The 56,684-nt window shown below is 59.5% G+C and carries 53 protein-coding genes and 1 tRNA gene (1 of these 54 running past the window's edge); 32 read left to right on the top strand and 22 right to left on the bottom strand.

The window, feature by feature from the left end:
• Positions 1-16: 16 nt before the first annotated feature.
• From RJ40_RS12155 to RJ40_RS12195, 9 genes are all read right to left on the bottom strand, one after another.
• Positions 17-1,195 (bottom strand): cytochrome c biogenesis protein CcdA, encoded by a 1,179-nt coding sequence (locus RJ40_RS12155; RefSeq protein WP_265581123.1) that lies wholly within the window; start codon positions 1,193-1,195, stop codon positions 17-19.
• 70 nt (positions 1,196-1,265) lie between these two features.
• Positions 1,266-2,501 carry an ABC transporter substrate-binding protein gene (locus RJ40_RS12160; protein WP_265581124.1) on the bottom strand — a complete coding sequence of 412 codons (1,236 nt, stop codon included), beginning with the start codon at positions 2,499-2,501 and terminating at the stop codon, positions 1,266-1,268.
• A complete protein-coding gene (locus RJ40_RS12165) occupies positions 2,498-2,965 on the bottom strand; it encodes a formylmethanofuran dehydrogenase subunit E family protein (RefSeq protein WP_265581125.1) in 468 nt (155 codons plus the stop codon). Before RJ40_RS12165 ends, RJ40_RS12160 begins: the two co-directional genes overlap by 4 nt.
• Positions 2,962-4,218, bottom strand: coding sequence for an ABC transporter substrate-binding protein (locus RJ40_RS12170; RefSeq protein ID WP_265581126.1), 1,257 nt, complete (start codon positions 4,216-4,218; stop codon positions 2,962-2,964). Before RJ40_RS12170 ends, RJ40_RS12165 begins: the two co-directional genes overlap by 4 nt.
• A gap of 241 nt (positions 4,219-4,459) precedes the next feature.
• A complete protein-coding gene (locus tag RJ40_RS12175; RefSeq protein WP_265581127.1) occupies positions 4,460-5,689 on the bottom strand; it encodes an ABC transporter substrate-binding protein in 1,230 nt (409 codons plus the stop codon).
• On the bottom strand, positions 5,686-6,936 hold the full coding sequence (locus tag RJ40_RS12180; protein WP_265581128.1) for an ABC transporter substrate-binding protein: 1,251 nt from the start codon (positions 6,934-6,936) through the stop codon (positions 5,686-5,688). The genes RJ40_RS12175 and RJ40_RS12180 overlap by 4 nt, the downstream gene beginning before the upstream one ends.
• The gene (locus RJ40_RS12185; protein WP_265581129.1) at positions 6,927-7,772 is read right to left on the bottom strand and encodes a class I SAM-dependent methyltransferase; all 846 of its coding nucleotides are present in this window, start codon (positions 7,770-7,772) and stop codon (positions 6,927-6,929) included. Before RJ40_RS12185 ends, RJ40_RS12180 begins: the two co-directional genes overlap by 10 nt.
• Positions 7,773-7,804: 32 nt before the next feature.
• Positions 7,805-8,626, bottom strand: coding sequence for an ABC transporter ATP-binding protein (locus tag RJ40_RS12190; protein WP_265581130.1), 822 nt, complete (start codon positions 8,624-8,626; stop codon positions 7,805-7,807).
• A 5-nt stretch (positions 8,627-8,631) separates the two neighbouring features.
• Positions 8,632-9,711 carry a FecCD family ABC transporter permease gene (locus RJ40_RS12195; protein ID WP_265581131.1) on the bottom strand — a complete coding sequence of 360 codons (1,080 nt, stop codon included), beginning with the start codon at positions 9,709-9,711 and terminating at the stop codon, positions 8,632-8,634.
• A gap of 195 nt (positions 9,712-9,906) precedes the next feature.
• On the opposite strand from RJ40_RS12195, the gene RJ40_RS12200 reads away from it, so the two are divergent.
• Positions 9,907-10,248, top strand: coding sequence for a TroA family protein (locus RJ40_RS12200; RefSeq protein ID WP_265581132.1), 342 nt, complete (start codon positions 9,907-9,909; stop codon positions 10,246-10,248).
• A gap of 151 nt (positions 10,249-10,399) precedes the next feature.
• On the opposite strand, the gene RJ40_RS12205 is transcribed toward RJ40_RS12200, so the two are convergent.
• A complete protein-coding gene (locus tag RJ40_RS12205; RefSeq protein WP_265581133.1) occupies positions 10,400-12,067 on the bottom strand; it encodes a WD40 repeat domain-containing protein in 1,668 nt (555 codons plus the stop codon).
• A 375-nt stretch (positions 12,068-12,442) separates the two neighbouring features.
• Here RJ40_RS12205 and mutS point away from each other — a divergent pair, with 375 nt between their 5' ends.
• The gene (gene mutS / locus RJ40_RS12210) at positions 12,443-15,103 is read left to right on the top strand and encodes a DNA mismatch repair protein MutS (protein WP_265581134.1); all 2,661 of its coding nucleotides are present in this window, start codon (positions 12,443-12,445) and stop codon (positions 15,101-15,103) included.
• Positions 15,100-16,881, top strand: coding sequence for a DNA mismatch repair endonuclease MutL (gene mutL / locus RJ40_RS12215; RefSeq protein ID WP_265581135.1), 1,782 nt, complete (start codon positions 15,100-15,102; stop codon positions 16,879-16,881). Before mutS ends, mutL begins: the two co-directional genes overlap by 4 nt.
• A gap of 99 nt (positions 16,882-16,980) precedes the next feature.
• Here the strand turns inward: mutL and RJ40_RS12220 are convergent, their stop codons facing one another.
• Entirely contained in the window at positions 16,981-18,729 is a 1,749-nt protein-coding gene (locus tag RJ40_RS12220; RefSeq protein WP_265581136.1) for a hypothetical protein, read from the bottom strand.
• A gap of 137 nt (positions 18,730-18,866) precedes the next feature.
• On the opposite strand from RJ40_RS12220, the gene RJ40_RS12225 reads away from it, so the two are divergent.
• The 6 genes from RJ40_RS12225 to RJ40_RS12250 all read left to right on the top strand — a co-directional run bounded on the left by RJ40_RS12225 (position 18,867) and on the right by RJ40_RS12250 (position 24,618).
• On the top strand, positions 18,867-19,697 hold the full coding sequence (locus RJ40_RS12225) for a viperin family antiviral radical SAM protein (RefSeq protein WP_265581137.1): 831 nt from the start codon (positions 18,867-18,869) through the stop codon (positions 19,695-19,697).
• Between the two features lie 426 nt (positions 19,698-20,123).
• Positions 20,124-20,852 carry a flavodoxin family protein gene (locus RJ40_RS12230; protein WP_265581138.1) on the top strand — a complete coding sequence of 243 codons (729 nt, stop codon included), beginning with the start codon at positions 20,124-20,126 and terminating at the stop codon, positions 20,850-20,852.
• A 668-nt stretch (positions 20,853-21,520) separates the two neighbouring features.
• Positions 21,521-22,045 carry a hypothetical protein gene (locus RJ40_RS12235; protein ID WP_265581139.1) on the top strand — a complete coding sequence of 175 codons (525 nt, stop codon included), beginning with the start codon at positions 21,521-21,523 and terminating at the stop codon, positions 22,043-22,045.
• Between the two features lie 73 nt (positions 22,046-22,118).
• The gene (locus tag RJ40_RS12240) at positions 22,119-22,607 is read left to right on the top strand and encodes a hypothetical protein (RefSeq protein WP_265581140.1); all 489 of its coding nucleotides are present in this window, start codon (positions 22,119-22,121) and stop codon (positions 22,605-22,607) included.
• Complete coding sequence (locus RJ40_RS12245; RefSeq protein WP_265581141.1) at positions 22,604-23,587, top strand: PepSY domain-containing protein; 984 nt, start codon at positions 22,604-22,606, stop codon at positions 23,585-23,587. Before RJ40_RS12240 ends, RJ40_RS12245 begins: the two co-directional genes overlap by 4 nt.
• Before the next feature lie 11 nt (positions 23,588-23,598).
• A complete protein-coding gene (locus RJ40_RS12250) occupies positions 23,599-24,618 on the top strand; it encodes an ABC transporter permease (RefSeq protein WP_265581142.1) in 1,020 nt (339 codons plus the stop codon).
• Between the two features lie 16 nt (positions 24,619-24,634).
• On the opposite strand, the gene RJ40_RS12255 is transcribed toward RJ40_RS12250, so the two are convergent.
• Both RJ40_RS12255 and RJ40_RS12260 read right to left on the bottom strand, forming a co-directional pair.
• The gene (locus RJ40_RS12255; RefSeq protein ID WP_265581143.1) at positions 24,635-25,618 is read right to left on the bottom strand and encodes a hypothetical protein; all 984 of its coding nucleotides are present in this window, start codon (positions 25,616-25,618) and stop codon (positions 24,635-24,637) included.
• Positions 25,619-25,648: 30 nt separating this feature from the next.
• A complete protein-coding gene (locus tag RJ40_RS12260) occupies positions 25,649-26,497 on the bottom strand; it encodes a hypothetical protein (protein ID WP_265581144.1) in 849 nt (282 codons plus the stop codon).
• A 263-nt stretch (positions 26,498-26,760) separates the two neighbouring features.
• Here RJ40_RS12260 and RJ40_RS12265 point away from each other — a divergent pair, with 263 nt between their 5' ends.
• From RJ40_RS12265 to RJ40_RS12275, 3 genes are all read left to right on the top strand, one after another.
• Entirely contained in the window at positions 26,761-27,165 is a 405-nt protein-coding gene (locus RJ40_RS12265; RefSeq protein ID WP_265581145.1) for an FxLYD domain-containing protein, read from the top strand.
• 133 nt (positions 27,166-27,298) lie between these two features.
• Positions 27,299-27,706 carry an IS200/IS605 family transposase gene (tnpA, locus tag RJ40_RS12270; RefSeq protein ID WP_449405520.1) on the top strand — a complete coding sequence of 136 codons (408 nt, stop codon included), beginning with the start codon at positions 27,299-27,301 and terminating at the stop codon, positions 27,704-27,706.
• A complete protein-coding gene (locus RJ40_RS12275) occupies positions 27,707-28,894 on the top strand; it encodes an RNA-guided endonuclease InsQ/TnpB family protein (RefSeq protein ID WP_265581146.1) in 1,188 nt (395 codons plus the stop codon).
• 781 nt (positions 28,895-29,675) lie between these two features.
• On the opposite strand, the gene RJ40_RS12280 is transcribed toward RJ40_RS12275, so the two are convergent.
• Positions 29,676-30,620 carry an EF-Tu/IF-2/RF-3 family GTPase gene (locus RJ40_RS12280; protein WP_265581147.1) on the bottom strand — a complete coding sequence of 315 codons (945 nt, stop codon included), beginning with the start codon at positions 30,618-30,620 and terminating at the stop codon, positions 29,676-29,678.
• 133 nt (positions 30,621-30,753) lie between these two features.
• On the opposite strand from RJ40_RS12280, the gene RJ40_RS12285 reads away from it, so the two are divergent.
• The 3 genes from RJ40_RS12285 to RJ40_RS12295 all read left to right on the top strand — a co-directional run bounded on the left by RJ40_RS12285 (position 30,754) and on the right by RJ40_RS12295 (position 35,269).
• Positions 30,754-32,817, top strand: a complete 2,064-nt coding sequence (locus tag RJ40_RS12285) for an acetate--CoA ligase family protein (protein WP_265581148.1) — start codon at positions 30,754-30,756, stop codon at positions 32,815-32,817.
• 1 nt (position 32,818) lies between these two features.
• Positions 32,819-33,880 carry a magnesium/cobalt transporter CorA gene (gene corA / locus RJ40_RS12290; protein ID WP_265581149.1) on the top strand — a complete coding sequence of 354 codons (1,062 nt, stop codon included), beginning with the start codon at positions 32,819-32,821 and terminating at the stop codon, positions 33,878-33,880.
• Positions 33,881-34,300: 420 nt separating this feature from the next.
• The gene (locus RJ40_RS12295; protein ID WP_265581150.1) at positions 34,301-35,269 is read left to right on the top strand and encodes a TIGR00341 family protein; all 969 of its coding nucleotides are present in this window, start codon (positions 34,301-34,303) and stop codon (positions 35,267-35,269) included.
• Here the strand turns inward: RJ40_RS12295 and phoU are convergent.
• From phoU to RJ40_RS12315, 4 genes are read right to left on the bottom strand one after another with little or no spacing between them, the layout of a single operon-like run.
• Entirely contained in the window at positions 35,262-35,912 is a 651-nt protein-coding gene (gene phoU, locus RJ40_RS12300) for a phosphate signaling complex protein PhoU (protein WP_265581151.1), read from the bottom strand. The two genes, RJ40_RS12295 and phoU, sit on opposite strands and share 8 nt — an antisense overlap.
• A gap of 7 nt (positions 35,913-35,919) precedes the next feature.
• A complete protein-coding gene (pstB, locus tag RJ40_RS12305) occupies positions 35,920-36,684 on the bottom strand; it encodes a phosphate ABC transporter ATP-binding protein PstB (RefSeq protein WP_265581152.1) in 765 nt (254 codons plus the stop codon).
• A gap of 2 nt (positions 36,685-36,686) precedes the next feature.
• Positions 36,687-38,525 (bottom strand): phosphate ABC transporter permease PstA, encoded by a 1,839-nt coding sequence (gene pstA, locus RJ40_RS12310; protein WP_265581153.1) that lies wholly within the window; start codon positions 38,523-38,525, stop codon positions 36,687-36,689.
• Positions 38,526-38,565: 40 nt separating this feature from the next.
• Positions 38,566-39,429, bottom strand: a complete 864-nt coding sequence (locus RJ40_RS12315) for a phosphate ABC transporter substrate-binding protein (protein WP_265581154.1) — start codon at positions 39,427-39,429, stop codon at positions 38,566-38,568.
• A 146-nt stretch (positions 39,430-39,575) separates the two neighbouring features.
• Here RJ40_RS12315 and RJ40_RS12320 point away from each other — a divergent pair, with 146 nt between their 5' ends.
• Positions 39,576-40,583, top strand: coding sequence for a phosphate signaling complex PhoU family protein (locus tag RJ40_RS12320; RefSeq protein WP_265581155.1), 1,008 nt, complete (start codon positions 39,576-39,578; stop codon positions 40,581-40,583).
• 183 nt (positions 40,584-40,766) lie between these two features.
• The gene (locus RJ40_RS12325; RefSeq protein WP_265581156.1) at positions 40,767-42,266 is read left to right on the top strand and encodes a serine hydrolase; all 1,500 of its coding nucleotides are present in this window, start codon (positions 40,767-40,769) and stop codon (positions 42,264-42,266) included.
• A gap of 559 nt (positions 42,267-42,825) precedes the next feature.
• On the opposite strand, the gene RJ40_RS12330 is transcribed toward RJ40_RS12325, so the two are convergent.
• Positions 42,826-42,972, bottom strand: a complete 147-nt coding sequence (locus RJ40_RS12330; RefSeq protein WP_265581157.1) for a hypothetical protein — start codon at positions 42,970-42,972, stop codon at positions 42,826-42,828.
• Positions 42,973-43,194, bottom strand: coding sequence for a DUF2173 family protein (locus RJ40_RS12335; protein ID WP_265581158.1), 222 nt, complete (start codon positions 43,192-43,194; stop codon positions 42,973-42,975). It lies immediately after the preceding gene.
• 460 nt (positions 43,195-43,654) lie between these two features.
• Here RJ40_RS12335 and RJ40_RS12340 point away from each other — a divergent pair, with 460 nt between their 5' ends.
• The 6 genes from RJ40_RS12340 to rfbB all read left to right on the top strand — a co-directional run bounded on the left by RJ40_RS12340 (position 43,655) and on the right by rfbB (position 48,558).
• Entirely contained in the window at positions 43,655-44,497 is an 843-nt protein-coding gene (locus RJ40_RS12340; protein WP_265581159.1) for a class I SAM-dependent methyltransferase, read from the top strand.
• 111 nt (positions 44,498-44,608) lie between these two features.
• Positions 44,609-45,184, top strand: a complete 576-nt coding sequence (gene tsaA / locus RJ40_RS12345) for a tRNA (N6-threonylcarbamoyladenosine(37)-N6)-methyltransferase TrmO (protein WP_265581160.1) — start codon at positions 44,609-44,611, stop codon at positions 45,182-45,184.
• 244 nt (positions 45,185-45,428) lie between these two features.
• Positions 45,429-45,572: a hypothetical protein gene (locus RJ40_RS12350; RefSeq protein ID WP_265581161.1), complete on the top strand. Its 144-nt coding sequence runs from the start codon at positions 45,429-45,431 to the stop codon at positions 45,570-45,572.
• 69 nt (positions 45,573-45,641) lie between these two features.
• Positions 45,642-46,037: a thioredoxin family protein gene (locus RJ40_RS12355; RefSeq protein WP_265581162.1), complete on the top strand. Its 396-nt coding sequence runs from the start codon at positions 45,642-45,644 to the stop codon at positions 46,035-46,037.
• Positions 46,038-46,508: 471 nt separating this feature from the next.
• Positions 46,509-47,585, top strand: a complete 1,077-nt coding sequence (locus RJ40_RS12360; protein WP_265581163.1) for a glucose-1-phosphate thymidylyltransferase — start codon at positions 46,509-46,511, stop codon at positions 47,583-47,585.
• A 16-nt stretch (positions 47,586-47,601) separates the two neighbouring features.
• Positions 47,602-48,558, top strand: coding sequence for a dTDP-glucose 4,6-dehydratase (rfbB, locus tag RJ40_RS12365; RefSeq protein WP_265581164.1), 957 nt, complete (start codon positions 47,602-47,604; stop codon positions 48,556-48,558).
• A 124-nt stretch (positions 48,559-48,682) separates the two neighbouring features.
• On the opposite strand, the gene RJ40_RS12370 is transcribed toward rfbB, so the two are convergent.
• Positions 48,683-49,669: a glycosyltransferase family 2 protein gene (locus RJ40_RS12370; protein ID WP_265581165.1), complete on the bottom strand. Its 987-nt coding sequence runs from the start codon at positions 49,667-49,669 to the stop codon at positions 48,683-48,685.
• Between the two features lie 401 nt (positions 49,670-50,070).
• Between RJ40_RS12370 and RJ40_RS12375 the strand changes: the two genes are divergently transcribed.
• Positions 50,071-50,142 (top strand) — tRNA-Thr (locus tag RJ40_RS12375).
• A gap of 13 nt (positions 50,143-50,155) precedes the next feature.
• On the opposite strand, the gene RJ40_RS12380 is transcribed toward RJ40_RS12375, so the two are convergent.
• Entirely contained in the window at positions 50,156-50,317 is a 162-nt protein-coding gene (locus RJ40_RS12380) for a hypothetical protein (RefSeq protein ID WP_265581166.1), read from the bottom strand.
• A 14-nt stretch (positions 50,318-50,331) separates the two neighbouring features.
• Between RJ40_RS12380 and RJ40_RS12385 the strand changes: the two genes are divergently transcribed.
• The 8 genes from RJ40_RS12385 to RJ40_RS12420 all read left to right on the top strand — a co-directional run.
• Positions 50,332-50,640: a DUF1894 domain-containing protein gene (locus RJ40_RS12385; RefSeq protein WP_265581167.1), complete on the top strand. Its 309-nt coding sequence runs from the start codon at positions 50,332-50,334 to the stop codon at positions 50,638-50,640.
• Positions 50,641-50,669: 29 nt separating this feature from the next.
• Positions 50,670-51,221, top strand: a complete 552-nt coding sequence (locus RJ40_RS12390; protein ID WP_265581168.1) for an FKBP-type peptidyl-prolyl cis-trans isomerase — start codon at positions 50,670-50,672, stop codon at positions 51,219-51,221.
• A complete protein-coding gene (locus RJ40_RS12395; RefSeq protein WP_265581169.1) occupies positions 51,208-51,828 on the top strand; it encodes a class I SAM-dependent methyltransferase in 621 nt (206 codons plus the stop codon). Before RJ40_RS12390 ends, RJ40_RS12395 begins: the two co-directional genes overlap by 14 nt.
• Positions 51,829-51,916: 88 nt before the next feature.
• Positions 51,917-52,276 (top strand): STAS domain-containing protein, encoded by a 360-nt coding sequence (locus RJ40_RS12400; protein ID WP_265581170.1) that lies wholly within the window; start codon positions 51,917-51,919, stop codon positions 52,274-52,276.
• Complete coding sequence (locus tag RJ40_RS12405) at positions 52,273-53,643, top strand: PP2C family protein-serine/threonine phosphatase (RefSeq protein ID WP_265581171.1); 1,371 nt, start codon at positions 52,273-52,275, stop codon at positions 53,641-53,643. The genes RJ40_RS12400 and RJ40_RS12405 overlap by 4 nt, the downstream gene beginning before the upstream one ends.
• Positions 53,644-53,645: 2 nt before the next feature.
• Complete coding sequence (locus RJ40_RS12410) at positions 53,646-54,050, top strand: ATP-binding protein (RefSeq protein WP_265581172.1); 405 nt, start codon at positions 53,646-53,648, stop codon at positions 54,048-54,050.
• 10 nt (positions 54,051-54,060) lie between these two features.
• Positions 54,061-55,326, top strand: coding sequence for an STAS domain-containing protein (locus RJ40_RS12415; RefSeq protein WP_265581173.1), 1,266 nt, complete (start codon positions 54,061-54,063; stop codon positions 55,324-55,326).
• A 228-nt stretch (positions 55,327-55,554) separates the two neighbouring features.
• A protein-coding gene (locus tag RJ40_RS12420; RefSeq protein ID WP_265581174.1) for an AI-2E family transporter crosses the window boundary here: on the top strand, positions 55,555-56,684 show its 5' portion. The gene runs 25 nt beyond the window's last position; the window shows 1,130 of its 1,155 coding nt (coding positions 1-1,130); the start codon lies at positions 55,555-55,557; the stop codon falls past the right edge of the window.

Genomic DNA, 56,684 nt, shown 5'->3' on the forward strand with positions numbered 1-56,684 from the left:
TTCAGGACTCACTCGATTACAAAAGTCCGAGCAGCATCGCCCCGCCGAGCCCCAGCATAACGCACCCGATTGCGAACCGTATCCCCCTTCTCTTCTCAACTCTCCATGCATCCACGCGGTCGGGCGAACCCCCGAAGTATACGCCGAGGAGGATGAACGCAAGGGGGAGCACGAAGACACAATTGTACAGAACGAGGTAAAGAAACCCGTCTGCAAATGTCATCCTGCTGCTGAGCAGGCCGAGGACCGCGAGGTACATCCCGCCGGTGCAGGGGAGTTCGACGACGCTGACCAGGGCGGCGAGTGCGACTGCGGAGGGTATCGACGCCCGCCTGACGTACCGACCGATCGCGGCCTTCTTCGACGCAGGGATGGAAAGACTGAATCCGTCGCGGTTCAGGAGTGCGTCTCTCATCTGGACCAGACCCGCGGCGACCGCGACGAGTCCGGCAAACGTCGAGACCGTCTCTGCGATCCCGTACGTCTGGACGACTGCGAAAAAGCCGAGTCCCGACAGGAGGTACACGACAAACACCGTCCCGATATAGACAATCCCGACCCCGAGCAGTTTCTTCCGGTCGCGCAGCGAGGTGAGATAGGCGAGGAGGACGACGAGGACGGCGATGGCGCACGGGTTGACGCTGTCGACCGCCGCCGCGACCAGGACCGAAGCCACCGTGACCTCCGCCCCGCGGGACGACGGTGAGTTATGGGAAACCGTATCGCTTCTGTACGCTCTGTCGCCCGACTCCGCAAACCGTATGAGAGACAGCCTGATATCGGACTGATCCAATCTCTTCATGGTTGCGGGCGCGACATATGGTCCGAGACCGTCCCTGATCTCTTTCTCCCCCACGAGGGCCGTGGTGCCGAGGAGGAGGAGAGGGATGGTCTCGGACTCGATACCGTAGCGGTCGACGACATCCCGGAAGATCTCGCGGTTCGTGGCGTTGAAGTAGATCTCGCGGTACCGGATGCCGGCCTGCGGGTACTCGCGGGCGAGTGCGTCGACGAGCGGCCTGACCTGCCTGCACTGCGAGCATGTCGGGCTGTAGAAATAATCCGCCGATATCGAGGTGTTCACACCGTCCGATGGCGGCGTGTCGGGGGAACTTACGCCGCCGGCATGTGCACCGGAGACGAGCGAAAAAATAAGGAGAAGGATCAGGACGGACGACCGCGATCTGCTCGCCATAGTCATTCAATCATTCCATCGGGCCGACGATGAGGTGCGGGAGACCGCCGTCTGCGTCTCCATCTCTCGCTCACCCGCAGGTCGGACAGGTCTCTACGCACCAGTCCATCCACTGCGCCGACCTCAACGCTCTCGCGGTCTCGTCGTCCGCGCCGTAGACATTTTTGTAAAAGTCCAGGAGCCACTCGCCGAGATCGATGTCGGCGAAGCGGTCGGGGTACGCGGCCTTCGCGATCACCATCACGTCGACAGGATATTCGAGACGCTTGGCGCAGTTGCAGGGTTCCCACGGGAACGACGAAACCCGCCAGTTTTTCACGGCCGAGAGTTCTGCGACGTTCTGGTAGTAAGGCGCCGAGTAGAGTTCTTCGGGCGGGTGGTACCCCGACGAGGTGCCGAGCACGATCACGTCCGGGTCGAGGGCGAGGAGTTGCTCTGCCGAGACGATGGCCGAGTTTCCGGGTTCCCGGTAGGCGTTCTTCGCGTGGACGATCTCCTCGATAAAGTACGACTCGATGGTATCGGTCCCCTTCACGTTCCCGGCCCCTCCATCTTTCCGGGAACGCGGCGAGGCGCCGAAGACGAGAACGTCCGGTTTTTCATCGTCGGGGATCTCTTTAGTCCGTTCAAACACCAGACGGGTCTGGGACTCAAGGTAGTCCGCAAGTTTGCCTGCCCGCTCCTCCTTCCCGAAGACCTCGCCGACGATCCTGATCTCGTCCGATACCGTCGAGAGGTCGGGTTCGTCATAACACGGGTGCGCCTTGAGCACGACAACCGGGATGCCGAGATCTTCGATGGTCCGGATGGTCTTCTGCACCCCCTCGTCTTTCATCGAGCGGAGCGTGCACGACCCCGCCCGCAGGATGACCACGTCGGGATCCAGTCCTGCCAGGGTCTCGTAGTTGATGGCCGCACCCGATTTCCCGATAAGCGGCAGGTCCATGAGCCTGGGGTTCAGGTAGGTGACCGGGTTCATCCCGTCTTTATACTCGTAGGTCTCCCCGCCGCTGGTCTGGAAGGTGTAGTTGAAATTTCTCTGGATGCACGACGACCCGACGCCGACGATCTTCTCCTGCTCACCAAGGACCGTCATCACGCTTTCGATGAGACCGTCGGAGACGGTGACGATGCGTTCGATATCTGTGGGCACCTGCACCTCGACGCCGCGTGAGTCGACGACGGTGCGGAACTCTCCCGCGTCCGGGGGTGCATGCTCTTCGGTCACCGTCGAACCCACGCACCCTGCACTGAACAGGAGTGCGATCACCAGGATCGCTCCGGCTACAATCAATCTCTTTCTCATAGTACGTCACCTTGCAATTCGAGGTCTGCAAAATCCGGATCTTCGGTGAAGAGCCGGTCGTCCGGGGCGGCGTACATCGCCTCTGCGATCCCGCGAATCTCTTCCCAGTAATCCGTCTTCGAGATCTCAGGCAACTCAGGTTTATGTGCTCTGATTGCAAGCGTCTCTTCGCCGCAGCGGAAGATGCACCCGAGCCTGCCGCTTTTCTTGAGTTCGATTCTCCGACGTCCGAAAGTACACCCGCTTCCGATCTGGATTCCGTCGGCAAAACATGACTCCGGCGGTAAATCTGAGCAATAGGCCGCTGCGGAGATCTCCCTGGAGCCTGAAAAAAAGGCGCGGGCGTACCTGCCCACACGGTATCCGAGCACGACATAAGGCCCGAGATGACCATGGAACTTCGCGAGTTCCCGGATGGAATACTCAGGCCAGGAATCGCCGATAGTACAGGCGGTCGAGTTCATGCTTCCCCGTCTTTGCCCGAATCTTCAAGCATCCATCCGAGCCACTGTTTTTCCAGGAGATTCTCCGCAGTCCGGCGGTCCACCCCGTACAACCCCATATAAAAGTCCATGGTCCATTCGGCGAGATCGACATCATCGAACCGATCCGGATGCGCGGCCTTTGCGAGGATCAGGACTTCGAGGGGGTATTCAAGACGTTTGTCGCAGTTGCATGGAGTATATGGCATTGAATACACTCTTTTCTCCTTGACGGCCTTCAGTTCCTGCAAGTCCTGGTAGTATGGCGCGTTGTAGAGTTCCTCGGGCGGGTGGAAACCGTAAGAGGTGCTGAGTACGATGACGTCGGGATCGATCGCAAGAACCTGTTCGGCGCTCACCGTCCTGAAGTACGCCTCGTCGCGATAGGCGTTCTTTGCCGAGACGAGATCTTCGATGAAGCGCGCCTCGATGGTGTCGAGTCCGTAGACGACTCCCGCGCCTCCCTTCGTCCTTGCGGTCGGAGAGAGGCCGAAGACGAGGACGGTGGGCCTGTCGCTTTCCGAAATTCCCTGAGTACGATCGGTGATGAACGCGATCTTTTCCTCAAGGTAAGCACTCATCCTGGATGCTTCGGCCTCTTTGCCGAAGGTCAAGCCGATGATCCTGATCTCGTCCTGGATGGTCGAGACGTCCGCACTCTCGGTGAAGTGGGAACTCTTCAGAACGACGAGCGGGATTCCGAGCGACTCGATCGTATCGATGGTTTTCTGGACATTCTCGTCGTCATACCGCAGGGTGCAGTCCCCGAGGCGTATGATGACAAGGTCTGGGTTGAGTGCGGCGAGCGACTCGTAGTTGATCGCCTGCCCCGACTTCCCGACCAACGGCAGGTCCATCAACTTCGGGTTGAGGTACGAAGCCGTGTTCATTCCGTCTTCGTACACGATAGGAGTCCCTGTCACGCTCGGCCATGTAAAATTGTAGACACGCTGGAGACATGTTGAACCGACGCCGACGATGGTGTCCTCCACCCCGAGCCCGTACATTACTCCTTCGACCATGCCGTCGGAGACCGTGACGACGCGTTTGATATCCGTCGGCACCTGCACCTCGACGCCGCGGGAGTCGACGACGGTGCGGTAACTCTCGTCCCCGGAGTCTCCGGGTTCCGCTGCTGTTCCACCCTGCCCGGAACCGACGCATCCGGCCGAGAGGACCAGCAGCACCGCCAGGAGAAGGGCGGCACTGGCATGGCGTGCATTCCTCTCAGGCACGTATATCACCTCCAATGCGTCGTGAATCGCGGGTCGGTACCTCGGTGCATACTTGCGGGCAAGCGGCGCGGCAACGGTGCTTATTCCGCTGCCCGCCGGTAGAAATGCCATTTTTCATACTGACTTTCACTTCCTCGTACTCTTCTGCAATCTTTCAACATTCCTCATCGAGGATCACACCGGTTTTTACCGATCGAGGCTCTCAGCCCTCCGACCGATAACATCATTGCTCCCGAACGGATCAGAAATTCTCTTCCACCGTCCAATCCAGCCACTGGGCCGAGCGTATTTTTTTGGCTGTTTCTTCATCGACTCCGTAGAGATCGCTGTAGTACTCAAGCGTCCAGTCGCAGATCCTGATGTCCGAAAAGAGCTCGGGATAGGCGCCCTTCGCTGCGATCATCAAGTCGATGGGAAACTCAAGGCGAGTCCCGCACCGGCTCGGTGTCCAGGGGAGTGCATATACCTGCCTGTTCTTCACCGCTTTCAGTTCCTGGAGACACCGGAACGGTTCGCTCTCGTAGAGTTCACGCGGCGGATGGTAGCCGCTCGATGTCGGAAGCAGGATTACATCGGGATCGAGCGTGAGCACCTGTTCGACCGAGAGCGTATGCCGACCGGGATCGCGGAAAGCATTCTTCGCATGAACGATCTCCTCAAGGAAATAGGAGTCCGGCGTGTCGATTCCCCGCACGTTGCCGACGCCCCCCTTCTTCCGATCAGATGACGAGAGACCGAAGAAGAGTACCGAAGGCCTGTCGGCGTCTGGAACGTCGCGTGTCCTCTCGTCGATGAGAGCGACCTTCTCCGTAAGGAGGTCGACGATCTGTCCTGCTTCCTCCTCGCGGTCGAAGATTTCCCCGAGGATCGCTATCTCCCTGTAGAGATTTTCAAGGTCAGGCCGGTCGCTGCACTCAGGGGCGCTGAGGAGGACTACGGGGATGCCAAGGGATTCGATGGTCTCGACGGTTTTCTTTGAATTTTCATCGGTCTGATAGTCCGGGAAACTGCAGGAACCTGATCGTAACAGAACCAGATCGGGCGAGAGAGACGCGATCGTCTCATAGTTCGGGACCTCCCGTCCGACAACCGTAAGATCTCTCAAGCCGGGATATAAGACAACAGGGACATATTCTCCGTTTTTGTAAGAATAACTCTCATTTGCAACGACGCTGGTGTAGTTGTAGACATAATTTTTAGGGGTTCTCGGCAGACCTACGATCCGGTCTTCAACCCCGAAAATTATCATCACGCTCTCGACCATGCCGTCGGCCATCACCACAACCCTCTGCGGATCCTTGGGGATTGATACGTCGAGGCCCCGCATGTCGGTGACAATTTTAGATTCGCTCTGTACGGGTGTGTCGGACACCGCGTCAACCTGCTTCGTTCCCCCGCCGGTGCACCCGGCACATACGGCCGCCAACACCAGTGCAACAAAAACCAGCAGCAGCGTGTGTGTCGGTCTCACGCTCCGCCCTCCACGCACCAGTCCATCCACTGCGCCGATCTCAACGCCTTCGCTGTCTCGTCGTCCACGCCATAGACATTCTTGTAAAAGTCCAGCAGCCACTCGCCGAGGTCGATGTCGGCGAAACGATCGGGGTACGCGGCCTTCGCGATCACCATTACGTCGATGGGATACTCAAGACGCTTGGCGCAGTTGCACGGCGTCCAGGGAAGCGACATCACCCGATGGTTCTTGACGGCCGTGAGTTCCCTGAGGTCTGCATAGTAGGTGGCGTCATAGAGTTCGCCGGGCGGATGGTAACCCCATGCCGTGCAGAGCACGATGACGTCAGGGTCGAGCGCGAGCACCTTTTCGGTGTTGAGGATCTGGAAGGTGCCGGTGTCAGACCTGAAGGCGTTCTTCGCATGCACGACATCCTCGATCATGTATGACTCGGTCGTCCTCAGACCATGAGCGGTGCCTGCCCCTCCTTCTCCCCGGTGCTTGGGCGAGAGGCCGAAGATGAGCACCTCGGGCGCTTCGGACACAGGAATGTCCTTTGTCCGCGCCTCGACCAGGTCGACCTGGGACTCAAGGTAGTCGGAGAGGTGCTTCGCCTCGGCTTCTTTCCCGAACACCTCGCCAAGAACGGCAATCTCGCCCGAGATCATCTTCAGGCTCGGATCGTCGTAGCAGTTCGGGCTATAGAGCACGATGAGGGGAATGCCAAGAGATTCGATGGTCTTGATCGTCTTCTGCGTCATCTCGTTATCTTCGCTATCAAGGCTGCAACTCCCGAGCCTGAGAATGAAGACGTCGGGATCGAGGGAAACAAGAGTTTCGTAGTTCATCGCCGCCCCGAACTCCATGGGCAGCGGCAGTTCTCTGACCCGCGGGGAGAGAACCTGCAAGACGTTGCATCCCCCGCTCCCGTTCACGAACCCGCCGTCGTCGAGTGGATAGGAGTAGGTCCAGTCTTTCTGGATACACGAGGATCCAAGTCCGACAAGGGTGTCCTCGACGCCGAATGCCGCCATCGTCCCCTCCACCATGCCGTCGGAGACCGTGACGACGCGTTCGATATCCGTCGGCACCTGCACCTCGACGCCGCGTGAGTCGACGACCGTCCGATAATCGGTATCAGCAGTGCTCGAACCCGATGCATTTCCTGAATGTTCCACTCCTGTACATCCCGCAGAGAGGACGAGCAGAAGTGCCAGAAAGAGGGTGACGGCCACCCGACCGCGCATGCCGCCCCTCAACGCCATTCGTTCACCTCCCACCAGAACTTCACCCGCGTCGTCGTGCCGGAGAGCAAAAGATCGCCGCCGTTCTCTGTGAGCGTCCCGGCGAGATAGTTCCTGAGCACTTTCTCCTGCTCGGGCGTCTCGACCCTGTATTGCTCTCTGAACTCGGCAACCGCTGCATCGAGGTCGGGGAACCTGCGGGTGTGCTCCATCTGTGAGGTCTCGACGTTCGGGCAGATCCCCATCGAATAGAGGACATTGAAGAGGACGTCCGCCTTCGGCCCCCGGTGATATTCCGTCCCATGAAGCGCCGGCCAGAGGTCGATGAGCCCCTGCTCCCAGGTCGTCGTGCCGGCAAACCAGAAGAGATACACCCACCGCGAGGACGCCTCGCACATTGCCTCGATCGCCGCCCTGATCTCCGGCATCCCGAGCGAATACGAGGCGACGACGACATCGAACCGCCCGTCGAGATCGACGGCGGGGTCGAGATCTTCCCAGCGTTTCCGCACGACCGAGAGGTTTGACACGCCTTCTTCTTTTGCATATTCGGCCATCACCTCTGTCATCCCTGCCGCCGGTTCGACGGCGGTGACGTGGGCGGCGACGCCTGCGAGCGGCACCGCCAGGGTTCCGGGCCCCGCCCCGATATCGAGCACCCGTGACCCGGCCTCGACCGGCAGGCTGTCGATGATGGAGAGGATTCTTTCGGGATGTTCCCGCGACTGGTTCAGAAAGTCCAGCGCTTTCTCCCGTGACTCCCAGATCGACGCACATCCGCCGTTGTCGCGGCAGTGCAGGTTTTCATCGTACTGTTCTTTCCAGATTGCATTCCAGTCAATTGCATTCGATCTCATTGAAAATTCTCCGATTCTGATAATTCTACGATTTATACGTCCACATTCGCGCTCATTCTTGCTTCATGGCCCCCGGCACCGTGACGATCGGTCACACAACTGGGCATCACCATCTGCACGCCGTCAAGCGTTCGGACGGTGCACGCGTCCTGGTATATCCTGCCGAGCACCCCCTCCGAGATGACGTCCGCCGGTTCGCCCTCGGCCACGACGCGGCCCTCTCCCACCACCACCACCCGGTCGCAGAACCAGGCGACATGGTTCGGGTCGTGGCTGCAGGCGAGGATGGTCTTGCCGTCTTCGGCGACATCGCGCATGATCTCCCAGATCCGCATCTGGTTCTGGAAGTCCAGAGCGCTCGTCGGTTCGTCAAGGAAAAGTATCGGGGTGTCCTGCGCCATGGCGCGGGCCATCAGGACCATCTGACGCTGACCGCCGGAGAGCTGGTTGTAGGGGCGATCGGCAAGATCGGTGATGCCGAGTGCGGCGATGGCGTCCATCGCGATCTCCTTGTCGCGCCTCTTCACGCCGAAGAACCCGCCGAGGTGCGGTGTCCGTCCCATGAGAACGACCTCCCGCACCAGGTAGGGGAAGGGGGGTTTGTGCTCCTGCGGCACGTAGGCCACGACCCGTGCGAGTTGTTCGATCGAACGCTGCGAGATATCCTCGCCGCACATCTGCACCGCGCCCTGTTCGGCGTGCAAAAAGCGGAGACAGCACTTGAACAGCGTGGTCTTTCCCGACCCGTTGGGGCCGAAGAGTCCGCAGAGTTCGCCTTCTCCCACCGAGAATGAGATCCCGGAGAGAACGGGGAAATCCCCGTATTTGAAATGGATATCCTGGACATGCAGCATGGCATTCACCCGAAGATTACCCTGCCCTTCTGGCGGATCAGATAGCAGAGATAGGGGGCGCCGAGGATGGAGGTCAGGATGCCGACCGGGATTTCGGCCGTCGTCAGCGTCCGGGCAAGCGTATCGCAGACGATCAGGTAGCACCCGCCCATCATCATCGACGCGGGGATCACGAACCGGTTGTCCGGCCCGAGGATCATCCTGGACGCGTGGGGCATCATGAGTCCCACCCATGCGATGATCCCGACGAGCGAGACGGCGAAGGCGGTGATGGCGGTAGCGAACGCGACGACGACGAACTTATACTTCTCAGGGTTCACCCCGAGTGTCCGCGCCTCTTCGTCGCCCATCGAGAGGATGTTCAGTTTCCACCCCAGTGCCCAGAGGACGATGAAACTCAGGAGGACAATGGGGACGAGGAGGATCACGTCGTTCCATGTCGCGTAGTAGAACCCGCCCATCAACCAGAAGACGATCTCCCTGAGTGCAGTGTCGTCGGCGATGTACTTGAGAAGCGAGACGAGGGCGGCGAAGATCGATCCGATGATGACGCCGGCGAGGATGAGCGTGATGACAGGAGTCTCGCCGCGGACGCGGGCGAGGAGGTAGGCCATCGTCACCGCAAGGGCGCCGAAGGCGAACGCGGAGAGTTGTATCGAGAAAAAGATCGCGGGAAAGACGATCGCAAGCGCCGCCCCGAAGGCCGCTCCTGACGAGACGCCGAGGATGTAGGGTTCGACGAGGGGGTTTCGAAAGACGCCCTGAAAGACGGCGCCCGCAATGGCAAGCGCTCCGCCGACGGAGATGGCGAGGAGGATCCTCGGTACGCGGATGTTCCAGATGATGGTGTTGTGCAGTTTGGGCAGCGCAGTCACGTCACCGAGGGTGATGTGGACGAGGATCGTCCGGTATACATCGAAGATTGTGAGGTCGTACGACCCCATGACGACGGCGGTACATGCCGTTATAAAGAGGAGGGCGGCGAGACCCAGAAGAACAGCGATCTTTCTCCCTTCGTCAAATCCTTCGACGGAATCATAGCCAAGATTGGTAACGAACTGTTTGAAACCTGTTGATTCTGTCATGCAGTCTCCTCCAGCCCGATCGGCGTGGATGTCCTAATTTTAGTGTCGATTTTATTTATATTGGTAGCAAAAATTGTGAGTGCTAAGACATATGATTTTTAAAAATGGGAATTTTGTAATTAAAATGGCATCATTTCATAGTATTGTTATGAAACGTAATCTTTCGGTTGCAGGATCACTCTCCTTTTTATCTGTTTGCTCTTTGCAGCCCTTATCTGCGGATGCATCGGCGGAAGGCATGGGATCAACTACGAGTCACTCGCCTCCCTCGATCCCGACGTCGTCTTCCTCCGCAAGGGGGCGTCCTCGTTCAGGGGATCCGACGAGAACCTTGAGAAGACGATCAAGACAATCGAGTCGCTTGGCATTCCGCTCGTCGTTCTTGTCGGCCCGCCCTATCAGGAGCGCCCCGACGTGGACCGGATCGGCGAGTGGACGCTCGACTTTTATCAGCAGGTCTACGAGGTCGACGAAGTGGCGTCAAAAGAACTCAGGTCGGTCCAGTGGCTTGACTGGACGGTCGAGGAGGGGCTCTGACCTGCGATCTCTTTTTTGGTCTTAAAGAAGAACGACAGAACAAAAATCGTAAAGGGCGGCGGTGCCGCCCCCATGTTATCATTCACGGGAGCACCGGGGTGTTCAGGAAGAAGAGTTCAACACACCCCGAACTCCAACATTTCACCTGATCCTACTTCTTGCTCTCGATCCGCCCGGCAAGAGACCGATACATCTCCACAAGCGCCTCCACCTCATTCTTTTCCGGCACCTCCGGACCATAACCAAGGCGGCCGGCCATCGTAAAGAACGCGGCAAGGTCGTCACGCTCTGCCGGGCAGGCGTCGACGGCATCGTTGGTGAAACAGATGTGGATCTTGCTGTGTTTCTTGATGAGGGCGGTCATCTCTCGTGAGAGGATCCGCGCCGTCTCCCTGAGATCTCCTTCATCGAGGGCGAGATCCCACGGATCAGACGGTGCGGACCTCTCCTGCCCGCCTTCATCTGCCGGCATCTCCTCTGACAGATTGTTCTGCACTCCTGTCTCTGAGACCGATAACCTCTTCCTGCCCCTCAGGCGGAAACCCCCGGCACCGACGACGGCGGCGCCGGTCAGCAGACCGAGAAGCAACAGGGGGAACCCACCACCCTCCCCGCCGTCGGCGTCGGTCGGCGTCGTCATGTTCGCCGGGAGCGGCGTGGTGGAGAGTGTCGGGGATATTGTCGTGGACACGGGAGTGGAGAGTGTCGTCGGAGCATGACTCTCCGTAGACGAGGCCGGCGTGGTGGGGACGACGGCCGTTGCCGCGCCGGTCAGCGATAGCCTGACGACCTGGTGGGGCGAGGCGGCGACACCCGAGGTGCCGTCGGCGGAGATCGCAACATGATTGGCCCACCCGTCAAGGGTATATGTCCCGAGCAGATTTCCTTCGCCGTCGAAGAGATAGGCCTGGCGGTCCATGGAACCGGCGAGGACACGGGATCCGTTCTCCGAGACGGCGAGGTCCCGGATCCACCCGTCGGCCGTGAACTTCCAGAGCGCCTCTCCGGTTTTGCTGTCAAAGCAGGCGACGATGTTGTCCTGCGAACCGGCGAGGACGCGGGAACCATTCGAGGAGATGGCCAGTGCCGTGATCGGGCGACGAGATTTCTCTTCCCAGAGGAGGTCGCCGGTCCGGTTGTAGAGGCGGACGCCCGCGTCTGAGGCCGCGGCGATCTCGTTGCCCGACCCGGAGACGGCGACGGCGGTACCCCCGTCCCCTCCTTCCTCGCGGGCCCAGAGTTTGCGTCCGGCCCCGGTGTAATAGAAGAGGCCCCGGCTGGAGACAACCGCGGCATAGGTGCCCTTCTCTGAGAAGGCGATCTCGTGGATCTGAGCGAGGGGATCGTAGTCCTCGTCGTCGGGATCGCCCGCAGTATCGGTGGTGGCCTTGAGGACGCCGTTTGCATCGTAGAAGCGCACCTTCACGGGACCGTCTGCGACCGCAAGCCGTTTCCCGTCTGAGGAGAGGGCGAGGGCCGCACACTCTGATTGCAGGGAGTTCTGCCAGAGGACCGTGCCTTCTCCGGAGAAGAGATCGATCTGATATCCTTTTGCCCTGGCAATGGTATGGCCGTCTGCGGAGCAGTCGGCACATGCTGCAGAACTCTCGTCCCAGAGCAGAGTGCCGTCACCGGCAAGAAAACGAAGCCTTTCCCCACCAATCAGGATATATGAACCGTCCGGGGTCATGGTGAGTCCATTGATCTCAGACGACACCGAATGGTCCCAGAGGGTATCCTCTGCGAGAGCGCCGGCAGGCATGCTGAGGAGGAGGAGACAGAGCCAGAGGGTTGATATTCTACTGCTATGCACGATCATCGCGTATCCCATCTTCACAGAGAATTTCCGAAGATGAAACATAAACTTTTTGATTCAAGAATATGCGTTTCATCGTGGAAAAAATTCATATGGAACAATATTTTGAGACCTATTGGTCTCCAGCTCATATTCTGCCCCCTAAAAAATCAGGGGTGATCCCTCTTCACGCCGACCGGTGTGGAGAACTGCAGTGAGACCTCTGAAAGTCCCGGGCCCCGATCAGGCGACGACTTCACGGGGGAGTGGCCGGGGGGCGCTGTGAGATGCGGACCGATCCATCCGGAGGCGGTCGACAGGGTCAGAGATTCAACTGAAGCCCGGCTTTCACCTCCGTGAAATAAACACCTTATAGATTCACGGCCGATCTCATAGTGAATGAAGGCGGAGAAGATGACCCCGGCCATGCGGCAGTTCTACGCGATGAAAGAGGAACATCCTGACTGTGTCATTTTTTTCCGCATGGGCGACTTTTACGAGACCTTCGGTCACGACGCCGAGGTGGTCGCCCGCGAGCTCGATATCGTGCTCACCTCGCGGGGCAAGGACAAAGACGGCGAGAAGATGCCTCTCGCCGGCGTCCCGTACCACGCGGCCGAGACCTATGTCTCCCGCCTTGTTGCAAAGGGCTACCGCGTCGCGATCTGCGAGCAACTCGAAGACCCGAAGAAGGCGAAGGGGATCGTCAAACGCGGCGTGGTGCGGGTGGTCACGCCGGGCACGGTCATCGACGCTTCGATGATCGCCTCGCCGGGCGCCCGATACCTGATGGCCCTCTCGCCGGACGGGAAGAGCGGTCGGTGGGGCCTCGCCTTCCTGGAAGTCTCGACCGGGGAGTTTTTTATCGAGGAGGTCGGGGGCGACGGTGATGTCGCTCCGGTCCTCTCCGAGGTGGAACGCTACCACCCACACGAGTGCATCGTCGGCACCCCCCTCCCCGACGCCCTCTCGACTCGCCTCTCCCAGGCCGGGGTGCTCCTCACCCCGTACCGCCCCGAGGTCTTTGCACCGGCGCGGGCCCGTTCGCTCCTGCTGGAACACTTCAAAATCCAATCGCTCGAAGGCTTCGGGTGCGGCGGCGATGAGATGAAGGCGGCCGTCGGGGCGGCGGGGGCGGCGCTCAGTTACGCCACCGAGACCCAGTACAAACCCCTCACCCACATCACCGGCCTCTCGGTCAGGGCCCCGGCCGATCGGATGGCCCTGGACGCGATCACGCTGAGGAACCTGGAGATCACCGAGACGATGCAGGGCGAGGGGAAGGAGGGGACGCTCCTCCACCTCCTCGACCGGACGGCGACCTCGATGGGGAGCAGGACGATGCGCAAGTTCCTGGTCAACCCGCTGATATCGCCGGCGGCGATCGACGCACGCCTCGACGCCGTGGCGTTCTTCCACCGCGACGCCGCGCTCAGGAGCGATCTCCGCGACGCCCTCCGGGGATGCGCCGACATCGAGCGGATCGCCGGCCGGATCGCCTACGGCAACGCCACGCCCCGCGACCTCGTCACCCTCAGGGCCTCGGTCGAGACCCTCCCGACGGTCCGCGCCCTCCTCGGCGGCGACCTGCCCGTCCGGATCGCCGACGCCCTCGCCGGGGTCTCCGACTTCTCGGCGGTGAGCGCCCTCATCGGCCGGGCCGTCGTCGACGACCCCCCGGCCAACCTCAAGAACGGCGGGTTCATCAGGGACGGCTATGCGAAGGAACTCGACGACCTCAGGGAGGTTTCTGGATCGGGCAAGAATTGGATCGCCGCGTTCCAGCAGCAGGAGCGGGAGCGGACCGGGATCAAGTCGCTGAAGGTGAAGTACAACCGGGTCTTTGGCTACTCCATCGAGGTGACCAAACCCAACCTCCACCTCGTGCCGCCCGAATACGAGCGCCGGCAGACGACGGCGAACGGCGAGCGCTTCATCACCCCGGAACTCAAGGAGAAGGAGGCGATGATCACCCACGCCGACGAGCGCCTCCTCGGCCTGGAGGCCGAACTCTTCGCCGACCTCCTCACGACGCTCGCCGCCGACGTCCCGGCCTTCCAGGAGACGGCGCGGGCGGTCGGACTCCTCGACGTCTATGCGGCCCTCGCCGAGGTGGCGGTGAGGAACACCTACACTCGCCCGACGCTCGACGACTCGGTGCGCACCGAGATCAGGGACGGTCGCCACCCGGTGGTCGAGGAGATGGTGCCCGGCACCTTCGTGCCCAACGACACCCGCCTCGACGGCGCCGGCGACCAGATTCTCATCCTCACCGGGGCGAACATGGCCGGCAAGTCCACCTATATGCGGGCGGTCGCCCTCATCACCGTGATGGCCCAGGTCGGGAGTTTTGTCCCGGCGGCCGCCGCCTCGGTCGGGATCGTCGACCGGGTCTTCACCAGGGTGGGGGCCTCCGACGACCTGGCGAGCGGACGGAGTACCTTCATGGTGGAGATGCAGGAACTCGCCAACATCCTCAACAACACCACGACCCGCAGCCTCGTCGTCCTCGACGAGATCGGCCGGGGCACGAGCACGGTCGACGGCTACTCCATCGCGAAGGCGGTGCTCGAATATCTCCACGGCACCGGGGTGAAGGGGCCGCGGACCCTCTTCGCCACCCACTTCCACCGCCTCATCGAGGTGGAGGGCGAACTGGAGCGGGTGAAGAACTACCACTTCGCGGTGAAGGAGACCGGGTCTGAGGTGGTCTTCCTCAGGAAGATCGTGCCGGGCGCGACCGACCGGAGCTACGGGATCCATGTCGCCCGCCTGGCCGGGGTGCCGCGGGCCGTCACCGAGCGGGCCGGGAAGGTGCTCGAAGAGACTGAACGGGAGGCGAGAGGCGAGGGGAAGACGGGGCGGAAGCACTCGGCGCAGATGTTCCTCTTCTCGAACCCTCCGCAGGACGACCCGGCCCCGCCGGCACCGGCGCCGAGAGAGGAGAGCCCGGCCCTCAGGGCGCTCCGCGACCTGGACCCGGACGCGATGACGCCGCGGGTCGCCCTGGAAAAACTCTATGAACTGAGAGATATGGCCAGGAAGGAGGGATCGGCATGAGCATGCAGGACGCCACCATCCGGGTGCTCCCGGTCGGCACGGTGAACCAGATCGCCGCCGGCGAGGTGGTGGAGCGCCCGGCCTCGGTGGTGAAGGAACTGGTGGAGAACGCCGTCGACGCCGGCGCCGGTCTGGTGCGGGTGGAGGTGACCTCAGACCGCCGGCAGGTCACCGGCGTGCGGGTCGTCGACGACGGGATAGGGATGGGGCGGGCCGATGCGGTGCTCGCGTTCAAGGAGCACGCGACCAGCAAGATCCGGGAGATCGAAGACCTCGACTGTCTCCACACCCTCGGGTTCAGGGGCGAGGCGCTCGCGAGCATCGCCTCGGTCGCGGAAGTGACCATCGTCACGAAACCGCGGGACCGCGGGGTCATCGCCGGGATAAGGGTGCGGGTCCGCGGCGGGGGCGATCCCGAGGTCTCGGAGGTCGGGGCGCCGGACGGGACGAGCGTGGAGGTGAAAGACCTCTTCTTCAACACTCCCGCACGCCGCAAATTCCTCAAGTCTCTCCATACCGAACTGGCCCACATCCACGGGGTCGTCGAGAAGACCGCCCTCGCCCACCCCGAGGTCGCCTTCCGCCTCCTCCACAACGGCCGGGAACGGATCGCCACCCATGCCGCCGACGACCTGCGCGAGACGGCGGGCGCCCTCTTCGGGACCGACCTCACCCGCGCCCTGGTGCCGGTAGGCGGCGGGAACCGGTTTGTGCGGGTTGGGGGCTTTGTCGCCCGCCCGTCGCATACGCGGGCCGACCAGTACCAGATCTTCCTCTCGGTCAACGGCCGTCCGGTCTACTCCGCCGGGATCGTGCGGGCGATCAAGGAGGGCTACGGGACGCTGCTTCCCGCGAACCGGTTCCCGATCGCCTTCCTCGCCCTCACGACCGAGGACGGCCTGGTGGACGCCAACGTCCACCCGACCAAGCGGCAGGTGCGTTTCACCCATGAGCGGGAGGTCTACGAGGCGGTGACCGAAACGGTGCGGACGGCGCTCCACGGCGAAGACCTCCTCGCCGGGGAGCGGGAGGCCGAGGTCTTTACTCCGCCGCCGGCGCCGCGTCGTCCGGCCCGCCCTGTCGCTCCCGCCCCCACAACCGCCCCCCGTCCTGGCGTCGGCGAGAGCCCGGCGCTCTATGCGAAGTCCGACCGGCGTCTGCGCCAGACCGAACTCCCGCTCGCGGGTGCGGAGCGCAACCGTCTCCCTGAGGTGACGGTCCTCGGGCAGGTGGACGCCACCTATATCGTCGGCTCGACCGGCGGGCGCTCGTTGGTGCTCATCGACCAGCACGCCGCCCACGAGCGGATCCTGTACGAGCAGGTGCAGGCGAAGCAGGCCAGCGGGCCGAAGACCCAGGAACTGATCGTCCCGGTGCTCGTCACCTTCTCCCCCACCGAGGTCGAACTCGTCCGCGAGGCCCTCCCCCTCCTCGCGGAGGAGGGCTTCGTCGTCGAAGAGTTCGGGCCCTCGACCTTCGCGGTGAACGCCATCCCGGTGGTTCTGGGCAAACTCGAGGAGCCCGAGGTGATCCGCGACCTCGTCTCCGCCCTGGTGCGCGAAGGGCCCTCCGACCCCGTGGGACGGCGGGAGGCGATCACCAGACGGGTGGCCTGCCGGGGTGCGATCAAGGCCGGCGATCCCCTCACCACCGAGCAGATGCAGCGGCTCGTCGAGCAACTGGCGCATACCGAGAACCCGTACACCTGCCCGCACGGGCGGCCGACGGTGATTTTATTTTCGCCTGATGAGATGGCGGCGATGTTTCGGCGGACGTGAGAGAGAGTGAGGTGGAGAGGCCCCGCACCAATGTGCTCAGTATCTATGTTCACGAGACCCTTTCTTCTTCCTTTTTTCGTCAATTTCCACTGTCTCTTTTCAAATGGGGTTCTGAACATCTCCGTATCTGGCTATCGCATAGGGAAATGTATCATCAAGAAGGGAACGGTTTCGATATAACAAAAATCTATAATTCGATCCTGTGCTGTCATCGTCGTATTCATTAGATGTGTAATACCCATCGATGAGATCTTGAGTCATTGGTGAGATTTCAATCTCTGAAAACGCTTTCACATCGTCGAAATCCTCTCGCAATAATGTTCGATTGATTTCCTCGATCAGAAACGTAGTAAATGCGGACGTCGGTGCCTTGATGTTATCATACCGCAGAAGCAAGTTTTGCATCCGGTTCGATAACTTACCTCGGATATGATTTGATACCCGGCTCTTTTCAGCCAATAAAGTTAGCAATAAAGTGATATCCTTGATTTCAGTCTTCTTTATAAAGAACGGCGACACCTGCCTCACTCTGACTTTTACCCAAAATTTGTTTTGCTGAGGGTTTTTTTCTTCGATTGTTGGAATAATTGAATGATACTTTCTCTTTGACGTGGAATACCCCATATCATAATAAATGTCATACCCACAGGTCAGGCCGATCCTGAGAAGCGCATCTTCCTGGCTGTATTCGCCGTCTATCGTCGGCCGGTCAGAAATCTCTCTGAGATCAAAGGAATCAACATTTTTATTTCCTGGAATGGTCAGGGTACGGGCCATATCGGAGATGGCGAGACTGATCAGACGCATGAAAAGGAGATTACTGAATTTTTCGTCTTTTTTGTGAGTAAATCCATGGTATATCTGGAACGGTTCCCATGTGCCCAAAACAAATTCTGCCAACGCCGCCGGTGAAGATTGGATCAGTGCCAGGATAGGGAGGATCAGGCGTTCCTGTTCGATAGTTTTGAATTGATCATCGAGAATGCCAGGGAAATGTGTAATGGCATCTATAGAATTTGGGCTATAAGATGGGGGTGAATTATTTTCTTTTTGTATTCTTTCCAGTTTTTCCTTTCTGGGCATACCTTCGGGAAAAATAGGAATACTATGTTGAGCGAAGAACGGGGTAGAGAAAACCCAATCAGACGCGTTTCTAGTCTTATATCCTGGATGTTTTTCTATTTCCCTGATCTCATCAAGAATCATCTTTTCAAAATCCGCATCATTTCCCTCTTTTTTATCATCTAATATGGTGAGGACACTTGGGATTTCATCCGGGGCGAAATCGAAAATATCATGTTTGCTTATGATCGACACCTGCTTCTCAAATAATCTCGTCCTGACCAGATCTTCAGTGATGATATTTCTGCAATATGAGTGACTCAACATTTCGACTCTTTCATAGGCATCACAATTTTGCATCAGGAAAAGAAGGACTGATTTAAAGGTTTCAAAATCACTTTTTAAAAAATACTGAGTTGTTTCCTGGAATTTTTTCTGGGTCCGCTTTTTTTCAACTCGTTCAAATATTCCCAGATCAACCAATTTTCTGCACGTCTTCCCCGCTGTTGGAATTGTAACGGCGTGGATATCCTTCACATAACCATCATCATATCTAGAACGGTAACTGCCCTCTTCCTCCGGATTGACATATTTATGCGTGGTCAGACGCGCAACGATATCGTCGGGATAGGAATAGAAATGGTTTGGAGCCAGATATAGTGGGTCGAATCCTTTCATCCTGCGGCGAGGATTGTGTTTGGCATTCTCAATTGCGAAACCCTCCTGGATAATGAATAATTTTAAAATAATCCATTCCTTTTCTGTTAGTTTTGGTACCTGAGTCATTTTAAAAATCTCAAACGGTTTTATCACTCATTGTCAGTTGATTTGTGGTATATATATTTTCACATTGGGTAAAGCATTGGTTCAAGTTCTTTACGGCGACATTTTGCCTATTAGTTCCTAGATTTAACGTATTATTCATGCCCCAACTGCTTCCCAGATCAGCGAACTGGCATATGACCTCTGCATGCAACTACCACTGCAAGTTTTGCTGTATGCAAAAACTCACTGGCGACCTCACTTCAATGACCCGGGCAGAAGAAGTCCTGCACCATCTGAAACGTCTGGGGATTGAGAAGATCAATTTTGTCGGTGGCGAACCTTTGTGTAGTTCCTGGATATATGATGTTACCCAGCGTGCGAAGGAGATGGGGTTCGTCGTTGGAATCACCAGCAACGGCGCTCTGCTGACTGAAAATACACTGAACCGGCTATCCGGTTCGGTGGATTGGATTGGTCTTTCCATTGACTCAGCATCTGATGAAATTGAAAAACGTCTGGGCCGCGGCGATGGTTCCCACGTCAGGCATTGTACCGAAGTATCAGAGATGGTTCAGGGTCTTGGAATAAAATTAAAGATCAACACGACGGTTACGAAACTGACCTGCCAGGAAGATATGCGCGAGTTTATCCGGAGCATCAATCCTGACCGCTGGAAAGTTTTCCAGTTCCTCCATGTTCCCGGTCAAAACGATGACGCAGTTGCATCTCTCGGGATAACTGATGAGGAGTTTTCCTGGTTCCGGTACATCAATCAAGATCTTCGGTTACGACACGGCACATCTCCGGTCTTTGAGTCTGCGGACTGTATGTTAGATTCATATCTGATGCTTACTCCTTCTGGCTCGATCTTTTTGAACACAGAATTTCCGTTTCGGGAGTATCCTATCGAATCCGTAAGTGCCGACATGCTGCCGAGGATTCTCAATGTTGAAAATTATTTTTCGAGAGGTGCGGTTTATGCCTGGTGATAAAACTATACATCCTCTTGATCTTATCTCTGGTTTCAGGATCTCCAGTGGAGGTGTTGATATGTAGTGCGCAGCATCAGAACATCGTAAAGTGAGGTATAGTATTTTGAATACATAGAAAATGGAGGAAAGTTATGGCAAGCAATCAACGTGCAGATGTAAAGAATCCGAACAATGCGAGTTATAAGGCAGCAGCAGATAATCGGTCAAATCAGATGAATCCCAATCATGCCCCATCAAAAAGCGGTGGAAATAAGAAGTAATTTTTTCATCTTTTTCCAAACTTTCAATCATTTTTCGATGATTCCTGATCGGTTGCCCTGATCATAGAATCTTCACCCCCCTCTCGCGAGGAGTTGATCAAGGGTCCTTCCCCGCCCACAACCTTCTTATCCCCCATGACCCCATCCCGCCCCGGTGGAACCAATGAAAATCGTGGCATTCAACGGGAGCCCCAGGGCCGAGGAGAGCGGCACCCACGTCATGGTCGACGCCTTTCTCGAAGGGGCGGCACAGGCGGACGCCGAGGTGGAGAACGTCTTCCTCGCACGCAAAAAGATCGATCACTGCCTCGGGTGTTTTCAGTGCTGGGCGTCGCCGGTAGGGAAGTGCGTGCTGAAAGACGACATGGACGATCTCATCAGCCGCTACTCCGCCGCCGACATCGTCGTCTTTGCGACGCCGCTTCACAACGACAACGTCTCCAGTCACCTGAAGGTCTTCATCGACCGTCTGCTGCCGATCGGAGATCCCCATTTTGCGGTGGACGAAGGGGGAGAGACGGTACACCCTTCGCGGGGCGGGAAGATCCCGAAGTTCGTGATGATCTCGAACTGCGGTTTCCCCGAACAGAGCCATTTTCAGGTGCTCAGGCTGCTGACGAAGCGGATGGCACGCAACTACAAGACCGAGTTCATCGCCGAGATCTATCGCAGCGGCGGGCCCTGGTTGACCGAACCGGCCGCCGCGGAGGCGGTCGCTGCGTACCGGGAGCAGGTGCGGGCGGCCGGGGAAGAGGTGGTGACGGCCGGCCGGCTCTCCGAAGAGACGAGGGAGCGCCTCGAACAACCGCTCATCCCGTCGCCGGATTTTCTCGATTTCTACCGGCAGGAGGTCAACCGGTACTGGGACGACCTGTGGGCTGAGCGGGGATAGGGTCGGTGCCCTGGCCCCTCTGATATCCATATTTTGGGCTCTATTTTTGATTTCCGGCCATTCAATTCAGTCAGGACGGGCCGAGTTTCGGTAATCGGCATTTAAAGGTTAAATTGCGGATCCGCCGCCGGAAACCGCCCTTGTATCCGGCTGAGGACGAGTTTTCTGGCGGGAGATGATTCATGGGTTGAGTTGGCGTGTCGAGGAGACGAGAGGAGGCGATAAAACGAGCGGAAATCGACGCGAATTGGGGGAGAGCAGGTATGCCTGTTGCGGCCGGATTCCACAGGATCCAGGAGAGGAGATGGCAGTGTGGATACCTGTGCGGCGATCCGCCATTCCTTTGGTGAGCGTTGGAAAGGAAGGCTACTTTCGTTATTGAGCAGAAGATGAAGAAGAGTGAACACTGGAGTGTCATCTCTCTCATATGAACGATAGATAGCATGATCCCCTTGGAGAAGGTGACCGGTCGCAACAGTGTGCGGGCTTTTTACACCGAAGAAGAGGTTCTCATTATTCTGATATGCATAGACACGACACACAAGCGACATATAACCATACAAATATACTTCTAGTCGAGGACGCCTGAATAGGTGTCCCGTCGGGGTCGGCGAACTTGACGAGAGTACTTCCCGACCTCAACACTTCGCACGGAGGCCAGGTTGCTGTTGGTCATCATCTTTGATACCTATTGTGACGCCGTGCTTTCGGGTAGGAGCAAGGAGGAATTAGACATGGAAAGAAAAAAAGGCATCCTGGCTATTTTCTTTGCAACAATCCTTGTTACAACGTTCTTTGTGCCAGCAGCCGGTGCAACCCCCATCACACCATTCGCGATGAGAGACCTTGGATCAATGTACACCAATGGTACAGCAGACACTGCTGTAGCATATGGTGCAGGATCGGTCACAGCACCACCAGGATGGAATATCTTCTCCGTTGACTGCCATAACTCAGGTGATGTGGACAACGATGGACAGGGAGCGGTTTTCACATTGAAAATCTGGGATGACAATGACGTCTGTCACACCGATAGATGGGAGACTGACCGTGCAGGATCGCACGCTCTTCAAATCAGGGTCAACATAAAAAATCCAAATGAATCCAGATATGAACTCTACTGTCAGACAAACACCTGGTTTGATGCGATTCAGGCAGAAGACACTTATGAAGACGATCTTATTTTCAGGTGAATGTTCTCAGACCTGCACCCCAAAGGGAGTGTCTCCATTTTTCGGTATGATGATTGATTCTTGATGAGGGAAGATGATGAAGAGGCAGAGATGGATCATTGGTATCGTGATTGTTGTGTCCCTTGCTGTCGTACTTGGTGCCGCGGTTATGATGTTCTGGTGGGGTGAGGAGGTGGTTTCCAGTGATATGGTCGAGGGAAAAATCTATTTTGATGACAACCTCTCCAAAGGTGGCACCTATTCCCTGGGCGAGGCTCACACCGATCCAGAAAATAATGAGACCTGGGTATATCCTGGCCCTGATCTCAGGACCGGAATGAAACGGCAATGTTTTCTTTTCACCTGTCATGACAAGAATGACGGCATCTTCGACCGCAACCGCGCCACCTACACGATGACCGTCTGGGACGCATCAGGCAGGGAGTACAAAACGTCATATTCACGGGACCGGACCGGAACAAAAACAATAGAACTCCACTTTACCCCGCGGCAGGCGGGAGAAGGAGGGTTCAGACTCACTGCAACAAACATTAGGTGGGTACCCGGCTGGGTGTCGAGATGAATAGAAAAATATCTTTTTTTCTCTCTCTTTTTGTTGTCCTTGCAGTATTCGTCATCTTCATCTTCATCTCCTTCTCCGGCTCCGGGCAGGCCGATCCCGTCCGGCAAAGCCCTTCTCCCTCGCCAACCCCTCCAGAGACGACAACCCCCGCCACAGAAATCACCAAAGAAGAGGCGAAGGCCATCGCCGCCGACGCCTTCCCTGAGATTGTCGGTCCTGACACAGCGAAGGTCAGGTTCGAGCAGATTACCGACGCACTTGGGGAACGCCGCTCATGGGAAGTCGACGACTACAGCGCCAACCTCAACGTCGAGGGTGCGAGACATGCTCAGGTCTGGGTGGATGCGGCCACCGGCGAGATCATGGAGTTTGCCATCCATACCGGTAAAAAGGGGCGACCTGACGACCCTGTCCTCAGCGAGGAAGAAGCGTGTGCATGTGCCGATGAATTCTTTCAGGGAAGAGAAGAAGGTGCCATTCTGGAACGGCGGCCTGATGTACTCTACCAGACCTACACCAGCCTAGTGGAAGGCGGGAAGGAGGTGGCCGGATTCTATCGGATCTGGTATGCCCGCCTTGTAAGGGAGGTGCCGTGCAGCGGCGACGGGTGCGACCTTGAAGTTGACGCGGTCAACGGAGAGACGAGGCGGTTCTGCAAAACCTGGGCACTCGACGAAAGTCGCTGCCGTGCCGACACCACCCCTTCGATACAGGCAGAAGAGGCGGAGGAACGTGCAGGGGCATATCTCAAGGAAACCTACGGGGATCTGCCGGGGCTCACTATCCACACCACACTCCTGAAGTGGGCGGACCATCCTTTCTGGGCCAGAGACCCGTCCACCGCCGTGCCTCTCGGGTGGGAGGTCACCTTCGACAACGACCACTACCGCTCGCTCACATGGCCGAGAAACGCCACGGCCTGGGTCGACGCCCACACCGGCGAGGTCTTTGCCTGCGACTATCGCCCTGACCTGACCTGAAGGAGGACGCAATGGAGAGCAGACGGATCTTCATCATCGCCGGGAAAGAATTTGCCGAGACCCTCAGGGGCCGGCGTTTCTTGATGGTGCTCGGGATCTTCCTGATCATCGCCTTCATCGGCACCCTGCAGGGCATCCAGAGTTATACCGCCGACCTCGACCACTACACCCAGGCCCTGACCATGGGTGCGGAGTCGGTCTCGCCTCTCTGGCAGGTGCGGCCGACGCTCCTGGACGTCTTTTACCGGATGGGCGAGATGGTCGCGGTCCTGGGGGCGGTGCTCGGGATCGCCGTGGGATTTGATCTCATCTCAGGCGAGAAAGAGGAGAAGTCGCTGAAGATCCTCCTCTCTCACCCGGTGTACCGCGACGAGGTGATCACCGGCAAGGCTCTCGGCGGGGTGGCGGTCCTCACCCTCACAGCCGTGACCGCCCTGCTCATCACCCTTGCCGTCCTCCTCCTCTCGGGCCACATGCCTCTCCCCGGAGAGTGGGGTCAGATCTTCCTCTTCGGCGCCTTCTCCCTCCTTTACCTCGTCGGGTGCTTTGCGATCGCCCTGGCGATGTCGACGGTTGCACGCCGGAGCGGCGAGGCGCTGATGTACAGTCTGGTCTGTTTCTTCTTCCTCTCCCTGGTGATGCCGGCCGCCGGGCTCGTCGTCGCCGACGCCGTCGTCGGCGAGGCACCTGAGAAGGTGCCCGCCGGGGGCGATCTCGACGACTGGTACGACTACCAGGAGAGATGGGAGGCATGGGAGCACCGCACCGAACTGCGGGCGGCCGTCCTCTCGACCGGGAAACTCTTCTCGCCCGAGCAGAACTTCCATGCGATCAGCCAGGCGATCACCCGGCCCCAAAAATATCTGATCATGCGCGGGCAGGCCGACGACCCCTGGCACCGCCCCGACGAAGAACCCGACTATGGCGTGGTGCTCGGCTACCTCTGGCAGAACGTCGTCGCGCTCTTTCTCATCCCGGCGATCTTCTTCGGGTTTGCCTATGTGCGGTTCCTGAGGATCGACCTGAGGTGAGGCATCATGTTCTCTCTCATCCAGATCGATTTTTGATCCCGCCTGCCAGGAGGAGCACGCCGGCGACGATGACCCCGGCGAGGACGAACCCGGTCAGGGGGTGGGCGGGGACCAGGATGGAAAGATCGGGATGTCCGGTGAGTCCCAGGAATACATCAATGACCTTGATCGATGCCGCCCCCAGCAGGATCCCGACCGTCGGGGTGAACCTGGAGAGCCGGAGAAAGTCGGCGGCCTCAAGGGCCGCCACCATCCCGAGCGAGAGGATCGTTTGCGAGAGCAGCAGGACGAGGAGCGGTCTGTCATACGCGGTGACAATGCTCCCGGCAGAGGCAAGAAGGGCCGAGACCGTGAATGCGAGCAGGAGCGGGAACGAGAGCGCAAACCCTGGGTGGCGGATGGACTTCGCCAGGTGTCGTCCGGCGGCGGCGAGGACGACGATGAAGAAGCAGTCCGCGACGTACAGCACCGGTGCGAGAACCACGACCGCACTCATCCACCCGATCTTCGAGAAGAAGTCGGGGGAGTCGTCTCTGATCAGGTCGACGAAGAGGACGAACCCGCAGATCGAGGCGGCGACGAGCAGGTCGGTGAGGTAGGTCGAGAGGAGGTCCAGCGAGAAGAAGAAGGGGCCGACGGCCTCTGTGACCGGCGGGGCGTTGAACTCAGTCGCAAACCCTTGCAGGAAAAAGAAGAGGACCGAGGCACAGGAGACGGCAGAGGCCAGGAGATATTTTTTGTGGTCTTTAAACCTCTCCATGACGAGGGGGAGGGGTGTCATGATGCCAAGCACCTGCACGGCGACGATCGTGAGGGTGCCGGGCAGTGCCTCAGGGCCGGCGAGCCGGAACTGGTAGTATTGCGGTACGATGAGCGCAAGGGCGAGGGCGAGGAGGGCGGGCGTGAGAGCGCGGAGGAGAGCGGAGGGCAATCTCTCGAAGAGCCGGTACAGGACCGGCGGGGCGAGGATGAATCCGAGGAGGAGGATAATTTCGATCATCGTTGTCAGGAAAATGATTGCGGCCTCTTCTCAGTACACTCCTTCCCCGGTGATCAGGACGCCTCTCACCTGATACGTCCCGTTGCACGCTCCCTCGAATTCGTGCTCGATCCTCTCCCTATACGAGTTCGACTGCCACCCCAGCACCCACCACTGGTTGGTCCCCTGAAATTCGGTGGAGATGGTGAGGACGTTCTCGTCGTCGGCGTCGTAGGAGAGGATGAACGGCACCTCGACGAAATATCCGGAAGATCCCTCGCTCAGGTGGTAGCCGTCGTGCATGCCTCCCTCCGCCCTGCTGAAATTCTCGGTGATCCGGTAGGGCATGAAGAGGTGTTCGTGGCCGAGTGGCGTCCTGGTCTCGATCTCGTGGTCGACCGCGGTGTCGTACATACGCAGTTCCATCTCGATCAGCACCGGCGTCTCCTCAGAGTATTGGTCAGAATAGATATGCGTCGGTTGGGGGAGGTCGGATTCGTTCTCGCCCGGCATGACCGGGATCGGTTCGATCCGGTTGGTGTAGAGGGGGGTGATCCGGTCGGCCGCGATCTTCAGCATCGGCACCCCGTTCACCCGCTCGATCTCGACCGATATGGTATCCTGATCGAAATTTTTGAAACTGGTGCGGGAGAGGTCGACGACCGTCTCGTTCTCTCCGGTGGTCGCGTTGTAATAGGAGGGTACGGGGATCAGAAGGGTCGCGTTCTCCAGCGGGCCGGAGGTGGAGAGTTCGAGTTCATAGATGTGGACCGCCTGTGAAGTTTCGGGTGCGGTGAGCGTGAAGTAGCCCAGGATCAGTGCGAAGGAGACGACCAGCATGGCGATGAGGATGACGAGGGCGAGGATGATTTTTGTTGCGATGTTTGGGAGGTTTCCCATGGGGAGTTCGTTGAGGGCGGGGGGATATATGGATGATCATGTATTGTCTGGGTGGAGATATTTTGTGGTCTGAGAGTTTGGGAAAAATCTGTGTCCGGCTCCCAGAACTCCGTCGTGAGATCGAACACTGAAGATATTTCGGTTCACTCATACATTAGTTTTCAAGAGTAAAATGCACGAATGGGCCGTTATTATTGGGCCTAAAAATTGTGCTCTTATTTGTAAATGGGGGATATTTATGTCTTTAAAGTGAAATTATACAGATGAATGCACTGAAATTCCTTTCGGCGCTTCTTGTTCTTTCTGCAGCGGTCATTCTCACTGCAGGGTGTTCCGGACCAGCAGACACAGCCTATGACTCTCAGTCCGCCCCGGCAAATTCAAGTTCTCATGGAGGAGAATTGGAAATCGCGTACACTAAATATGACTGGAGCCAGGAAGGATACCTCCACGTTAGCGGGACCGCAAAAAATGTCGGTGATGAAACCCTCTCGTCTGCTCAGATCGATGCCAAGTGTTATGACAAAGACGGCGTTCTCCTGCAAACGAAGTCTGATCTCGTCAGAGACCTTGAGCCCGGAGAGTTGTGGGAGTTTGAAGTAATGTATCAGATCTCGGATATTCAGGATTATTACAATTTCGAAACTATTGTTGGAAACTGTTTCTAATTTTTTTAACTTGCGGGGATGACGGGGGTGGAGCGGGAAGTCCCCGGTCTTCAGGCCGGGGATGAAAGCAGAACCACCCTTCTTCCCTACGACAGATATATCATATTGGGTATAATATTATGATTCACCCAATATGATGTATAAACTTGATAGGTCGGCGCATTCGGTCTTTGCTCTCTACTATCATCTGGTGATAGTAGTGAAGTATCGCCGGAAAGCGTTGTATTCTGACGACATTCGAGAACGTCTGAAAGATATTGTGTGGAACCTATCTGATGAATTGGGTATAGAGGTTGTTGCTCACGAACCCGCCGAAGATCACTATCATCTTGTCTTCAAAGCGACTCCGAAAACCAACCTTGTCAACGTTGTCAATGTGATCAAGGGAGTATCAGCACGGAGACTGCGGCAGGAGTTTCCTGCAACAAAGAATATGCTGTGGGGAAAATCCTTCTGGTCTCCATCGTATTTTCTTGCAACATCTGGACAGGTGAGCCTTGACACCCTGAAAGATTACGTCGATTCTCAATTGGAGAAGTGAATGATCATTTCCTACAAGTATCGAGCATATCCAGATGCACCCGTGGAAACACGATTGCACGAGACCCTTGATACCTGTAGGTGGCTCTACAACAAACTCCTTGAAGAATGCAACACAGCGCGGGAAAACGGGATCACTCCGACGATGCGGGGAACGCAGGCTCGGATCGTCACGCTGAAAGATGAAAATCCATCTCTGAAGGGCGTGTACTCCAAAGTGCTTCAGATGGTCAACTATACCCTCTGGAGCAACATCGCTGCACTCTCGCAGACAAAGAAGAGAGGGCGAAAGATCGGCAAACTCCGGTTCAAGGGCACATTCCGGTACCGGACACTCAACTACAACCAGTCCGGGTTCAAGATCGACCGTGAACACAGCACGATCACATTCTCGAAGATCGGGACAATTCCGTTCACGATGCATCGACCGTACACGGGAAAGGTGAAGGGCGTTCTGATCACCCGTTCTGGTGATATATGGTACGTGATTGTTCAGGCAGAGCAGGAGGTCGCCGCGTCAAAGCGGGAAGGGAGATCTGTCGGGATCGATGTCGGTCTGAGCTCGTTTGCAGTCGATAGCGAGGGGGCGGTGATCGAGAATCCCCGGTTCTATGATCATTCACTGAAGAAGATCAAGACATTACAGCAGAGCATTGCCCGGAAAAAACGGTTTTCGCAGAACTGGAAGAAGGCAAAGAAGAGACTGGAGAAGACCTATGATCATATCACCAACCAGAAGAAAGATTTCCTGCACAAACTCTCCAGGCAGTACGTTGACACCTATGCAACAATCTGTGTCGAAGACCTGAATATCAAAGGTCTGAAGGAGAAAAGCAGCTCTAAAGGATTGCACAGGAGCATCCATGATGCTTCATGGGGACGATTCTATTCTTATCTTGCGTACAAGGCTGAAAGTGCTGGTACGGATTTCGTCAAAGTCGATCCCAGGAATACATCACAGATGTGCTCAAACTGTGGAAGTATTGTGAAAAAGACCCTCTCTGAGAGAGTCCACGAATGCCCATATTGTGGGTTTGTTGCCGATAGAGATTACAATGCTGCGGTGAATATTCACCGCGTGGGGATGGAACAGCCCTTTGAGCCTGTGGAGACGATACCTCTCCATCACATCTCTGTGATGCAAGTACTGTCCATGAAGCAGGAAGCCACGCCCTTCAGGGCGGGGTAGTTCACCGGCTTTGTAGAATGCCTCTTCAAGATCTTCTTGCCTTCCCGGACGGATCTTGAGAGTGGAGGCGTTTAGGTCTGGGTTCACGCGAGTTGATCTTTCCAGGGCCCGAAAAATTGTGAAAAAAAGTTCTGTGAAGGTTGGACGGATCCTGACCATCATGAAGAGGTTTGAAAGAATCTCTCCTGAACACACACCGACGATACGGCGGTAACGTGCCGGTGTCGGGTTCGAGGTCTTCACTCCCGGAGGAGCAGAGGGGTCTGCTCATGCCGGGTATTTCGCCACATCGCTGTGGCATGAACGATCATAAAACGGTCGCGAGGATAAATATGGGCCGTGCGGTGCGAAAGTGATCTCCTCTCCGGCGGCGGCAGGGTGTGGCGGGTCGATCATGGGAAATATGGCCGATAAATGGCCTTGTAGAAACCATTCTCTTTTCATCACTTCAACCCCCCTCTGACCTGCATCCATCGCCTTCTCTCATGCTTGCGCCGGGGGCGCTGCCCCCGGACCCCCGGGATGAAGATAGGGGGGGAAGGCGCTATTGATGCACCTGAAGAGGGGGTTGGTGTCCGCCACCTATCTTCGCGCGGGGCGGCCAGCCCCCCCGCAGAGATAACCATCAAGAGCATTTCTACAGAGCCCAAATTCAATAATCCATGGAATTCTCCCACGATCCTATCCCAGAGCGGGCTTTATTATCGAATGCGAAGACCTTCGCCTCTCCTCATCAACAGACAGGGCCGCACCACATCGAGCCCCCCCCCAAAAAAAAAGATTACTCCAGAGTCAGCGTCCCGGCCACCCGCAGACTCCCACCCTCGAGGTACGTCACGACCGCCTTCGAACCATCCTTAAAGACCAGCTCCTTCTCCAGTTCGACGGTGACGCGGTTGCCCTCCACGGCGACGACCCGTGACGGCAGGAACTGCACCCAGTGCCCGAGGTGGAGGACCATCCCCTCGGTGATGGGGGTCTTCCAGACCGGGACGAGGTCCAGGGTGCCGGTGACGGTGGTCTCGCACCTGAGCGCGGGGTCGTTGGAGAGTACCGAGCCGCGGTCGAGGTCCGCCTCGTCGATGTTCTTGAGGGCGAGGCCGACGCGGTCGCCGACGGTCGCCTCGTCGAAGTCGTCGTCGTGCTTCTGGATGGAGCGGACGAGTGCCGTCTTCTCGGTCGGGAAAGCCCGGAGGGTGTCGTGCTTCCTGAGCGTGCCGTCGGCGACGGTGCCCAGGATCACGGTCCCGATCCCGCGGACATTGAAGAAGTGGTCGATGGGCACGATGCAGGTCTCTTTCTCTTCGGCGTCTGCACGGGGGGCCGCCGCCGCCTCCAGGAGCCGTTCCCTGAGCACGATGAGGTCGTCCTCCATGCACTCGTAGCCCGCGAGGCCCAGACCCTTCAGGAGCGGGGTCACCTGCTCGGGGGTGATGTAGTTTCTCAGCACCAAAAAGCCGCGGGGCACCCCGGCCGCCCGGAGCATCAGCAGGCACTCGCCGAAGACGGCGTCGAGCTGGTCCACCACCATGACCACCGCGTCGGCCATCGACGCCGCATAAAAGAGCGGAGCGAGGCGGTCGGGATATCGGGTCGGCTCGATGAACGTGAGCGTATCCGCGCCCTTCTTGAGGTTGTAGAAGGTGATGTCGGTGCTCGTCCCTTTCTTGCCCAGGTCCTTCGCATACCCGGCGGGGCCCAGCACCGCAACCGTGAGGTTTGCCATAGATAGGTATTGGCAGGAGAACGGCATAATGGTTCTCAGGCGGGCAACCGCCGGATCCCCGGATTTCTCCCCATCCGCACCTGGGCGGCAGATGTATATACTCACCGTCTGAATCCCGGCAGGGTGCCGGTTGATGAGAGAGAGGCTCGACGAGGCCGCAGGCTATGCCCTGCTGGAGAAATACGGGATCGGCGTGCCCGCCCACCGTCTCGCCCGCGACCGTGCCGAGGCGGTGGCCGCGGCCAGGGCCATCGGCTACCCGGTGGTGGTCAAGGTCGTCTCCCCCGAGATCGTGCACAAGTCCGACGTCGGCGGGGTGGTGACCGGCGTCGCCGACCGGATCGGCGTCATGGCGGCCTACGAACAGGTCCGCACCGCCGCTGCGGCCGTGCCCGACGCCAGGTTCGAAGGGGTGATCGTCGAGGAGCACCTCCCGCCAGGCCGGGAATTTCTCATCGGCGGGACGACCGACTCGGCCTTCGGGAAGGTGCTCACCGTCGGGACCGGCGGCACCCTCGTCGAACTCCTGCGGGACGTCTCGTTCAGGGTGCTCCCCATCGACGAGGCCGGGGTGCGGGCGATGGTGAGGGAGTTGCGGAGCTATCCTCTGGTGAAGGGCTACCGCGGCTCCCTCCCCCTCGACGAGGAGGCGCTGGTCCGCGCCGTCCTCGCGGCGGCCCGCCTCTTCGAGCACGAGGCGGTCGTCGAGTTCGACATCAACCCCCTTGTCCTGTACGCCGACGGCGCCGCGGCCGTCGACGCCCGTGTCATCGCCGGCACCCCGGAGGTCACGCAGATGCCTGAAAAAGTCCAGTTTTCATTTCCCGATCCCCGGACCATTGCGGTTGTCGGGGCCTCCGCGGACCCGACCAAAGTCGGGTACGCCGTCATGAGAAACCTGCTCGGCTTCGACGGCCGGCTCTGCCCGGTCAACCCGCACCGCGAGCAGGTGCTCGGCCTCCCGGCCTACCCCTCGGTTGGTGCGGTTCCGGGCGAGGTCGACCTCGCCGTCGTCGCGGTCAGGGCCTCGCTGGTGCCCGGCGTCGTGCGGGATTGCGGGGAGAAGGGCGTGCCCCTCGCCGTCGTCATCTCGGCGGGTTTCGGCGAGACCGGCGATGTCGGACAACGGCTCGAAGACGAGACCTCTGCCGCGGCCCGAAAGTATGGGATGCGCCTCCTCGGCCCCAACTGCCTCGGGCTGATGCTCCCCCACCTCGGGATCAACGCCACCTTCGACCCCATCTCCCCGCAGAAGGGCCACCTCGGGTTTCTCTCGCAGAGCGGCGCCGTGATCACCACCGTCGTCGACTGGAGCGTCATGACCGGCACCGGGTTCTCGGCGGTCGTCAGCGTCGGCAACCAGGCCGACCTCAGTTTCACCGACCTCCTCCCGGCCGTCGCCGCCGACCCGGCGACGAGAGCGATGATCCTCTATGTCGAGGAGGTGAAAGAGGGGCGGAGGTTCCTGGAGGCGGCGCGGCAGGTGGCCGATACCGTCCCGGTCATCGCCGTCAAGTCCGGTGCCTCCGCAAAGGGCCGGGCCGCCGCCTCCTCGCACACCGGATCGCTCGCCGGATCGTTCGAAGTCTACTCGGCCGCCTTCAGACAGGCCGGAATCCTCCAGGCCGGTTCCATCGAGGAGGCCTTCCAGATCGGCGAACTCCTCGCCTCGGAGGGCTACCCGCAGGGCGAGCGCGCCTACGTCGTCTCGGGCGCCGGCGGGTTTGCCGTCCTCGCCTCCGACTATGCCGAGCGCCACGGCGTCGCCCTCCAGACGATCCCGGACGACATCCTCCGCGACCTCGACGCCGTCCTTCCTCCCATCTGGAACCGCTCCAACCCGATGGACATCGTCGGCGACGGCGGGGCCGGGCGGTACGCCCGCGTCTTCGACGTGATGATCGAGCACCAGGACGCCTGGGACATCGCCTTCGTCGTCACCGTCCCCTCGGCCGTCCTCAACCCCATCGAGATCGCCCACGAGATCGTGCGCTTCTCCGGGAAGACCGGGAAGATGGTGGTCCCCTGTCTCCTCGGAGGCGAGACGATGCGGGGTGCGGTGCGGGTGTTGAAGAACCACTGCATCCCGAACTTCCCCGAGATCGAGGACGCCTTCAGGGCCGTCGGGACGGTGCTTCGGAGCGGACGGCGGGGCCGGGGGGCGCTGCCGGCCTGCGACACCGGCGCGGGGGACTGAGATGGCCCTGACGGGACGAAAACGCTCGGAAAAAGCAGGTCTCCCGCCGGGATCGCTCGTCTATGTCGGGGACACCGGACAGGAAGCGACCGGGATCGACATCATCGACTACACCTGGGATGAGATCAGGGAGGAGACCGGGGTCGACGCCGGCGACCTCCCACCGTACCTGGAGAAGGAGTCAATCACCTGGATCGATGTGACCGGCCTTGGGGACATCGCCGCCATCGAGACGATCGGGGAGATCTTCGGCCTCCACCCCCTCGTCCTCGAAGACGTCCTCAACACCGAACAGCGACCGAAGATGGAGGACTATGGCGAGACGATCGCCATCATCCTGAAGTGGATCGGTTACCAGGCGGGAGACACCCTCGTGGACGAACAGATCAGTCTTGTTCTCGGCAAAAACTATGTCATCTCCTTCCAGGAACGCCCGCTCAACGTCTTCGAACCGGTGCGGACGCGGATCCGGGGGGGCGCCTGGCGGGCGCGGCGACTCGGCGCCGACTACCTCGCCTACGCTCTCGTCGACGCCGTCGTGGACAGTTACTTTGCGGCGATGGAAACCTTCGGCGAGAAGATCGAGGCAGTTGACAACGCCCTCATCGAAGACCCCGACGCCGACGCGATCCGGGCGATCCAGAAGGTGCGGCGCGAACTCCTGTACCTCAGGAGACAGATATGGCCGCTGAGAGAGGTGGTCTCCTCCATGGAACGGACCGAATCGCCTCTCTTCGCCGACCAGACCGGGGTCTATCTCAGGGACGTCTACGACCATATCGTCCAGGTGATCGAGGCCCTGGAGACCTACCGGGATATGTCGGCCGGAATGCTCGACATCTATCTTTCGAGCACGAGCAACCGGATGAACGAGGTGATGAAAGTGCTGACGATCATCGCCACCATCTTCATCCCCCTCAGTTTCATCACCGGCATCTTCGGGATGAACTTCAGGTTCATGCCTGAGTTGGCCTGGGAGTTTGGGTACTATGCCTGCCTAGGGTTGATGGCCGCGGTCGCCATTGGGATGCTCGCCTATTTCAGGAAGAAAAAATGGATCTAGTGATGCGTCAAGAATGAATGAAAGGTCGCCACCACGATGCAATTGAACGAGAGATCTCTCTCTCCTTGCGTGAAGAGAACGTAGAGAACCATACCGTCTCTTCATGATCCCCCCTCTGCCTTCCTGGCCCCATCGCAATCCCGGGGGTCCGGGGGCAGAGCCCCCGGCGTGAGCATGGGGGAAGGCGGTTGAATCAGACTTAAACCTAGAAAAAGTGAGGTTTTCTACAGGGCCAAATTTTTGTCACTCTCTCACGCCGGGGGGCTGGCCGCCCCCCGGTCCCCCCGCGCGAAGATAGGCGGTGGACTGCAACCCCCTACAGGTTCACCGATTGTGCCTTCCCGCCCCTCACCGCCCTCTCGCGAGGAGCATAACCAAAAGTTTTCTACAGAGCCGATCGAAGAGAGAAAGGTCGTTCAAATGAAAAAAGTCCTGATCAACGCACGCAAAGAGGACTACGCAAACCTCGCTTCCATCCTCGAAGAGCACCACCACCTCGTCCTCAGGCAGGATCCCGTCTATGAGGTGAAGGTCTTTCTTCCCGACAGCGACCTCGACGCCTTCATCGATGAGGTGCGGGAGACGATCGACCTGCGGTATAAAGAGAATCTTATAGAGGTCTCGTCCCCCGAGTTCGTTATCTCGCCGTACCTCAAGCGGGCTGAAGAGAAAGCGGAGAAGACCGAGCGGACCCCCATCGAGAAACTCGTCGAGACGACGAGGCCCTACCTCCGCCTCAACGCCGGCACCCTGGCCATGACCTCCATCGCCGGACTCATCGCCCTCACCGGACTCTTTCTCAACAACGTGGCGGTGATCATCGGGGCCATGCTCCTCTCCCCGATCCTCGGACCCATCTACGCCTTCGCGATCAGCGTCGCCGTCGGCCGCGGGAAAGACGGCCTGCGGAGCCTCTCGGTCCTCGCCGCCCTCCTCCTATCGGTCTTCGTCCTCTCGGCCCTCACCACCGCCGGCCTCCACTTCCTCGTCCCGCTCGCCGTCACCCCCGAGATCCTCTCGCGCACCGTGGTCAGCCCGATCTATATTCTCATGGCCGTCCTCCTCGGGTTCGCGGCGGTGCTCGCCCTCGACCGCGGGATGTCGGACCTCATCGCCGGCGTCGCGATCGCCGCCGCCCTCCTCCCGCCGACCGTGGTGGCCGGGATCGCCACCGTTCTCCTCACCGACCGCGTCCTCCTGGCCGGGGTGCTCGTCCTGGAGAACGTCGTCGGGATGCTTGCCGGGGCGCTCATCGCCACCCTGGTGCTCGGGATCGGCGCCCGCGAGTACTACGAGCAGGTCGCCGCGAGGAAAGCGATGGCGCGGACCGCCCTCGCGATAGCCCTTCTCCTCGCCATCCTTCTCGGGCTCAGCCTGAGCCTCACTTGATCTCGATCCGCTCGCCGGTCAGCATGAAATGGACCTTCTCGCCCATCGCACAACAATGGTCGCCGCACCGTTCGAGGTAGCGGGCCACCATCACATAGTCCATCCCGCGCTCGATGTTGCGCGGGTCTTCCATCATATAGGTGAGCGCCTCGCGGAAGACCGAATAGCGGAGATCGTCGACACAGTCGTCGCGTGCCGAGAGGTTCTCGATCGGCGAGACATCGTTCGTCTCATACGCCGCCAGGACGTCTTCGACCATCGAGACGACGAGCCCGGCCATATGGGGCAGGTTCAGCATCCGCCCCAGGTGGCCGTCGTCGGCGAAGGGGGGGACCAGCATGGCGATGTCCTTGCCATACCGCCCGATGCGATACAGCGAACTGTTCATCCTGATGGTGCAGACGATCGCCCGCAGGTCCTGGGCCATCGGTTGGTACAGGGCGATGAGGGTGAGCAACCGCTCGTCGAAATCGTCGGAGCGGTTTGCGAGTTCTCTTTTCCGGTCCAGCACCGACCGGGCCAGATCTTCGTCGCCGGTCTTCAGGGCCTCGAAGGCGTCGACGAGCATCGAGCGTGCAAAATGCCCGTATTCAAGAAACTCATCTCTGAGGGTGTCCAGTTCTTCATGAAACTTGTCGCTCATTTTTCACCTACCCGAACCTGCCGGTGATGTAGCGTTCGGTCAACTCCTCCCGCGGCGCCTCGAAGACCTGCGGGGTCTCCCCGAACTCGACGAGTTCGCCGAGGTACATGAACCCCGTGAAGTCGCTGACCCGCGCCGCCTGCTGCATGTTGTGGGTGACGATGATCACCGTGTAGCGGGTCTTGAGTGCTTCGATCAGCCCCTCGATCTTCGCGGTGGCGATGGGGTCGAGGGCCGAGCAGGGTTCGTCCATCAGGATCACCTCAGGCTCGACGGCCAGCGTCCGTGCGATGCAGAGCCGCTGTTGCTGCCCGCCGGAGAGACTGAAGGCCGGGGCGTCGAGGCGGTCTTTCACCTCGTCCCAGAGTGCGGCGTCCCGCAGACTCTTCTCGACGACGGCGTCGAGGGTCGAACGATCCCGCATGCCGTGGACGCGGGGGCCGTAGGCGACGTTCTCGTAGATGGACCTGGGGAAAGGGTTGGGCCGCTGGAAGACCATCCCGATCCGTTTCCTGATCTCGACCACGTCGACCTCAGGGGCGTAGATGTCGGTGCCGTCGAAGAGCACCTCCCCCTCGATGCGGACATGCTCGACCAGGTCGTTCATCCGGTTGAGACACCGCAGCAGGGTGGACTTCCCGCATCCCGAAGGGCCGATGAGGGCGGTGACCCGGTGTCTGGCAAAGCCGACCTCGATCCCCTTGAGGGCGTGGTGTTCGCCGTAGTAGAGGTCGAGGTGGCGTGCGGTGATGATTGCATCGTTTTCTGTCATGTTCACCACTGGATCTTCTTCTCTGAACGGTGTCTGAGGGCGATGGCCGCGGCGTAGATCCCGACGACCAGGACCAGGAGGACGAGGGCCGTCCCGTACTGCTGCGTTTCCGCACCGGGCACGGTGGTCGCCAGGATGTAGAGGTGGTAGGGCAGGGCCATCACCGGGTCGCTGAGCGAGTCGGGGAGGAAGCGGGTGGAGAAGACCGCCGCCGTGAAGAGGATGGGGGCGGTCTCCCCCGCGGCCCGGCCGATGGAGAGGATGGTGCCGGTGAGGATGCCGGGGACGGCCGGGGGCAGGACGACGCGGCTGATCGTCTGCCACCTGGTGGCGCCGAGGGCAAGGCTCCCTTCCCGCACCGAGGCGGGGACGTTCCTGAGTGCTTCTTCGGTCGTCCTGATGATCGTCGGGAGGATCATCAGCCCGAGCGTGATCATCCCGGCGATGAGCGAGACCCCGAAGTTGAGGAAGATCACCAGGAAGGCGAAGCCGAAGAGCCCGAAGACGATCGAGGGCGTGCCGTTGAGGAGGTCGATCCCGGTCCTGATCGCCGCGGTGACGCGGCCGCCGCGGGTGTACTCCGAAAGATAGACCGCGGCCCCGATCCCGATCGGGAGGGCGATGAGGATCGCCCCGCCGACGAGGTACAGGGTGCCGACGATCGCCGGGAAGATCCCGCCGGCCCGTCCGAGGTCGCGGGGCGGCTGGGTGAGGAACTCCCAGCTGATGGCCGGGAGGCCGTTGACGATGATGTAGCCCAGGATCACGGCGAGGACGGCGATCACCACCCCGACCGCCGCCCAGAGGAGGGCGAAGGCGAGGTGCTGCACGGTGGTTCTGGAGAGGGGACGTGGCACGAGGGCGACGGCCCGACTGATTTTTTCCCTGACCGGACGGAGGCTCAAACCCCGGCGCTTCTTCGCTGTCCCTTCTCCGGCCCTGATCGTCTTCATGATCCAGAGTGCGGCGAGGTTGACCGCGAGGGTGATGAAGAGGAGGACCACCGCCACGCCGAAGAGGGCGTGGTAGTGGGTGCTCCCGACGGCGACCTCGCCCATCTCGATGCCGAGGGTGCCGGTGAGCGTTCGGATCGGGGAGAGGAGGTTGGTGATCGGGTCGGGGATGATCGCCGCGTTGCCGGTGACCATGATCACCGCCATCGTCTCACCGATGGCCCGGCCCATCCCGAGGATCACCGCGGCGGTGATCCCTGAGAGCGCCGCGGGGACGAGCACCCGGCTGATCGTCTCCCACCTGGTGGCGCCGAGGGCGAGGCTCCCCTCCCGGTACGAGGACGGGACGCTGCGGAGGGCATCTTCGGAGACCGAGATGATCGTCGGGAGGGCCATCACCCCGAGGAGGATGGAACCGGCGAGCCAGCTCTCGCCCGACGGGACGTCGAAGGCGATCCTGAGCCAGTCGGTGAGGACGATGAGGCCGAAGAACCCGTAGACGACCGAGGGAATGCCGGCAAGCAATTCGATGGCCGGTTTTGCAACGGCCTTCACCCGCGGCGGGGCGAGTTCGGCAAGACAGACGGCGCTCCCGATGCCGAGGGGGACGGCGATGACCATCGCCCCCAAGGTGACGAGGAGGGTGCCGACGATGAGGGGCCAGATCCCGTAGGACGGGACGGCGCCGGTCGGGTTCCAGGTGCCGCCGGTGAGAAACTCGATCGGGCTGACGGTGGCGAAGAGGGGGAGGGCGTTGTTGAGCAGGAAGAGGAGGATGAAGAAGACGGTGAGGGTGGCGAAGGACGCGGCAAGGAACCAGATCGCCCTGACGCCCTGCTCTTTGAGGTTCCTGAGCCCGGCCCTCCGCGGTTGGTGGGTCTCTGTCATGGTTGACTCCTGAAAAAATGCCCGAAGGGGGCGGATGCCTTTACTGCACCGGGACGAAACCCTCTTCTTCCACGATCCTCTGGCCATCCGGGCTGAGGATGAATTCGAGGTATTCCTGTGCCACGCCGGTCGGTTCGCCGTCGGTGAACATGTTGAGCGAGCGGGCGATCGGGTACTCGCCGCCGGTGACGGTGGCGACGCTCGGTTCGACCGGGGTGCCGTTCACTTCGATCGGCACGGTCTTCACCGAACGGTCGAGGTAGCCGAGGCCCACGTATCCGATGGCGCCCGGCGTCTGGGCGACGGTCTGCTGGACCGCACCGTTCGAGTTCTTCTCGAGCTGGGTGGCGACGAAGTCTTCCTTCTCCATCACGGCGTCGTGGAAGAACTCGCGGGTGCCCGAGGCGCTGTCTCTGCCGACGACGACGATCGTCTCGTCGGGCCCGCCGACCTTGTTCCAGTTGACGGTCTCGCCTTTATAGATCGCCTTCACCTCTGCGATGGTGAGCGGTCCCACGGTGTTGGAGGGGTGGACGATGAGGGCGATCCCGTCGCGGGCGACGACATGCGAGACGAGGTCGGGGAACTTCGTCTTCTCCGGGTCTTTCAGGTCGCGGGAGGCCATGCCGATGTCGGCGGTGCCCCCGCCGACGGCCTGGATCCCGACGCTGGACCCGCCGCCGCTCACCTGGATCTCAGTCTTGGGATTGGTGTCCATGAAAAGGTCGGCGGTCAACTGGGCGATCGGGAGGACGGTGGTTGAACCGGCGACCGAGATGCTCTCCCGCGTCTCAGGCGGTTGTGCGGGTTTGTCGCCGTTGCCCATGCACCCGGTGAAGAGTGCGGCGGCAACGAGGAGTGCGAGGACAAACCCGGCAAGGATGGTGGTATTCCTGGCATTCATGGTGGTTCTCCGACATCATACTCTCACCATAAAAATATAATCCCTCTCGAAGGAGTCTATTTTTCGCCCTATACCTATTGGGCATTATGTATCTCTATAGAGCAAATACAAACACATATATCCTTCCGGGGAGAAGAAAAACCTGAATGGAGATCAGGAAAGTTCAGGTCACCGGAGGCTCCTCCTATATCGTCTCCCTCCCCAAGGAATGGGTGAAGACGTCGGGGATCCAGAAAAACGATCCCGTCGGGCTCATTGTCCAGCCAGACGGCACGCTCCTCGTCACCCCCAAGATCACCCCCGAGGTGGCGCAGCGGGAGAAGCGGTTCGAGGTGAGCGCGGCCACCGACCAGACGTTCATCTTCAGGTGCCTTATCGGCGCCTACATCGCCGGGTACACGACGATCACCCTCTTCGCCCAGGCCCGCCTCCCTCCACAGATCAGGATACAGGTGCGGCAGTTCACCCAGATGGCCATCGGCCAGGAGGTGGTGGACGAGACCGAGACCTCGATCACCATCAAAGATCTTCTCAGTCCGGCCGAGATGCCCTTCCAGAACACCATCAAGCGGATGGGCGTGCTGGTGCGGGGGATGCACCAGGACGGCGTCGAGGCGCTGACGACCGGGAACCGGCGCCTGGCCGAGGACGTGCTGACGCGGGACAACGACATCGACCGCCTCCACTGGCTGGTGGCGCGGCAGACGCATCTCGTCCTCGCCGACCCCAACCTATCCAGGAAGATGGAGGTGAGTCCGTCGATGGTCATGAGTTATTTCCTCATCTCGCGGATCATCGAGCGGATCGGGGACCATGCGACGCGGGTCGCAAAGAACGCTCTGCTGCTCATCGACGACGGAGCCACCGGCACAGTGACCGGGATGGTCCGCGAGGCGAGCGCCACCTCCCAGACGCTCTTCGACCAGGCACTCAGGTCGCTCTTCAGCCAGGACCTGGAGGCCGCGAACGAGACGCTCAAACGCCTGCCCGACCTGGAAAAACAGGCGCGGGCCATCAACGAGGTGGCGATGCAATTCGACGCGGCGACGGCGACGGCGGTTGTCTCGCTCTCAGACAGCATCAGGCGGACCGGCGAGTACTCGGGCGACATCTGCGAGACGGTCATCAACCACCTCATCAACGAAGGGGCGTGAGCGGAGGGGGGGCTTCGTGATCGCTCTTTTTTTCTCGGTGCCTCTCTGATCGCTCGTCTTCCTTTCGCGCTTTTTTTACGATAAGCCGGCGATGCCGTTGCTGTCTTTCCGGCGTTCCTGATTTTCGCAGATAAAAACCGTAAATATATATATTCATCAAAATCATCCCTCGATGTATCCATCATGCCCAAAAAGATCCTCCTGCTCATGATCCTTATCGCTGCCGCCCTGATCCTTGCTGCGGGATGCACCCAGACGACATCGGAGAACCGGTCCGCCGGAAAACTCGACGGCTTTGATGTGTTTGTCACCCGGACGATGACGGAATACGAAGTGCCAGGCGCCGTTGTCGGTATTGTCGAGAACGATTCGGTCGTGTACTTGAAAGGGTTCGGCGTCCGCGAAATCGGGAAACCCGGAGTCGTGGGCCCGGATACCCGGTTCCAGATCGCATCGGTCACCAAGTACATCACCGCACAGGCAATCGGGACGCTCGTTGACGAAGGAAAACTCGATTGGGACACGCCGGTCGTCACGTACATGCCGGACTTTGCGTTCAAAGAGCCTTATGTCACCGGGCACGCAACGCTCCGGGATCTGCTTGCCCACCGGACCGGCTTCAAAGAGTACGACGGCGATATGCTGGGCCGGCTCGGGTACTCGAACCGCGAGATGCTCGAACGGATGCGATACCTCGACCTGCCGTACGGGTTCCGGGAAAAATACGCGTACTCGAATGCCGGATATTTCATTGCCGGGGAAGTCGCGGCAGGCACGGACAACCGGAGCTGGGAGAACCTGACCGACGCCCGGATACTCCGGCCGCTCGACATGACCCGCTCGGGAGCCCATCCCGAGACCCTGTACCTTGACGACAACCATGTTGTCGCCCATGGCGGCAGCGAGGGAAATGTCACCGTCATCCCGCTCGAAGAGGCAGCGTTTCCGGCCGGCGGCCAGGTGGTCTCCACCGGCCGCGACATGACACAGGTTCTGCGGATGATGCTCAACGACGGTTCGGTCGACGGGAAGCAGGTTCTTTCGAAAAAGACCGTGGCGGAGATCCATACGGCGAGCCTGGTCGCAGGGCGTGCCGGCCCGCTGGGAGATCCTGACGGTGCGGTCTGTCTCGGCTGTGACGCCTATGATTTCCTGGGCGAGCGGGTCATCGAGAAGAACGGAGCGCTTGAAGGGGTCCGGTCAATCGTGATCCTCGTCCCGGACAGGAAAGTCGGCCTCGTGGTGATCGCAAACAAGCAGTTGACGGTATTTCCCGAGGCCGTAAGAGACGAATTCCTCGAACGCTACATCGGAAGGAGCGGGATCGACCTGCAGGCACGGGAAAAACTCAACCAGAAAGGATGGTATTCCCTTTTAATGAGCATGGAGGTGCCGGCCGATGCACAGCCCGCAGCGATCCCGGCGGCCGCGATTGCGGGGACGTACACAAGCGACCTGTACGGTACGATGATTCTCACAGCGGGACCGGACGCCGACACCATGACCGTCCTGCTTGGTCCGGCAGAATACCCGGGCACCCTGGAACACCAGACCGGCGATACCTGGTACCTCTCGTGGCCGAACCCCGACGATGCAGTCGGCTATCTCACCTTTGCCGCAAACCCGTCGGGAACAGTCACCGGTTTTACATCGGATGACTACGGGCCGTTTGCCCGGGCATGAGCGGCCAAAAAAACATTTTTTGGCTCTGGGGAATTTTGCATGAACCCTGGGCTCAAGCATACGGGATGAAAATTTCTTGTCGCTTACTCTCCCTCTTTTCAAGACCAGAGACTTGATGGAGACCTTGTTCCATTGCCGCCCCCACCTATCTTCGGGCCGTGGGGGGTCCGGGAGGTGCAACCCCCCGGCGCGAGATGGCAGGGGAATCTCAACGATTGGGGGTGGCACATCTGATCATCATGCCTTCCAAAACATCGGTGCCGGGGGCTCTGCCCCCGGACCCCGGGATAAAGATAGGGCAGGGAAGGCAGAAAGTCTGATCGTTCGTAAGACCGTTTTTTTCCACGCATATCAGATATGGGGGATTATATATTTTCAAATTCTAATCCGTAACTCCAGAATAGAACGTCTGGATCATTTTCATAGTAATTCGTCATGAAGTGAAAGCACGCCTCATGAAAAATTCTACACAACCATAAAAAGAAAAAAACAGGATCGGTCTTCAGGAGAGACCGTCCCTTTCGAGATCCTTCTCGTCGGCCTCTCTCATCGGCGATGACTATGTCATCGGAGCGGCCATCTTCGGTTCGGGCACCGACTCGGCCGCCATGATCCGGTGCAGGTGGTTGAAGTCCGCCTTCGCGGTCTCAACGAAAACACACCGGTTCCCTCCCATCACCACGGTCCAGTCTCCGCCGCTGTACATCTACACCTTTTGGGGCATCCATTTCATCGAACTCATCCCGCTGTAGGCGCTGGCCAGCGAGGAGAACATCATGCTCACGGTGGTGCAGAACCTGGCCGTCATCGCCGCCATCTCGGCAGACGTCTCGGTCTTCGACTTAAAATCCACGACGCTCCCGTCCGAGGTAAATTCACCGGCAGCGATGGCGCCTTCGATGCTGAGCAATTCGTTCAATGTTGCCATCTTCTTCCTCTCCGGCCGCCATACTGTCATACCTGCAATTATTTTTTTCGGCCGGGTAGATCTGACACGAACCCGGAGCACGCCTCAGGCATCCTGCATGAAAAACTTTTCATTCGGCGTGCTCTCGCTTCCCGATTATCTTCTCGTTTGTCTCCTCCCCTCCCACGAAGAAGGTCGGCGATGGGAAATCTTCTTGGTATTGACCGAAAGTTTCGGCAGACAAAATGCTACTCTTTATATTCTATGTAATATCAGATCCCTGTCACAGAACAAACCCTGACACCGCCTCTCCGCAACCGGGAAGAGACAGGCGATTTTTATCGGGTTTGATCAACGAACCGATAATTGACCGGATTTATCAGAACACCTCCGCCGTGCGGCCGCCGGACGGCGTCGGGACCATCATGGCCGGCGGGATAACACCGGTTCATGCCGGGATAAAATACAGAGAACAGAGATCATGACACCGAACGCGATTGACTGGAACAAAGAATGGAAGAGCATGATGACAAAATCCATGGGGGAAGACCTCCCCGACTGTGCGCAGTACTGGAACACGGCCGAGAGTGCACGGCGTTATCTTCGCGACTATGGGCGAGAGAGCGCCGGTCACATCGACCGCGTCAGTGCAACCCTTGAAGCACTCTCCCTCACCCCGGACTTGCGGGTGCTTGAGATCGGGACCGGGCCCGGCGTGCTGGCGGTACCGATCGCCTCGCAGACCGCCCATGTGACGGCTGTCGAACCCTCGGACGGGATGATGACCGTGCTGCGGGAGTACATGAACGAAGAAGGGGTCGAGAATGTCAGGTGCGTGCAGAAACGCTGGGAAGAAGTCACCGACGACGACCTTGAGCCTCCTTACGATCTCGTCCTCGCTTCGTTCTCGCTCGGCATGCCCGAGATCAAGGCGGCGATCGAGAAGATGAACGCGGTATCCTCCGGGCGGGTGTGCCTCTTCTGGCACGCCGGCGAACAGCAGTTCGAGACACTCTATCGTCTGGTCATGCCGCATCTCCGCGGGACCGACTACGTACCCGGTCCGAAGGCCGACGTCCTCTTCAACATCCTCTATTCGATGGAGATCTATCCTGATGTGAGGCATTTCAATTACGAACAGGTGCATGTATTCGATTCTGAGGAGGAGATGGCCGAATATTTCCAGTACGAGCACCAGATCCCCTTCGATATCGGGAACCCCGGTTTGAAGACATATCTGGAAGAGTTCGTCGAAGAAGAGGACGGCAGGTTCGTACATTACGAAGAGTACCAGAGCATGATGTTTCAGTGGGAGGCGCAGTGAAACCGCACCCCCCCCATAGACTGGAACGAGGTCCGGATGGACAAATGCGAACAGAACAGCAGAATGAATGTACCGATGATAGACTGATCTCAAGAAATACGGAGAGTAATTATGGAAGAATCATCCACGAGACCGGCCCGTGCCGGCGATGACACGCCCGGCGAAATGGTCCTGCGGCCTGTGGGAGTGGTCAGGAACAGTACCAAAGAACCTTTTCTGGTCGCCGGCGGCGACGGTCTCGCCTTGCGGGAAGACCTTGACGATGCCATGGAGCATGTCCATGAAACCAACAATGGTACGTCGGAGATTGTCGTCAACAAGGATCTCATCGAGAGCCTCGACGGTATCGAAGATTATTCTCATCTGACTGTGCTGTACTGGGCGCATCAGGTACCTGAAACAGGCCGTTCCCTCACGCGGGTGCACCCGATGGGGAGAAAGGATATGCCGTTGACCGGACTGTTCGGCACGTGCAGTCCCGCCCGGCCGAACCCGGTGCTCGTGACGGTCGTGCGTCTCTGCGGACGAAACGAAAATGTGCTGGAGGTCGCCGGACTGGACGCGATCGACGGGAGTCCGGTCATCGACATCAAACCCTATGTCAGGGAATTCTTCCCCCGGGAAGGTGTTCGGATACCCTGGTGGATGCAACAGTTCATGAGGGAATTTGGCAGAAGTGATCAATAATCGTCCGGTCGACGCGCGACTGATGGGCGGGAAGAAATATCGCGCCCAAATGCCGTCGTGGGTGAACAGTCCAATCTTTTTCATAATTTTTCAGAGCGGCGTTTGAGGGTGCGGGCGGATCTCTCTCAATCGCGAGAGGGGCGGCGAGGGCGGAATGTTCGCACCGAGTGTCACGGAGCGAGGAGAAGGATCAACGATCCTTCGATACCCCCGGAGATCGGTGACGAGAAATTTTCAACCGCGTATGCTTGAACGCCGGGTTCATGAGCAATGCAACACACCCTTTTCTTGTTATTTCCTCTGTGACGGAGATGCGCCGTCCTTCAACGTCGGCGTCAACGTCGTCGCCTGGGCGGTCGCTGCGATCGCGATCAGGAAGAGGGAGTAAGCTCTCCCGCCGTTTTTTCCAACCGGACAAACTAAAAATACCCCGGCAACCACTCTCCCTCTGATTGCCATGGCCGACGAGAAGACGCTGACGGAAGTGGGCGACAGCACCTGGGAGACGCGGGTCGAGAAGGGTGAGAGACCTGTCGTGGTCATGTTCTACAGCGAGACCTGTCCCTTCTGCAAACAGATCGAACCGTTTTTCCGGCAGTTCGCCGGGGAGTTCGGGGCCGACCTCCTCTTTGCCAGGTTGAACGTCTCGCAGAACCCCTGGACCGTCGAACGATATGGCGTGCGGCAGACGCCCACCTTCAAGTTCTTCTGCCAGGGCCGCCCTGCCCAGGAGATCGTGGGTGCGGCGTTTCCCGCCCTGCTCAGGAAGAACATCGAGGGATTTCTGGAACATGGAGAGGCGTGTATCCGGAGCAGTCGGGAGATCGATTATGAGATCACGGGATACGGGTGAACGCCTCAAATTGTCTTCAACCCTCTTCTCGGGTATGCCTGTGTGGAAGAGGGGTTCCGGGGCCGGGGTTTCGCAGAATTCTATCGGCCTGAGATCCTGGTCCCGCTCGCCAGATCAAAATTATATTATGCGGGAAATACGATACAAAGAATTCAAATGAAAATAGAAATCTATTTATATTGCAGATGTCAACCATAATACTGGAGCGAGCAGGGGTCTCAGTGACACGTCCCCCCCGTAACATGTGTCTTTTTTCTGAGGCGTCTGTCCCTCCACTTTTCTGTGATTCCGATCCCGGGAGCCCATGGTGTCGGCGCCTCTGATCCCGCACCCACTACCACGAGAAAAGAGTATTTTCCTGCAATATTCCGGATCGAACCGTCCAATATGAATATCTGGTCCTGACACCCCGCCGCCCCGGGGGGAGGATTTATATATTGGTCGGAGAATGAATGGCAGTGGGGGGACAGAATGAAAGGGCTAATTCTTTCCGGCGGCCATGGCATCAGACTCAGACCACTCACATACTCCCAGCAAAAGCAGTTGATTCCGGTTGCCAACAGGCCGATACTCTTCTATTGTATTCAGGATCTCATCGATGCAGGGATCCACTCGATCGGGATCATCATTGGCCCGAACCGGGAGCAGGTCATCAGCGAGGTGACCGCACACGAATGGGACGCGGAGATCGAGTTCATCAATCAGGACCACCCCGGCGGACTGGCCCACGCGGTCAAGGTCGCGGCACCGTACCTCGGGAACGAACCCTTCGTGATGTACCTCGGCGACAACATCCTGCTCGGGGGCATCCAGAAATTTGTGCAGGATTTTGTGGATTCAAAGGCGGAAGCAAGCCTGCTCCTCACGAGAGTCACACACCCTGAGGAGTACGGGGTCGCCCTCGTCGACGAGCAGAAGAAGGTGATCGTCCAGCTCCTCGAAAAGCCGAAGAACCCGCCCTCAGACCTGGGCATCGTCGGGATCTACGGGCTGACACCCAGGATCTTCGATGCGATCGAGCATATCGACCCCTCCTGGCGGGGCGAACTCGAGATCACCGACGCCCTTCACTGGCTGATCCTCAACGGCCATGACGTCACCTACAACCTGGTCGAGGGGTGGTGGAAGGACACCGGGAAACCCGAAGATCTCCTGGATGCAAACCGTCTCATCCTCGACGCTCTCGTCACGGAGAACGGGGACGGCCTGAGTCGCGGGCGGGTCGAGGAGAGCACCGTCGCGGGTCGGTGCCGGATCGGGAAGAACACGGTCATCAAGGAGAACTCGGTGGTCAAGGGGCCGGTGATCATCGGAGACGACTGCATCATCTCCAACACCTACCTGGGGCCTTACACCAGCATCGGCAACGGTTCGCACCTTGCGAACACTGAGATCGAGGACTCGATCGTGATGGAGGGGTCGGTCATCATGAACTCGGAACGGATCGTGGAGAGCCTGATCGGAAAGAACGTGACCATCAACCGGAACGGCCGGCACCCTGGCGGGAGGCGGTTTGTGATCGGCGACAACTCGAATGTGGTCATCTAAAAGGGGGGAGAGCGACGTGAAGATCATCATCACCGGCGGGGCCGGATTTATCGGGTGCAACTTTGTCCGTCTCATGCTTTCGAAATATCCGGAGGCAGAGATTACGGTCTTTGACAAGTTGACGTATGCAGGAAGAATGGAGAACCTTCATGGGTTCAACGGCCAGATCGAGTTTGTCAGGGGGGACATCTGCTCGGCCGAGGAGGTGGAGGCGCTCGGCGACTGCGACCTCCTCTTCAACTTCGCCGCCGAGACGCATGTCGACCGTTCGATCGAGGACGCCGGGGTCTTTGTAAGGACCGACGTGCTCGGCACGTACACTCTCCTCGAACACGCCCTGCACCACGACATCGGACGTTTTATCCAGGTCAGCACCGACGAGGTCTATGGGAGCGTGCCGACCGGGTATTCGCGGGAACACGATCCCATGTGTCCGTCTTCCCCGTACTCTGCAAGCAAGTGCGGGGCCGAGATGCTGGTGAAGGCCTACCAGACCACCTACGGCCTCGACGCCGTGATCACCAGGAGTTCGAACAACTTCGGGCCATACCAGTACCCGGAAAAACTCATCCCGGTCCTGATCCTCCGGGCGCTCCGGGACCAGCACCTCCCGATCTATGGGAACGGTCAGAATATCAGGGACTGGATCTATGTCGTCGACAATTGCGAGGGGATTGCCGTCGCCGCCGAGGAGGGGAAGTCGGGCGAGGCCTACAACATCGGCGGCGGGAACGAGCGAACCAACCTCGAGATCGCGAGGGCGATCCTGGCGATCCTTCACAAGCCCGAGAGCCTTATCACCTATGTGGCCGACCGTCCGGGCCATGACCAGCGGTATGCCCTCGACTGTTCCAGGATGCGCGAGATCGGGTGGAAACCCCGTTACCTCTTCATGGACGCCCTCAGGCACACCTGCCGGTGGTACCTGGAGAACGAGCGGTGGTATGCCCCGCTCCTTATGGGGCACGCCTGAATCTTTTTTTAATGGATCGAGATAGTATCCGAACTGTTTGAGCGAGGCGGAACCAAAGGCGAGAGGGCATCTGCTCCTCTCACGAAGGGCTCTTCCAGGCCAAAAAAAAGGAACGGTCCGGGCCTCACGACCCCTTCTCTCTTCCTCTGAAGATATAGGTGAGATAACTGATGATAACGCCCAGGGAGAGGAGGAGGAGCCCGCCCGTGATGAAGAGCATGCCCAGGAAAGACTGGCCGAGCGGCAGGGGTGCCGACTGGAGAGGTGCGGTGGCCGCCACATACCAGGACGCCGACCCGAGGAAGAGGAGCGCCCCGCCGAAAGACCCGAAGATCATCACCGGGTGTTTGAAACTGATGTTCCTGACGATGTTGTTCAGGACGCCGAATCCATGGGTGACCGGGTGTTTCTTGTGCTTGTTCGGGACATCATACTTCACCGAGACCGGCACCTCACGGATCCTGGTGCCCTTCTCAGAGAGGCTTGAGATCATGTCCGACTCCACGCTGTAGCCCTCCGAGTCCAGGGTGAAATTCTGGATCGCATTCCGGCCCAGCACCCTGAAACCAGACTGCGAGTCGGTCGTTTTGACGCGGGAGTCCATGTTCGTCATCGTCGTGAGCACTCCCTGCCCGATGCGCCGGTAGAAGGGTATGCTGCTCTTTGTGTTGTCGAGAAAACGCGACCCGATGACGAGATCGGCGTCACCCTCCCTCACCGGCGTCAGCAGTCTCGGGATCTCGTCGGGGTCGTGCTGCCCGTCCCCATCGAGGAGGACAAGATACTCAAAACCCCGGGCCCGCGCGTATTCAAGGGCCGTCTTCACCGCAGCCCCTTTTCCGACATTTTTCTGATGGGTGATCACGACGGCGCCCGCCTCCTGGGCGATGGCACGCGTATCGTCGGTCGACCCGTCGTCGATCACCAGCACTTCGTCGACATATCGCCGCGCCTTGAGCACGACCGAGCCCACGGAGAGGGCCTCATTATAGCAGGGTATCGCCGCAATCGATCGGTCGATGGGTCTTCGCCTGACCTCGGGACCGACGATCACGGTCCCCTGCTGAACGGTCCCCTCATTATAGCGATGTACAATCGCCTCTGATCTCAATCTGTCCCCCCCCAAAGAAAATCAGTATTCCAGGATCTCTTACATGTCCATCGCACCAGGAGCCCGGACCCGGACAAATGTCATCAGGGTACGGAAATATCTCCTGGATGTATTCTGAAGGAGACCTAAATGGTGATCTTATATATATGGTTTTCTCACTGCAGGGAGTGAGCAGACTGTCCTGGTCCATAGGACCGCCTGATCGAACCTGATATGGGTGTCGCTCTCTTCCGGAACCCTCTTAATCGGCATGAAACCGGGCAAAATGCCAAAAAGAGGTCGCAAAAAGAAGAGAGCGCCAGTGACCGTCTCCCAGGTTCACCGCAGCCCGAACCCCCCACCCGACTGCGGGGGGCATCGCCATGTTTTTTATCACAAAGAACCAACATAGGATGGATCCTGCCCCAGTGGCTTAGTGGTATAGCGGCTGACTTGTAATCAGCAGGTCGCGAGTTCAAGTCTCGCCTGGGGCTCTCCACCTTTTGTTCAAATTTTCTGAAAGAGAAGGGTCGTCACGCCAGTCATCTGGAACTTTATCTCCCTGATCGCGACAGTCGTGAATTTCTCTACGCCTGGTTTGTTTCCCTCCGGATCCGGGTCTGCCACCGGGAAGGTTAAATTGAAGACCCGCCTAACCATTCCGCTCATACAGGGGGAAGACCATGCCGGATATGGGCAAGCCGCACTGCATCAAAAGACTGCCGACGAAGGTGCTCGTCAAGGACGTGTCCGAAGAAGAGGCAATCGAGTACGTCAGGAAACATACCAGAGAGCACTACGAGATCCCACCCGACTATGAGATCCGCAACATCTGCATCCTCGGGAAGGCCCCGATGCTCGTCGGGATCAAAGAGAGGAAGAAAAAACTCATCTTCACCTTCACCAGGCCCTGCTTCGGGACCGACGTCCTGGAAATGGACACCACCCCCGAAGAGATCGAGACGATCCGGTCAGACCTCAGGAAAGACTGACCCCCTCTTTTCCGTCCACTCTCTCATCGGTGAGGGTACTTGAAGACCTCGCAGGCGCAAACCATGGGATGATGACTCAGAAGAAATATCTGGCAGGCCTCGTCGTCGTCGCGGCGCTGGTGATCGCCGCGGGCTGCCTCGGCGCCGGCACGAAACCGACGACCGGCGACACCGTCTCTGTCGAGTACACCGGGACATTTGAGAACGGCACCGTCTTCGACACCAATGTCGGGAAAGAACCGTTCGAATTCACCATCGGGAATCGCGAAGTGATCCCCGGTTTTGAGAAGGCGGTTCTCGGACTTTCGGAAGGCGAGTCGGTGACCGTGACCATCCCGGCCGTCGACGCCTACGGCGAGTACGACGCAGAGAGGATGAAGTACGTGGACAGTTCCACCTTCCCGGAGAACATCACCATCGGCCAGAGGTTCCTGATGAGGAACGGCGAGAACTGGGTGCCCTACACCGTCACGGCGATGAACGAGACGACCATCACTCTGGACGGGAACCACGCCCTTGCGGGCAAGGATCTCACCTTTACCATCACTCTTCTCTCTATCCAGACGCATGGAGAAGTCTGAGAGCAAAGAGGCCTGGGAGACCGACTACCGGCAGCGGGGTGCGCTCTGGGGCGGAGCGGTCCACGACCTCCCCCGCCCGGGGCCCCGCGCCAGGATCCTTGAACTGGGCTGCGGGAACGGCAAGAGTCTCTCAGGACTGACCGGTGAAGGGGCGACGGTCGTCGGCCTCGATCTCGCCCGGAGTGCGGTCGCCCTCGCCGCCGGGACGACACCGGCACACCTCGTCGTCGGGGACGCCCGCCGTCTCCCCTTCCAGACCGGATCGTTTGATATTGTCTGTGCCTTCCATATCATCGGACACCTCAGGGAAGGCGACCGACAGACGGCCGCCATGGAGGGCGCCCGGGTGTTGAGGAAGGGGGGCCGCCTCTATTTCAGGGAGTTCTCGGTCATGGACATGCGCTCCGGGAAGGGAGAGGAGGTCGAGTCCCGAACCTTCCGGAGGGGTGGGGGGATCCTCACCCATTACTTCACCGAGGAAGAAGTCACAGCCCTCTTCCCCAACCTTCTCCCCTCCTCGGTGACGACCAGGCAATGGTCGCTCAGGGTGCGGGGCGTGGACCACCCGCGTGCGGAAATCGCGGGGTTCTTTGAGAAACTGCCATGATGAGTGAAAGAATCCTGTTCATGCTGTATATCCCCTGAAAAAGCAGAAACGAATCTACTTATACGCTCAGGGGAAAGAAAACACATTTATGAAGAAAGACGCCGTAGACGCATCTGTCAATATACGGGACGGGTGGGCCGTTGTCTCGGTCGCCGGGCGGATCGACGCAGGTTCGGCCGGCACCCTCCAGGAAACGCTCACGCCGCTCATTGATGAGGGCCAGAAAAGAATTGTCATCGATATGGCCGGGCTTGATTATATCAGCAGTTCTGGCCTTCGGGTGCTGCTGGGCGCCCGCAAGGCTCTCCAGAAGCAGGGAGGGTCCGTCGCCCTCGCCGCCCTCACCCCCTTCGTCCATGAAGTCTTTGAGATCTCAGGCTTTCTCAGGATCTTTTCGGTCTATGAGAATGTCGAAGGGGCGATGGACGCGCAGGGACAGACCGGATGATGCCGCAGGTCGGGGACTTTCTCGTCCTCTTCGAAATGATCTGCGTCATCGTCGTCGCAGCGTATTTCATCACCAGAACCCGGACCTTCACCGATGCCCTTGAGCAGCGGCTCACCCCGAAGGGTTCGGCCGCCCTCATCCTCTTCTTCGGCGCCCTCTCTATCTACGGCACCTTGAGCGGCGTCGAGGTGCTCGGCGCACCGATCAATGTCAGGGATCTCGGGCCGATGGTTGCGGGGGTCTTTTGCGGGCCTCTCGTCGGGATCGGGGCCGGGCTGATCGGCGGCGGGTTCAGGTTCGGGATGGGCGGGTTCACCGCAGTCCCGTGCGCCGTCTCCACCGTGCTCGCCGGCCTCCTTGGGGGCGTCGTCTACCTGCTCCTCCATCGCGGCGACCTGCAGGTGCCTGAGGTGAAGACCGTCGTCGGGTTTGCCGTCGGGATGGAGGTGCTGCACATGGGGGTTGTCCTCCTCGGCTGCTCGCCCTTCGAGGAGGCCTGGGCACTGGTGAGCCAGGTCTCGGTCCCGATGATCCTGGCCAACGCGACCGGGATGTTTGTCTTCGCCTTCATCATCACCAACCTTGTCACCGAACGACGGACACAGACCGAACGCGACGCCTACCAGGAAGAACTCAGGGTGAAGAAGGCCGAGTTGAAGGTCGCCGCCGAGATCCAGCAGACCTTCCTCCCGAGGAGCATCCCGACGATGCAGGGCTTCGACCTGGCCGCGGTGAGTTGCCCGGCCCGCGAGGTGGGCGGCGACTTCTACGACGCCATCCGTCTTCAGGAGGGGAAGACCGGGCTGGTCATCGCAGACGTCTCAGGCAAGAGCGTGCCGGCGGCGATCTACATGGCTCTCTCCAGGACGATCGTCAGGGCGATGGCGGCCCGGCATCCTGACGTCACCCTCGCCCTGGAGGACGCGAACTCGATGCTCATCGAGGAGTCGGACACCGGGATGTTCGTCACCCTCTTCTATGGCGTCCTCGACGAGGAGACGCGGCTCCTCACCTATGCCAATGCCGGTCACAATCCCCCGCTCCTCCTCAGGAACGGCACCGACGAGTTCGTGTTCCTGGCCCCGACCGGGGTGGCGCTCGGCGCCGCGGAGGATATGGAGTACGGCGCCGGTGAGGTAAGGCTTGGGACCGGCGACCTCCTGGTGCTCTTCACTGATGGGGTGACCGAGGCCTTCAGCCCTGAGGGCGAGGTGTTCGGAAACGGGCGTCTGGAGGAGACGGTGCTGGCCGCCAGGACGCTCCCGGCTGCGGCGATGATCCGGGAGATCCGGGACGCGGTCCGGGCCTTTGCCGGCGAAGGGCCGCAGGATGACGACATCACGGTGATGGTGCTGAAGGGGGAGTGAGCATGGCCGGAGGCATCACCGTCAGTGCAGAGTTGTCGTCCCTTCCCGGGGTGCTGGCTTACATCACCGACGCCCTCCGGGCCCTCGGCCTCTCCCCGAAGGCAGTGCAGGAGATGGAACTTGCCGTCGACGAGGCGGTGACGAACATCGTCCTCCACGGCTATGACGGGACAGAGGGGTGGGTCAGACTTTCGTGCGAGCGGGCCGGCGAGGGTGCGGTGGTGGTGATCGAAGATGCAGCCCCCCCCTTCGATCCGACCGCCGCCCCTTCACCTGAACTGGAGGGAGACGCGGACGAGCGGCCGATCGGCGGGCTCGGCGTCCATTTTATCCGCACGATGACCGATGAGATGATATATGAATACCGGGATGGAATAAACGTCCTGAAACTTCTAAAAAGCGTCTGAGGAGAGAGAGATGGAGATGAGATCCGAACGTGAGGACGCCCTCCTCACCGTCATGGTGAACGGGCGGCTTGATGGATATGCGGCTGAAGAACTGAAGGCAGGGATCGACGGCGCCCTGCAGGACGACGACCGGGCGGTGGTCGTCGACCTTGCCGGGACAGATTACCTGAGCAGCGCCGGGATCCGGGTCTTCCTCGCCCTCCAGAAGCAGATGAAGGCGCGGGGAGGGTGTATGGCCCTCTGCAACGTGGAAAAATACCCGATGGAGGTGCTCTCGATGGCCGGGTTCGACCGCGTCTTCTCGATTGTCCCATCGCGGGAGGAGGCGAGGAGGATGTGTCTGCGCAAGGAGGACACGCTCTCGCTCATCGCCGACCTGGAACAGCCTGCGGATGAAATCGACGGGATGAAGTTCAGGTTCGAACCTGGCACGCGTGCGGCCGCCCATCTCAGGATGCACGGCGACCTCGACACCCTCCTCCATGCCCGCCTCACCCGCGAGGGGGTGCGGGCCGTCCCGCTCTCCGAACTGGGATATGCCCTCGGGATCGGGGCGCTCGGCGGCAGCAGAGACGAGGCGGTCGGGCACCTCGGGGAGATGGTCTCCCTGCGCGGGGCGATGGCCTGGCTGCCGACCGACGGCCACGGTGCCCCTGACTTCCTGGTGCCGGCGACCCCCGGCGGCGGAGAAGGAGCGGCGTACACCGCCTTCGACCTGGCGCTCGACGGGTCGTTCCATGAGGTGGCGGTCGTCGAGGCGGGTTCTGAGGAGGGCTTCACCCTTGAGGCGCTGTACCGCGCGCTCCTCGCCCTGGCGCAGAGGCGCCGGTCCGAGTTTAGAGGGGTCGTTGCGACCGCCCTCTGGGGCGTGACCACCGGCGTGGCCGGCGCGGCGATGACGCGGGTGCCGTTCGCGGAGGAGGGACTCGGCCCCGACGAGACTGATCGATGGGTCGAGCGGCGAGAAGGCCTGCGGCATGGCGGCGACACCCTCCTCTCCTTCGGGATCGCGGTCGACCGTGCCACGGGTCCGGGGGAGATCGCCGCCCTCTGCCCGCCCCTCCCTGGCGAACCGGAAGAAGAAGGCCTCTGCTATCATGCCCATGGGGCAGTCTTCAGGCACGTCCCCTGGGACCAGAGCGCCAGCCTGGAAAAAGGGATCGACCGGTGTTTTGCCGACGGGGAAGTCGTGGACGTCTGCCACCTCCTGGGCTCGACGCGGCTGCGGCGGGCAAAGGTGGGGGTGGCGTACATCACCCCGGTCATGCAGGCGTGATCGGCGGAGGACGGGAACAACCTCTGAACGATCAGCCCTCCGCCTTCCCGCTCCAATCTTCATCCCGGCGGTATCGGGGGCAGCGCCCCCGGTGCAAGCGTGCGGGAAGGCACGTCGATCAGAAGATCTCTAGAACAATGTTCAATCGCGTATGCTTGAGCCCGGGGTTCATGCCGATTCCACACAACCAATCACTTCCTATTTTATCGAGCGCATGCAACGTCTTCTATGCATGAATGCCAGGGAAAGCGGGACATCTTCATCACCCTTCTGACGATGGTGATCGTCCTCATCGCTGCAATCTCCTTCTGGCGGCTGGTGAACCCGCTCATCGTCGGGATCTCGGTTGCCATCGTGTTGATACCGTTCCAGCGCCGTCTTGCCGCCTCGATGAACTGTTATCTCTCGTCGGCGCTCATTACCGTCAGCGTCTTTATCGTCGCCTTCTTCGCCATATTCTCCACCCTGACGATTCTCGTTCAGAACGCCGGTTATCTGCAAGAGATGATCGGTGTTATCATCGAATGGCTCAGGAGTCTTTCGGGCACCCATATCCACGCGAATATTCCGTTCCCGGAGATCCAACCCCTCTTCAACGCCTTTATCACCGACCTTGAGGTCACGCTCCTCAGTTATCTCACCATGGTGCCGATGATGGTCGTGGAGATGATCATCTTCTTCCTCACTGTCTACTTCCTCCTGGTCACCGGCGACCGGATCTGGGCCGATATCAAGAGCGTGATCCCGATGCGCTCGCGCGAGGCCTTCAGGGTTTATGCGAAGACGGTCTCCGACACCCTGTACTCGATCCTGGTGGTGCACATCTCCATCGCGGTGATCACCTTCTTCCTTGCCATCCCCTTCTTCTCCATCCTGGGGTACGAGCATGTGGTCTTCTTCTCGGTCCTCTCCGGCCTCTTCGCGGTCATCCCGCTCATCGGCCCGGTCTTCCTCATCGTCTTCCTCGGCGTCTATGCCCTGGCGCTCGGTGACTGGCGAGGCCTGGCCCTCCTCGCCCTTATCGGCTACCCGGTCGTCTGCGGTCTTCCCGATCTCTACCTGCGGCCGGTGCTGATGGGCCGGCGGATCGAGATCAGGCCGGTGCTCATCTTCATGGCCTTCTTCGGCGGGATGGCGGTGATGGGCGTGATGGGTTTCATCCTCGGTCCGCTCCTGGTCGCCCTCCTCCTCGCGGGCTACCGAGTGATGGTGGCCGAGTACGGCAATCCCGAGGGAGTGGAAGGTGCCGTCGATACGGGCGACACGACTCCGTCCCCGTTTTTCCTGAAGGTTCCCGCGTTCCTTCGCCATTCTGGGGCGCAGACGATGGAGCATGAGATGGAAGACGGCCTTGGCGA

This window comes from Methanofollis aquaemaris (assembly GCF_017357525.1).
Classification (GTDB): Archaea; Halobacteriota; Methanomicrobia; order Methanomicrobiales; family Methanofollaceae; genus Methanofollis; species Methanofollis aquaemaris.

What these genes read in the sequence shown, in the direction of transcription:
- RJ40_RS12155 (WP_265581123.1), bottom strand. Translation starts at nt 1,195, where the DNA reads ATGGCGAGCAGATCGCGGTCGTCCGTCCTGATCCTTCTCCTTATTTTT.
- RJ40_RS12160 (WP_265581124.1), bottom strand. Translation starts at nt 2,501, where the DNA reads ATGAGAAAGAGATTGATTGTAGCCGGAGCGATCCTGGTGATCGCACTC.
- RJ40_RS12165 (WP_265581125.1), bottom strand. Translation starts at nt 2,965, where the DNA reads ATGAACTCGACCGCCTGTACTATCGGCGATTCCTGGCCTGAGTATTCC.
- RJ40_RS12180 (WP_265581128.1), bottom strand. Translation starts at nt 6,936, where the DNA reads ATGGCGTTGAGGGGCGGCATGCGCGGTCGGGTGGCCGTCACCCTCTTT.
- RJ40_RS12185 (WP_265581129.1), bottom strand. Translation starts at nt 7,772, where the DNA reads ATGAGATCGAATGCAATTGACTGGAATGCAATCTGGAAAGAACAGTAC.
- RJ40_RS12190 (WP_265581130.1), bottom strand. Translation starts at nt 8,626, where the DNA reads ATGCTGCATGTCCAGGATATCCATTTCAAATACGGGGATTTCCCCGTT.
- RJ40_RS12195 (WP_265581131.1), bottom strand. Translation starts at nt 9,711, where the DNA reads ATGACAGAATCAACAGGTTTCAAACAGTTCGTTACCAATCTTGGCTAT.
- RJ40_RS12205 (WP_265581133.1), bottom strand. Translation starts at nt 12,067, where the DNA reads ATGATCGTGCATAGCAGTAGAATATCAACCCTCTGGCTCTGTCTCCTC.
- mutS (WP_265581134.1), top strand. Translation starts at nt 12,443, where the DNA reads ATGAAGGCGGAGAAGATGACCCCGGCCATGCGGCAGTTCTACGCGATG.
- mutL (WP_265581135.1), top strand. Translation starts at nt 15,100, where the DNA reads ATGAGCATGCAGGACGCCACCATCCGGGTGCTCCCGGTCGGCACGGTG.
- RJ40_RS12220 (WP_265581136.1), bottom strand. Translation starts at nt 18,729, where the DNA reads ATGACTCAGGTACCAAAACTAACAGAAAAGGAATGGATTATTTTAAAA.
- RJ40_RS12225 (WP_265581137.1), top strand. Translation starts at nt 18,867, where the DNA reads ATGCCCCAACTGCTTCCCAGATCAGCGAACTGGCATATGACCTCTGCA.
- RJ40_RS12230 (WP_265581138.1), top strand. Translation starts at nt 20,124, where the DNA reads ATGAAAATCGTGGCATTCAACGGGAGCCCCAGGGCCGAGGAGAGCGGC.
- RJ40_RS12240 (WP_265581140.1), top strand. Translation starts at nt 22,119, where the DNA reads ATGATGAAGAGGCAGAGATGGATCATTGGTATCGTGATTGTTGTGTCC.
- RJ40_RS12245 (WP_265581141.1), top strand. Translation starts at nt 22,604, where the DNA reads ATGAATAGAAAAATATCTTTTTTTCTCTCTCTTTTTGTTGTCCTTGCA.
- RJ40_RS12250 (WP_265581142.1), top strand. Translation starts at nt 23,599, where the DNA reads ATGGAGAGCAGACGGATCTTCATCATCGCCGGGAAAGAATTTGCCGAG.
- RJ40_RS12255 (WP_265581143.1), bottom strand. Translation starts at nt 25,618, where the DNA reads ATGATCGAAATTATCCTCCTCCTCGGATTCATCCTCGCCCCGCCGGTC.
- RJ40_RS12260 (WP_265581144.1), bottom strand. Translation starts at nt 26,497, where the DNA reads ATGGGAAACCTCCCAAACATCGCAACAAAAATCATCCTCGCCCTCGTC.
- RJ40_RS12265 (WP_265581145.1), top strand. Translation starts at nt 26,761, where the DNA reads ATGAATGCACTGAAATTCCTTTCGGCGCTTCTTGTTCTTTCTGCAGCG.
- tnpA (WP_449405520.1), top strand. Translation starts at nt 27,299, where the DNA reads ATGATGTATAAACTTGATAGGTCGGCGCATTCGGTCTTTGCTCTCTAC.
- RJ40_RS12275 (WP_265581146.1), top strand. Translation starts at nt 27,707, where the DNA reads ATGATCATTTCCTACAAGTATCGAGCATATCCAGATGCACCCGTGGAA.
- RJ40_RS12280 (WP_265581147.1), bottom strand. Translation starts at nt 30,620, where the DNA reads ATGGCAAACCTCACGGTTGCGGTGCTGGGCCCCGCCGGGTATGCGAAG.
- RJ40_RS12285 (WP_265581148.1), top strand. Translation starts at nt 30,754, where the DNA reads ATGAGAGAGAGGCTCGACGAGGCCGCAGGCTATGCCCTGCTGGAGAAA.
- corA (WP_265581149.1), top strand. Translation starts at nt 32,819, where the DNA reads ATGGCCCTGACGGGACGAAAACGCTCGGAAAAAGCAGGTCTCCCGCCG.
- RJ40_RS12295 (WP_265581150.1), top strand. Translation starts at nt 34,301, where the DNA reads ATGAAAAAAGTCCTGATCAACGCACGCAAAGAGGACTACGCAAACCTC.
- phoU (WP_265581151.1), bottom strand. Translation starts at nt 35,912, where the DNA reads ATGAGCGACAAGTTTCATGAAGAACTGGACACCCTCAGAGATGAGTTT.
- pstB (WP_265581152.1), bottom strand. Translation starts at nt 36,684, where the DNA reads ATGACAGAAAACGATGCAATCATCACCGCACGCCACCTCGACCTCTAC.
- pstA (WP_265581153.1), bottom strand. Translation starts at nt 38,525, where the DNA reads ATGACAGAGACCCACCAACCGCGGAGGGCCGGGCTCAGGAACCTCAAA.
- RJ40_RS12315 (WP_265581154.1), bottom strand. Translation starts at nt 39,429, where the DNA reads ATGAATGCCAGGAATACCACCATCCTTGCCGGGTTTGTCCTCGCACTC.
- RJ40_RS12320 (WP_265581155.1), top strand. Translation starts at nt 39,576, where the DNA reads ATGGAGATCAGGAAAGTTCAGGTCACCGGAGGCTCCTCCTATATCGTC.
- RJ40_RS12325 (WP_265581156.1), top strand. Translation starts at nt 40,767, where the DNA reads ATGCCCAAAAAGATCCTCCTGCTCATGATCCTTATCGCTGCCGCCCTG.
- RJ40_RS12330 (WP_265581157.1), bottom strand. Translation starts at nt 42,972, where the DNA reads ATGTACAGCGGCGGAGACTGGACCGTGGTGATGGGAGGGAACCGGTGT.
- RJ40_RS12335 (WP_265581158.1), bottom strand. Translation starts at nt 43,194, where the DNA reads ATGGCAACATTGAACGAATTGCTCAGCATCGAAGGCGCCATCGCTGCC.
- RJ40_RS12340 (WP_265581159.1), top strand. Translation starts at nt 43,655, where the DNA reads ATGACACCGAACGCGATTGACTGGAACAAAGAATGGAAGAGCATGATG.
- tsaA (WP_265581160.1), top strand. Translation starts at nt 44,609, where the DNA reads ATGGAAGAATCATCCACGAGACCGGCCCGTGCCGGCGATGACACGCCC.
- RJ40_RS12350 (WP_265581161.1), top strand. Translation starts at nt 45,429, where the DNA reads ATGCTTGAACGCCGGGTTCATGAGCAATGCAACACACCCTTTTCTTGT.
- RJ40_RS12355 (WP_265581162.1), top strand. Translation starts at nt 45,642, where the DNA reads ATGGCCGACGAGAAGACGCTGACGGAAGTGGGCGACAGCACCTGGGAG.
- RJ40_RS12360 (WP_265581163.1), top strand. Translation starts at nt 46,509, where the DNA reads ATGAAAGGGCTAATTCTTTCCGGCGGCCATGGCATCAGACTCAGACCA.
- RJ40_RS12380 (WP_265581166.1), bottom strand. Translation starts at nt 50,317, where the DNA reads ATGAGCGGAATGGTTAGGCGGGTCTTCAATTTAACCTTCCCGGTGGCA.
- RJ40_RS12385 (WP_265581167.1), top strand. Translation starts at nt 50,332, where the DNA reads ATGCCGGATATGGGCAAGCCGCACTGCATCAAAAGACTGCCGACGAAG.
- RJ40_RS12395 (WP_265581169.1), top strand. Translation starts at nt 51,208, where the DNA reads ATGGAGAAGTCTGAGAGCAAAGAGGCCTGGGAGACCGACTACCGGCAG.
- RJ40_RS12400 (WP_265581170.1), top strand. Translation starts at nt 51,917, where the DNA reads ATGAAGAAAGACGCCGTAGACGCATCTGTCAATATACGGGACGGGTGG.
- RJ40_RS12405 (WP_265581171.1), top strand. Translation starts at nt 52,273, where the DNA reads ATGATGCCGCAGGTCGGGGACTTTCTCGTCCTCTTCGAAATGATCTGC.
- RJ40_RS12410 (WP_265581172.1), top strand. Translation starts at nt 53,646, where the DNA reads ATGGCCGGAGGCATCACCGTCAGTGCAGAGTTGTCGTCCCTTCCCGGG.
- RJ40_RS12415 (WP_265581173.1), top strand. Translation starts at nt 54,061, where the DNA reads ATGGAGATGAGATCCGAACGTGAGGACGCCCTCCTCACCGTCATGGTG.